Below are 49,672 nucleotides of genomic sequence, written 5' to 3' on the forward strand. Positions count from 1 at the left end.
CAGTTGCGTGGTCAGCAGCAGGTGCGGGTCCGGGTCGGCCTTGGACAGCACCTTGCTGGGTGCGTCCCACAACGCCTGGTTCCAGGCCCAGATCAGTTCGCGGCGCCAGATGTCCATGCGCGGCTGGGTCTGGTAGGTGCGCAGGCGCGCGTACAGCGCGTGCTTCTGCTGGCGCGATTCGGCCAGCGACGCCTCCAGGCTCAGGCGCGCGGCGGCCAGGTCACCTTTGGAGGGCGTATTGGAGACGAAATCATCAATGGGTTTGCTCAGGGCGCTGTTCCAGTACTGATCGAAACTGTGCCCGAGTTGCTCGGCCACCGGCCCCACGCTGAGCATGTCGATATCGGTGAAGTTCAGGTTGGGCTCGGCGTCGAAATACTCATCCCCCAGGTTGCGCCCACCGACGATGGCCACGCTGTTGTCCGCCAGCCACAGCTTGTTGTGCATGCGCCGGTGTTGCAGCGACAGGTTGAACAGGCGGCCCATGGCGCGCGTCACACCGGTGCTGCGTCCCAGGTGCAGGGGGTTGAACAGGCGAATCTCGATCTTGGGGTGGGCGGCGAGGGTGGCGATGATCTGGTCGAGGCCGTCGCTGGTGGTGTCATCCAGCAGGATGCGCACGCGCACGCCACGGTCGGCGGCCTTGAGCAGTTCATCCACCAGCATCCGCGTGCTGATGCCGTCGTGGACGATGTAGTACTGCAGGTCAAGGCTGGTCTGGGCATTGCGGATCAGCTCGGCGCGGGCCATGAAGGCTTCGCTGCTGTTGGGCAGCAGGCGAAAACCTGAACGGCCCTGGTAAGGCGCGGCCTGGGCCTGGATCGAGCGGCCGAACGACGATTGGGCGGCCGGCAGGGCATCGCTGGGTATGCGCGGGGTACTCACCGTGGCGCAGCCGCTCAAGGCCAGGGCTCCCAGCAGGAAAAACGGTAAAAGCCGTCGAATCATCAAGGGAGTCGTGTCCAGGTCAGGGCGGTTGTCGACATATGACGGCGGTTTCTTGCGAAAGGTCAGTCCACCGTTTCGGCCAGCATCTTGATCGCGGCAGCGCCGACTTTGCGCACGGCCTCTTCAATCTGGGCGGTAGGCTTGGCAGCGTAGTTCATGCGCAGGCAGTTACGGTACTTGCCCGACGCGGAAAAGATGCTTCCCACAGCCACCTGTACGCCTTGTTCCACCAGTGCGCGGTTGAGCTTGAGGGTGTCGAAGCCTTCCGGCAGTTCTATCCACAGCATGAAGCTGCCTTGTGGGCGGCTGGCGCGGGTGCCGGCAGGGAAGTAGCGGCTGACCCAGTCGAGCATCAGGTCGCGATTACGCTGATATTGTGTGCGCATCCGTCGCAAATGCGGTTCGAAATGACCCCCTTTGAGAAACTCGGCAATTGCGATCTGCGGCTGCGTGGCGGTGGAGCCGGTGCTGATGTACTTCATGTGCAGTACCCGCTCCAGGTACCGGCCCGGAGCGACCCAACCAATGCGCAGGCCTGGCGCCAGGGTCTTGGAGAACGAACTGCACAGCAGCACACGACCGTCTTCGTCGAAGGATTTGATGGTGCGCGGGCGTGGGTAGCTGTAGGCCAGTTCGCCATACACATCGTCTTCGATGATCGCTACGTCAAAGCGCTGGGCCAGGGTCAGCAATGCGCGTTTGCGCGCTTCCGGCATGATGTAGCCCAGCGGGTTATTGCAGTTGGGGGTCAGTTGGATGACCTTGATCGGCCACTGTTCCAGTGCCAGTTCCAAGGCTTCGAGGCTGATGCCGGTGATCGGGTCGGTGGGGATTTCCAGGGCTTTCATGCCCAGGCCCTTGAGGGTCTGCATGGCCCCGTGGAAGCTGGGCGAGTCCACCGCGACGATATCGCCCGGCTCGCAGATGGCGTGGATGCTGGCGGACAGCGCCTCGTGGCAGCCGGTGGTAATCACGATGTCCTCGGCCGTCAGTTGGCAGCCGGAATCCAATGACAGCCGGGCGATTTGCTCGCGTAGTTCCATACAGCCGAGAATATTGTCGTAATACAGCCCCGGCAGATCCTGGCGCCGGCTGACGCGGGCCAGGCTGCGCAGCAGGGGTTTGAGGGTGGGTGACAATACGTCCGGCATGCCGCGGCCCATCTGTATGACGTCTTTGCGCGGAACGGCGCGAATCAGTTCCAGCACCAGATCCCACTGGGAGATTTCCACCGGGCGCTGGGCCGGGCGGCCGACCTCGGGCAGCGCTGGCAACTCCCGGCCCACAGGTACAAAGTACCCAGACTTGGGCTTGGGCATCGCCAGGCCATTGTCTTCCAGCAGCCGATACGCTTGCTGCACGGTGCTCAGGCTGACCCCGTGCTCCACACTCAAGGCGCGTACGGACGGCAGCCGATCTCCGGGGCGATAGAACCCCTGTTCGATGCGTGTGCCCAGTAATTCGGCGAGGTTGACGTAAAGCGTCATGGCGGTCGCTCCCAGGGGACCAGTACAGATAGGGGGAAAATACAGGATTCAGCCGCGCATAGGCAGTGTCTGTATGGATTTAATAAAGGTGGGTTGAATCTGTAATGGTTTTGTCTGCTCGCCCATTCTAGCCACTCATGGCAACAGGCAAATGAGGGGCAGCAAAATGAACGGCATGAGTGATGTGCGGCTGACGTTACACAGTCAGGAATTGCAGGCTGGGCAAGAGCGGGCGACGTCGCCGCGCGAGATCAGCCGCTGGAGCTTGTTCTGGCACCGCCGCCATACGCGCAAGGCCTTGCTGCACTTGACTCGCGAGCAATTGCGCGACGTTGGGTTGACCCTGGAGCAAGCCCGCCAGGAAGGCTTGAAACCCTTCTGGCGCGATTGATCAGACCAGCTCTTTGAGACGGTGCCAGAGCATTCCCAAGGCCAGCAGCGGCGAGCGCAGGTGCTTGCCGCCGGGGAAGGTGATGTGTGGCACCCGGGCGAACAGGTCGAAACGTCCCTGCTGCTGGCCGCTGATGGCTTCGGCCAGCAGTTTGCCCGCCAGGTGTGTGGCGTTGAGGCCGTGGCCTGCGTAGGCCTGGGCGTAATACACGTTGGGCTGATCCGCCAGGCGGCCGATCTGCGGCAGGCGGTTGGCGCCGATGCCGATCATGCCGCCCCATTGGTAATCGATCTTCACGTCGGCCAGCTGTGGGAACACCTGCAGCATCTTTGGCCGCATGTAGGCGCCGATGTCCTTGGGGTCGCGTCCGGAGTAGTGACAGGCGCCGCCGAATAACAGGCGACGGTCGGCGGACAGCCGGAAGTAATCCACCGTCACGCGCTGGTCACACACGGCCATGTTCTGCGGTAGCAGGTTGGCGGCTTGCGCCTGGCTCAACGGTTCGGTGGCGATGATGTAGCTGCCGGCGGGCAGCACCTTGCCGCTCAATTGCGGATTCAGTCCATTGAGATAGGCATTGCAAGCGAGTACCAGGGTCTTGCCGCGCACTGTGCCTTGGGCGGTGTGCACCTTGACCTCGGGGCCGTAGTCGATGCGCGTGACTTCTGACTGTTCGAACAACTGCACACCCCATTGCTGCGCGGCGGCGGCTTCGCCGAGAGCCAGGTTCAACGGGTGCAGGTGGCCGGAACCCATGTCGATCATGCCGCCCACATAGCGGTCGGAGCCGATGACGCTGCCCATGTCGCTCGCTTGCAGCAAGCGTACTTCGTGGCGATAGCCCAGGCTGCGCAGTTCTTCGGCGTCTTCGGCAAGGCCTTGCAGGTCGCGAGGCTTGTTGGCCAGGTCGCAGTAGCCCCAGGTCAGGTCGCAGGGGATCTGGTAGCGTTCGACACGTTCACGCACGATCTCCACGGCTTCCAGGCCCATCAGCTTCATCTGGCGCACGCCATCGGTGCCGATCACGTTGGTGAACTGCTCCAGGCCATGACCGACGCCGCGAATCAACTGGCCGCCATTGCGCCCGCTGGCGCCCCAGGCGATCTTGCGCGCCTCCAGCAGAACCACGCTGAAGCCGCGCTCAGCCAGCTCCAGGGCCGTGTTGAGCCCTGAGAAACCGCCGCCGATCACGCACACATCAGCGCCCACCTCGCCCGTCAACGCCGGGTAGTCGGGTTGCGGTACGCTGCTGGCGGCGTAGTAGGAAGCGGTGTGCCGGGCGCTGGCGGTCATGGGGAGCATCCCTGTTTGGAAAATTTGACGCAGGATACAGCGGTCGGACGAAGCTGTCTGCGCGGGGCGTTTTGCTTCAGAATCCACCTCTATTCGCCGTTCGGTACCTGTTTCGATGAGTTGCAACAGTCAGAAAATCAGCGCGCTGCGCCGTCAGATTCCTTCGTTCGAGTGCGTCCCCGGCTGCCACGACTGCTGTGGGCCGGTCACCACTTCGCCCGAGGAGATGTCGCGCCTGCCACGCAAGACCGCTGCCGAGCAGGACGCCGCAATGGACGAGCTGAACTGTGTGCACCTGGGCCCCCACGGCTGCACCGTGTATGACGAGCGGCCGCTGATCTGTCGGCTGTTCGGTACCACGAAGACCTTGCCATGCCCCAATGGGCGGGGGCCGGTGGAGCTGATTCATCCACGGGTGGAAAAGCAGATCCATGAATACATGGCGAGCACCCGGCAGGTGCTGGTTTAATCGGGAATAGGCAGGTTGAGGCTCTCCTTGACCTCTTCCATCACGATATAGCTCTTCGATTCCCGCACATGGGGCAACTTGAGCAGGATGTCGCCGAGCAATTTGCGGTACGAGGCCATCTCGGAAATCCGCGCTTTCACCAGGTAGTCGAAGTCCCCCGAGACCAGGTGGCATTCCAGCACATGGGGCAGTTTCAGCACGGCGCGGCGGAACTCTTCAAAGGTGTCGCCGGATTTGTAATCGAGGCTGATCTCGACAAATACCAGCAAACTTCCCTTCAAATGCTGGGGATTGAGCCGCGCGTTGTAACCCATGATGATCCCCTCGCGCTCCAGCCGTCGCACCCGCTCGGTACACGGCGTGGTGGAGAGCCCGACCTTTTCCCCCAGCTCGGTGAACGAAATTCGCCCATCGGTTTGCAGGATGCGCAGGATGTTGCGGTCGATCTTGTCCAGCTCCCGCTTGGTCTGGGTGTTGGTACGCATAGGGGATACGCCTCTGTAAAAAGGGTTTTTGCCGAGAATTGTCGCCAAATATAGGCATTTATATAGTGAAATGCACTGGCGATTGCTTTTTATACTGCGCCCATCATTGCTCGAATAACACACGTCAGCGGCCAAGCCCGCGATGAGGGTATAAAAATGCGCGTTCTGGTCTTGGGTAGCGGCGTCATTGGGGTGACCAGTGCCTACTATTTGGCGCGGGCTGGCTTTGAAGTGGTTGTGGTCGACCGTCAGCCGGCTGCTGCTATGGAAACCAGTTTCGCCAACGCCGGCCAGGTGTCCCCAGGCTACGCCTCGCCATGGGCTGCGCCGGGCGTGCCGCTCAAGGCCATCAAATGGTTGCTGCAACGCCACGCGCCGTTGGCGATCAAGGCCACGGCGGATATTGACCAATACCTGTGGATGGCGCAGATGCTGCGCAACTGCACCGCCAGCCGTTATGCGGTGAACAAGGAGCGCATGGTGCGCCTGTCCGAGTACAGCCGTGACTGCCTCGACGAATTACGTGCGCAAACCGGTATCGCCTACGAAGGCCGCAGCCTCGGGACTACCCAGTTGTTCCGTACCCAGGCCCAGTTGGATGGCGCCGCCAAGGACATTGCCGTTTTGAAAGAGTCCGGTGTGCCGTTCGAGCTGCTCGACCGCGCCGGTATCGCCCGTGTTGAGCCGGCCCTGGCCAGCGTCACCGATATTCTCGCCGGTGCCCTGCGCCTGCCCAACGACCAGACCGGCGACTGCCAGATGTTCACCACCCGCCTTGCCGAGATGTGCAAGCAGTTGGGTGTGGAGTTTCGCTTCGAACAGGACATCCAGCGCCTCGACTACGCCGGCGACCGCATCAACGGCGTATGGATCGACGGCAAGTTGGAAACCGCCGACCGCTACGTGCTGGCCCTCGGCAGCTACTCGCCGAAGCTGCTCAAGCCGCTGGGGATCAAGGCGCCGGTGTACCCGCTCAAGGGCTACTCGCTGACCGTGCCGATTACCAACTCGGCGATGGCGCCGACGTCGACCATTCTCGACGAGACCTACAAGGTCGCCATCACCCGTTTCGACAACCGCATCCGCGTCGGCGGCATGGCTGAAATAGCCGGTTTTGACCTGTCGCTTAACCCGCGTCGGCGTGAAACCCTGGAGATGATCGTCAACGACCTTTATCCTCAGGGCGGCGATCTGGCCGAAGCCACGTTCTGGACCGGCCTGCGCCCGACCACACCCGACGGCACGCCGATTGTCGGTGCCACGCCGTTCAAGAACCTGTTCCTCAACACCGGCCATGGCACTCTCGGTTGGACCATGGCGTGCGGCTCCGGTCGCCTGTTGGCCGACCTGATGGCGAAGAAAACGCCGCAGATCAGCGCCGAAGGCCTCGATATTTCCCGTTATGGCAACCACCAGGAGTCCGCAAAACATGTCAATCCAGCGCCAGCTCACCAATGAGCGCATGAGCCAGATCGTTGTTCACAGCGGTACCGTGTATCTGGCCGGGCAAGTCGGTGACGACATGAACGCCGGGATCGAACAGCAGACCCGTGAAACCCTGGCCAATATCGAACGTTTGCTGGACTTGGCCGGCACCGACAAAACCAAGCTGCTGTCGGTGACGATCTACCTGAAGGACATCGACGCCGATTTCGCCGGTATGAACGCGGTGTGGGACAAGTGGCTGCCCAAAGGCGTCGCCCCGGCCCGCGCCACGGTTGAAGCCAGGCTGTGCGAACCGGAAATCCTGGTAGAGCTGTCCGTCGTGGCCGCGCTGCCTTAAACAACGCTCCCTCTTCCGGTGCTGACGCTGTTGGTCGGCGCCGGTTTTTCTTCACTTTGCCGCCTAGAAGCCTGCCGCCATGCGTCCTGCCCGTGCCCTGATCGACCTCCAAGCCTTGCGCCACAACTACCAATTGGCCCGTGAAGTCACGGGGGCCAAGGCCCTCGCCGTGGTCAAGGCCGACGCCTACGGCCATGGTGCCGTACGCGTTGCCCAGGCGCTGGAAGCCGAGGCCGACGGGTTTGCCGTGGCGTGCATCGAGGAGGCGCTGGAGTTGCGCGCCGCTGGTATTCGCGCGCCAGTGCTGCTGCTGGAAGGCTTTTTCGAAGCCGACGAGTTGCCGCTGATCGTCGAGCATGATTTCTGGTGCGTGGTGCATTCGCTGTGGCAACTGGAGGCCATCGAACAGGCCCGGTTGAGCGCGCCGCTGACCATCTGGCTCAAGCTCGATTCGGGGATGCACCGCGTTGGCCTGCACCCCAAGGATTACCACGAGGCTTACCAGCGCCTGCTGGCCAGCGGCAAAGTCGCAAAGATTGTGTTGATGAGCCATTTTGCCCGTGCCGATGAACTCGATTGCGTCAGCAGCAACGAGCAAGTGGCGGTATTCGATGCGGCGCGCCAGGGCCTGGTGGCGGAGGTCAGCCTGCGCAACTCGCCGTCGGTCCTGGGCTGGCCGAGCGTATCCAGCGACTGGGTGCGTCCTGGCATTATGCTTTATGGCGCCACACCGTTTGGTGAGGACCAGGCCTTGGCCGCGCGTTTGCAGCCGGTGATGACCCTGGAATCGAAAGTGATCTGCGTGCGTGAACTGCCAGCCGGCGAGCCGGTAGGCTACGGCGCCCGGTTCATCACGCCCAAACCGATGCGTATCGGCGTGGTTGCCATGGGCTATGCCGACGGCTACCCGCGCCATGCGCCCACCGGCACGCCGGTGCTGGTGGCGGGGCAGCGCAGCCAATTGCTGGGTCGCGTGTCCATGGACATGCTGTGTATCGACCTGACGGACGTCCCTGAGGCGGGTCTTGGTTCCACGGTGGAGCTGTGGGGCAAAAATATCCTCGCCAGTGACGTCGCCGCCGCTGCCGAGACCATCCCGTACCAGATCTTCTGCAACCTGCGTCGTGTGCCAAGGCTCTATTCCGGCGCTTGAGCGACAGGGACGAACACAGCTCCCTGGGATTTAGGCCCAAGTGTTGTAAATACTGAACGCTGTCGCCATGATAACGCTCAATTACAACAACGCCTGAATCCTAGGAGGCTCCCGCATTGGACGTCGGTGAACGACTGCAATCCATCCGTAAGCTGAAGGGTCTTTCCCAGCGTGAGCTCGCCAAGCGCGCGGGTGTCACCAACAGCACCATTTCGATGATCGAAAAAAACAGCGTCAGCCCCTCGATCAGTTCCTTGCGCAAGGTGCTGGGCGGCATCCCCATGTCCATGGTCGAGTTCTTTTCCGAGGAGATCCTCCAGGAAATACCGACGCAGATCGTCTATAAAGCCAATGAGCTGATCGACATCTCCGACGGCGCCGTCACCATGAAGCTGGTGGGCCGTGCGCACCCGAGCCGGGCAATTGCGTTTCTCAATGAAATCTACCCGCCTGGCGCCGATACAGGCGAAGAAATGCTCACCCACGAGGGCGAGGAAACCGGGATTCTGGTGGAAGGCCGTCTGGAGTTGGTGGTCGGTCTTGAAACTTTTGTGCTCGAAGCCGGCGATAGCTACTACTTTGAAAGCACCAAGCCTCATCGTTTCCGTAATCCGTTCGATGTGCCGGCGCGACTAATCAGCGCAGCCACACCCGCGAACTTTTAACAAAAGAGGCGTCCTGCCAGCGTTGCAGAGGCTCCCGCAGCTGCATTCCGCGAGGTCTAATCTCCCTTTATTTAATAGGGTTGTTTCGGCCGGACGGGCTAACCGTTATACTTTCGCCGCCTGCGAAACCGTGGCCGCAGGCGTGAATAGCCACCATTGAGGGTGAACGCGTGAATCTAATTATGAAAATGCTGGCTGCACCAGCAACCGTACTGGCCCTATGGGCTGTGAGCGCACAAGCTGCGACCAATGATGACATTGCCAAGCGCCTGGAGCCCGTGGGCCAGGTCTGCGTCCAGGGCCAGGAATGCAAAGGCATGGAAGTCGCCGTGGCCGCAGGCGGCGGCGGCGGGGCGAAAACCCCTGACGAGATCATCGCCAAGCATTGCAACGCGTGCCATGGCACCGGCCTGCTGAACGCGCCGAAAATCGGCGACACCGCCGCCTGGAAAGAGCGCGCCGATCACCAGGGAGGCCTCGACGGCATCCTGGCCAAGGCGATCACCGGTATCAATGCCATGCCGCCAAAAGGCACCTGCGCAGATTGCTCGGATGACGACCTTAAAGGCGCGATTGAGAAAATGTCGGGATTGAAATAATAAATAGAAGGTTTATACGGAGGGGAAGGTCAATGAGTGAGCTACCCCTCGTATATTCGAAAGAGTGAATAATAGTAAGTCAAAGCAGAAAGGTCGCTAACAATCCGACAGCACCTAAAAGGAAACCTACTAGAGCCCCACGGCCTGGAAGTTCCTTTAGCATTGCGTAAATCACCAGCGGTTCCAGAACAAGCAGCAATGTCAGTGATGCTACTGTGACTACCCATATGTTTCCGGTTCCTTGGTAACCAAACCAATACGCAAATATCAGGCATATGCCAGCGACGCATATTAATATTATAGGCTTTACAAAAAGTTCAGGGTTTTGTATTGCCCTAGTGGAAAGTTTTGAGGCGTATATCTCGCTGTATATTGTTAGTATTTCGCCGAGTATCATGAGTACTATGGATAGGATTAAGTATTGGTTGCTTTTCATTTTTTAGCTCTTGTTATAATATCCAGTACTTCTTTCGCTGTAGATTCTGCAAAGTCGGTGCTGCCCAGTAGAAAGTGAGGGCCATCATGGTCGAGTAAAAATGTATTCTCGTATTGGCCACCTTCCAGCAGAATAAGATGTCTCAATGTGTTTTCAATTTTGTCAATGTCTGATAGGTGGTTTCGTCTTAGTAGTTTTACCGCGTTTGCAAAGTGCGTGGCCTCATCAGCGATTAGGTTGCTAATCCATGAATTAAATAGTGGGCTTCCAAATTCATTGTAGAAAGTGTCTTTTTTATAGGTTTTAACAGAGACGTACTCGTCGTAGGCGAATACGGTGAGCAAGTTTAACTCGTTTGAGAGCAATTGCTCAAATCGGTCAAAGTTGCTTGTTCTTGTTTTCAGTTTTTCTAAAATAGACTCTTCGCTCATATTGAATAAAAGTCGATTTAGCTCAAGGAAACCATCGGCATGGTTTTTTTCATCTGAAAACCAAAGATCTAGATATTGCACAAAATATGAGGATAGCTTTGGTCGCCTTTCATAAAGATAATGGTATAAATTTATCGAGTCATACTCTGCTAATAGATCGGCCCAGAAAAAATCTTTGTATTTTTCGTCTATGCCGGGGTTGATCCATCCGCTATTAGAGATCTCTTTGAAAATTGCCTTGGAACTCCAGTGCCGTTTATTAAGAAAAGTAGGTTTCATTTGTCGTATCCTCTAGTCAGATCAGTTGCGGTGTTAAGTTTTTTTATTATGGTTGGAATTATAGTTTTTTCGATATCTGTTCGGCTGATCGGATAGTCAAATGTGTTGTGGTCGAGCACAAAGGTTCCCGTGTAATGCTCTTTTTCGAAATCCAGCTCAAAAAGACTTTTTAGAATAGAAGGGGCCTCGAGGAGTCTGTGTGAGTACATTAGTTTGATTTTCTCTATGAATAGAAAAAAATGCTTGGATTCATCTTTCTTGGCTTTTCTGATCCATGTTGAAAGCTGTGGCGAATTAAAATGGTCATATTTTTTTATGCTGCGATGATAGACATGAGTGGTGATTATCTCGTCATAGGCAAGTAAAATTAATAGTTTCAATGGGTCGCTGATGAAAGAGTCTAGGCTGCTAAAGTCGGACTTTCGTGTTTCAACGCTCAAGGCAATTTCGTCAAGTGGCAAGCCTGTATAGGCTGAGTAAATTAAGGAGAACCCGTAGGCGTGATCAATTTCATCTTTGAGCCAAGGGTTTAGGGTGTCTTCTAGTTTTGTCATTAATTCTGGATTTTTAGCTTCTATACACCAATACAGTCGCCTTGCATCATATTCCGTGATTATTGAATCGAAGAATATAGCTTGCCATTCGGCCTTTTCTTCCTCGCTAAACTTTAGCGGTGGGAAGGAGAAGTCTTTGAGTATCTCAAAGGCATTGCTCGAATATTTTTTCATGTGATCGGTGTTTTCTACCAAAGCCATTATAAATTCCCCATTCGGATTTTTATTATGGAAAGTTAATTTCTGCTTATGAAATTTTTGAGTGATAGTGATCTGTCGGTATGGGAGGGCCTCCAATTTACCTGTTGCTTGACTATTGGCTCCCAATAGTCGGCAGTGAAGTCGTATATGTATTTCCAGTCCAAATTTTCAGACTCTACAATCCCCTCGCTTGGGGATTTTTCTGCCCACTTCATTCCCCCTATAATGCTGGACGCTACTTGAAGGCTTGTCGCATTATTGTATTTTGCTTGCTTTCTTGTTTTGCCAATTGATAAGTTTGAGCCAAGCCAGAACGCATCGTATTTGTTGCTGATAAGAAAGATGCCTAGTTCGTCCGCGCCAGATATGATTTCGTCTTTTAATATTGTTTTTTTAAAGTCATAATTTGTCTGGTGTTTGTCAAGAAGCATTATTGAAGCGAGTGTTTGATCGCAAGGTTCGTAAGCGTAATACACGGTTGGGCGGTACGTGGGGTTTTCGAGATCACCTAAGGTCAGGTATTCGGCAATTGAAAGTGCTTCGTTGTGAGTCAATAGAAAGGCGGAAAATTCTAAATAGTTAGGTGACCAGCTTTTTACTCTAACTTGATGTCCCGTCTCGCTCATTTCAATCGCGTAGCCGTTTTTTTTGGCTCCTAGGGGAAGCTCATTTTCATGGGTGCCCCAGCCTAGTTCTGCGGGCTGCCTGCACTCGGTAATTAGTCCGTCTGCAGACCATGTCGAGACAAAACCAAGAGGGTCGCGTGCTGTAGAGGTAGCCTGTGAGTCATGCTCGGAAATTTGTATAACTTGTATTTCAAGCTCTTTTGCCAGGCCTGCCCAATCTGCTTGGTGATTTGGCGCTGCCGATATATTGTTCAGGGCCGCCATCTCAAGAAGCGCTTTTTTTAAAAGTATTGAGATAAAACCTGGGTTTGCACCATGTGCCAAAATAGCCGTTGAGCCACTATTGCTTTGCTGGTGAGCCTTCATCGCTTCCCGTAACTCGAAGTTACTTGTGAGTGTTTTGTTATTTTTTGTTTCATAGCTCCAAGGTTCTATACATGTATCCAAGTAAAGTGAACCGTGCAGTTGTGCAAGACTCACGAGGGATAGACTCGATACAGACACCGCTAGATTAAGAAGAAAGACATTTTCATTAAGGTGTGGAGACAGCACATGGTCAAAATTTTTAGCAGTAATGTTCACGTTTTCCAAGCTTGCTAGAAATTCGTTGGCAATTTCTCTTTGAGAAGTTTGAAGGTTTTTTTCAAAAATAGTTACTGTTGCTTCAGCGTAATGTTTTGATAAAAGCGGCAGTAAGCCCTGAGCGATATTCCCAAAGCCTATGATGACTATATGATTTATTTTTTTCATGGGTTAGCCATATTTTTTATTGGTCATGAGGGTGGTGCAGCATTTTTATACTAGTCTGGGCGTTGGCTTTTTTTTGTTTCTTGGATCCTAAAATGATGTAGGGCTCGATTCTATAACTCGTAGGCTTTTTCTTTTGATTTGTTTATTGAGTAAACTTTTTCAGTCTCTTTTTTATTAGTAGTTTTTTAAATTGAGGGCTGTTCTTTGCAGCAAACACCCGCCACTCTCTGTCCAACCCCTAATCACGGAATGTTCAGGAGGGTCGGATGGTGCAGTTGTGTTCAATCGAGCAAGCAGTTGACGACGTACTGGCGCGCTTGCCGGCGCATATCCACATGGGCATGCCCTTGGGGCTGGGCAAACCCAACCTGTTCGTCAATGCGCTGTACCGGCGCATCGCCAAGCTGCCGGAGCGGGCGCTGACGATCTACACCGCGCTCAGCCTGGGCCGCCCACCGCTGGGCGACGGCTTGCAGAAGCGTTTTCTCGAACCCTTTATCGCGCGGGTGTTTGGTGATTATCCCGAACTGGATTTCCTCGCCGACCTGCGCAAAGACAGCCTGCCAAAAAACATCCACGTGCAGCAGTTCTTCATGCAGCCCGGCAGCCTGCTCCATAGCACCTCGGCCCAGCAGGACTACGTGAGCAGCAACTACAGCCACGCCGCCCGCGATATCAATGCCGCCGGCCTGAACCTGGTGGCGCAACTGGTGGCCAGCAGCAGCGAACACCCCGATCGGCTGAGCCTGAGCTGCAACCCCGATATCACCCTCGACCTGTTGCCGATGATCGCCAAGCGCCGCGACGCGGGTGAAACCGTCCTGATCGTCGGCCAGGTTCACACCGATTTGCCCTACATGCCCGGCGATTCCGAGTTGGGCATGGACGCGTTCGACTACCTGATTGACGCAAAGGACAGCACCACACTGTTCTCCACACCGAACATGCCGGTGGGGTTCCAGGACCATTTCATCGGCTTGCATGCCAGCACCCTGGTGCGCGACGGGGGCACCTTGCAGATCGGCATCGGCTCCATGGGGGATGCGCTGACCGCCGCGTTGCTGGCGCGCCAGGCAGACAATGAAGCCTATCGACTGCTGCTGACGGACATCGATGTGTACCAGTGGGCCCCGCTGATCAGCCGGGAAGGCGGTGTCGAGCCCTTCGCCCGTGGCCTCTACGGTTGCAGCGAAATGTTCGTCAACGGCCTGTTGGTGCTGGCGGATGCGGGGATTATCCGGCGCAAGGTCTATCCGGATGTGGCTACCCAGGAGCAAGCCAACGCCGGTTTGCTGGACGATGCGGCGCAGCCCGACGGCGTTTCGATCCACGGCGGTTTCTTCCTCGGGCCGCGCAGTTTTTACCAGCGCCTGCAGGAGATGACCCACGCCAAGCGCCTGGAATTCAACATGACCCGCATCAGCTACATTAACGAGCTGTACGGCCAGGAAGAACTCAAGCGCCTGCAGCGCCAGGATGCACGGTTTATCAACAGCGCGATCACGGTGACGTTGCTGGGCGCAGGCGTGGCCGACCAGTTGGAGGACGGTCGCGTGCTCAGCGGCGTGGGCGGGCAATACAACTTTGTGGCTCAGGGGCATGCGCTGGAGGGCGCGCGCTCGATCCTGATCCTGCGCAGTTGGCGTGAGTCGGCGGGTGAGGTCAGTTCCACTATCGTCTGGGAGTATGGGCATTGCACCATTCCTCGGCACCTGCGGGACATCGTCATCACTGAGTACGGCATTGCCGACCTGCGTGGGCAGACGGATGCCAAGGTGATCGAGGCGTTGCTCAACATCACCGACTCACGCTTCCAGGCCGACTTGATCGAGCAGGCGCAAAAGGCCGGCAAGTTGCCCAAGGATTTCCAGCTCGATCCGCGCTTCAGCGACAACACGCCGGAGCGGCTCCAGGGTATCCAGGCGCGGCATCGACGTTTGTTCCCGGAGTATCCGCTGGGCAGCGATTTCACGGACGAAGAGCGGGATCTGTTGCGCGCCTTGAACTGGCTCAAGAGCAAATTCAAGCTGACGGAGATTCTGGAGTTGGGCAAGGCGGCGCTGGATGCCCCGGAGCCCCAGGCGTTTCCCGAGCATCTGAAGCGGATGGGGTTGGATTCGCCGGAGGGTTTGAAGGAGGATCTCTATCAGCGTCTATTGCTCGCTGGCTTACAAGCAACCGCACACTAAAAACCAACACAGATCAAAATGTGGGAGGGGGCTTGCCCCGATAGCGGTGTATCAGTCCCAAATGTGTTGGCTGACCCGCTGCTATCGGGGGCAAGCCCCCTCCCACCTGTTTAACCGCGTGCAGGCAACGATTATTCGATGAAGGTGACGACGCCACCGGCCAGCGACTTCACCCGCGCCAGCGACTCAACCCGATAACCCTGCGCATCCAACTCCGCACGGCCACCCTGGAACGACTTCTCGATCACAATCCCCAAGCCGGCAACGGTCGCACCGGCCTGCTTGATGATCGAAATCAGCGCTTGGGATGCCTTGCCGTTGGCCAGGAAGTCATCGATCACCAGTACGCGGTCGCTGCTGGTCAGGTGGCGCGGCGAGATCGCCACGGTGCTTTCGACTTTCTTGGTGAAGGAATACACCGTCGCCGACAGCAGGTTTTCGGTCAGGGTCAGGGACTGCTGCTTGCGGGCGAAAATCACCGGCACGCCGAGGTTCAGGCCCGTCATGATCGCCGGTGCGATGCCCGACGCTTCAATGGTGACGATCTTGGTGATGCCCGAGTCCTTGAACCGCGCGGCGAATTCGTCGCCGATCAGTTTCATCAGGGCCGGGTCGATCTGGTGATTCAGAAAGGCGTCGACCTTGAGTACCTGATCGGAAAGCACGATGCCTTCTTCGCGAATTTTCTTGTGCAGTGCTTCCACGGAAAGCTTCCTCTAATGGCGGGTTGTGCGCCGAAAGTAGATTGAAAAGTAGTCGATTCTAGCGCTTTAACATCGCGCGTATATCCGCCAGGGCGGTGTTGCCGCGAACGGCCTTCACCTCGGTCGGGGTGTCGTCATTGCCCTCCCAGGCCAGGTCATCCGGCGGCAGCTCGTCCAGGAAACGGCTGGGGGCACAATCGATGATTTCGCCGTATTGCTTGCGCTTGGCGGCAAAGGTGAAGGCCAGTGTCTGACGTGCGCGGGTAATGCCCACGTAGGCCAGGCGCCGTTCTTCCTCAATAGTGTCGGCTTCGATGCTGGAGCGGTGCGGGAGGATTTCCTCTTCCATGCCCATGATGAACACGTAGGGAAATTCCAGGCCCTTGGACGCATGCAAGGTCATCATCTGTACACCTTCGGCGCCGTCTTCCTCTTCCTGCTGACGCTCGAGCATGTCGCGCAGCACCAGCTTGCCGATGGCGTCCTCGACAGTCATTTCGCCGTCTTCGTCTTTTTCCAGGGTGTTCTTCAACGCTTCGATCAGGAACCAGACGTTGCCCATGCGGTAATCCGCGGCCTTGTCGCTGGAACTGTTGGTGCGCAGCCAGTTTTCATAGTCGATGTCCATGACCATGCTGCGCAGGGCGCTGATCGGGTCTTCGCCGGCGCACTGCTCACGTACCTTGTCCATGAAGCGCTTGAAGCGCGACAGGCGATCGGTGAAGCGCGTGTCCAGGTGTTCGCCCAGGCCGATTTCATCGGTGGCGGCGTACATCGAGATCTTGCGTTCGGTGGCGTAGTTGCCGAGCTTTTCCAGGGTGGTGGAACCAATCTCGCGGCGCGGCACGTTGATCACGCGCAGGAAGGCGTTGTCGTCGTCCGGGTTCACGATCAGGCGGAAGTAGGCCATCAGGTCCTTCACTTCCTGGCGTCCGAAAAAGCTGTTGCCGCCTGACAGCCGATACGGGACCTGGTGGTGCTGCAATTTCAGCTCGATCAGCTTGGCCTGGTAGTTGCCGCGATACAGGATCGCGAAGTCGCTGTAGGGGCGGTCGGTGCGCAGGTGCAGGCTGAGGATTTCCACCGCCACGCGCTCGGCTTCGGCGTCTTCGTTGCGGCAGCGGATCACGCGGATCTCATCGCCGTGGCCCATCTCGCTCCACAGTTGTTTTTCAAACTCGTGGGGGTTGTTCGAGATCAGCACGTTGGCGCAACGCAGGATGCGGCTGGTGGAGCGGTAGTTCTGCTCCAGCATCACCACTTTCAGGGACGGGTAGTCGTCCTTGAGCAGCATCAGGTTTTCCGGGCGGGCGCCGCGCCAGGCGTAGATCGACTGGTCGTCGTCGCCCACCACGGTGAACTGGTTGCGCGTACCGATCAGCAACTTCACCAGCAGGTATTGGCTGGCGTTGGTGTCCTGGTATTCGTCCACCAGCAGGTAGCGCACCTTGTTCTGCCACTTTTCGAGGATGTCGGCGTGTTCCTGGAACAGCTTCACCGGCAGCAGGATCAGGTCGTCGAAGTCCACCGCGTTGAACGCCTTGAGCGTGCGCTGGTAGTGGGTGTAGACGATGGCGGCGGTCTGTTCCTTGGGGTTGCGCGCGTTTTCCAGGGCTTCGGGCGGCAGGATCAGGTCGTTTTTCCAGGCGCCGATCATGTTCTTGATCTCGTCGACGCCGTCGTCGCCTGCGTATTCCTTCTGCATGATGTCGGTCATCAGGGCCTTGACGTCGGTCTCGTCGAAGATCGAGAAGCCCGGCTTGTAGCCCAGCCGCACATGCTCCTTGCGGATGATGTTCAGGCCCAGGTTGTGGAAGGTACATACCGTGAGACCACGGCCTTCGCCACCCTTGAGCAGGGTGCCGACACGCTCTTTCATTTCCCGCGCTGCCTTGTTGGTAAAGGTCATGGCGACGATGTATTGGGCGCGGATGCCACAGTTCTGGATCAGGTGCGCGATCTTGCGGGTGATCACACTGGTCTTGCCGGAGCCTGCGCCGGCGAGCACCAATAGAGGGCCGCCGACGTAGTTCACGGCTTCTTGCTGCCGGGGATTGAGTCGGGACATACGGAATTCAGGGAGTCGTTGTTCAAAAGGGCGGGCATTTTAACAGGCTGGCAAGATTCTGCTGCCCTGGATCGACGGTGTGACGTACCACTCGATCTAAATTTGCCGGTTTTGCTACTTTGCCGCAGGATGTCTGGGTTTTTAAGACAATTGCTTACAGCCTGCGTATTTGATAACCACGATCATTGGTGATTATCAGGCCGCACGTCATAATGCCCGCCGCCAACGAATTTTTGCAGAGTCTAGGGAGCTAGCTTGTCTACGCCTGTCGAACCCTTGCGTTTGCTGCTACTGGCCGATACGCCTGAGTGGGCAGCGTTGTTGCGCGAGTGCCTGGCGCCGATGGGCGATGGGGCTGTGCTGATCAGCGCGCCAAACTGGGACTCGGTGAGTCGTCTGTTCGATGACGACGACAGCGCAGTGCTGTTGACCATGCCCAGCCTGCAACCCGGCCCTGGCCGTTGCAGCTTGCCGTGCGTGTTGTTGTTGGAGCAGGAGCCGCTGGTTCCGCCACTGGGCGTCAGTGACTGGCTGATCCGCAATGCGCTGGACGCCGACACGTTGCGTCGTTGCCTGCGCCATGTGCGTGAGCGGGGGGTGCTGGAAAACACCCTGCAACGCCTGGCCGAGCAGGACCCGCTCACCGGCATCGCCAACCGCCAGGGCTTCCAGACCCTGCTGGCCGCACGGTTGGCCGAGAACGAAGGTCGCGGCCTGGCCCTCGGTCACCTGGACCTCGATAATTTCCGCCATGCCAACGATGCCCTCGGCCACCAGGCCGGCGACCGCCTGATCCTGCAAGTGGTCTCGCGGCTCAAGAGCCAGCTGGAAGCCGGCGATCAACTGGCGCGCCTGGGCAGCGACGAATTCGCCCTGCTGATCGATACGCGCCGCGCGCCCCAGCGTGCGGAGTGGATGGCCGAGCGCATCACCGAAGCCATGGCCGAGCCGTATTGGGTGGATGGCGAAAGCCTGCTGATCGGCTGCAGCCTCGGCGTGGCCCATGCCCGCGCCCGTGCCGGCGCCGACCCGCTGATGTGGCACGCCCATATCGCCATGCAGCAAGCCAAGAGCACCCAGGGCTGTACCTTTCATATCTTCAACGAACGCATCAACCGCAACGCGCGCAGCCTGGCCGACCTGGAAAGCGAGCTGCGCCGCGCCTTGCGCCGTGATGAGCTGGAGCTGCATTACCAGCCGCGCCTCGACCTCGACGACGGGCATATCGTTGGCCTGGAAGCCCTGGTGCGCTGGCGCCACGGCGAGCGCGGCCTGTTGCCGCCGAGTGAATTCGTGCCCCTGGCCGAACAGAGCGGCCTGATTGTACCGTTGGGTTACTGGGTGATTTCCCGGGCCCTGCGTGACATGCAAGACCTGCGCGAACGCGGCCTGCCGCCGCTGCATATGGCGGTCAACCTGTCGTTTCGCCAGTTCCAGGACAGCCAGCTGCTTTCTACACTGAGCCGGCTGATCAGCGAGCGCGGCGTGGAAGCGCAATGGTTGGAGTTCGAACTGACCGAAACCGCCGTGATGCGCCGCAGTGACCTGGTCAAGCAGACCATGGACGCCCTTGGTCGCCTGGGTGTGCGGTTTTCCCTGGATGACTTCGGTACCGGTTTCTCGTCGTTTGTGCACCTCAACAGCCTGCCGATTGCCTTGTTGAAGATCGACAAAAGCTTTGTCGGCGGCATGGAGGAGCGCGAAGAGAACCGCAAACTGGTGCACGCGATGATCAACCTGGCGCACAACCTCAATCTGGAAGTGGTGGCCGAAGGTGTGGAAACCCCCGAGCAACTGGCGCTATTGCGGCTGTTCGGCTGCGACCAGGCCCAGGGTTACCTGATCAGCAAGCCGCTGCCGTTGCCGGAGCTGGTGGAATACCTGACCTTCGGCGACGGCAAGCACACCCGCGTGAGCGAGGGTCTCTAGTCGGCCTGTACCGCCTGAAAGCCGGTGTCGGCTTCGGGCGCCGGGCCTTCCCGGCGAATCATCCGCTTCATCTTCGCTTCAAACGCCCAGGTCAGGCTTATCGCGGCGCAGGCCAGTCCCAGTGCCAGGCCCCACCACACGCCGGTTGGCCCCCAGCCCAACGTGAAAGCCATCAGCCAGGCCGAGGGTGCGCCAATCAACCAGTAGCAGCCCGCACCGATCAGGAACGTGGTCTTGGCGTCCTTGAGCCCGCGAATGCAACCCATGGCGATGGTTTGCACGCCGTCGAACAGCTCGAACCACGCGGCGACGGCCAGCAGGCTCACGGCCAGGACGATCACGTCGTGGAACGCCGGGTTGTCGTGGTCGATCAGCAGTCCTATGAGCGGCTCGGAAAACAGCCACAGCACCGCCGCGAATCCCAGCATTATCGCCGCGCCAAAGCCTATGCCGACACGCCCGGCCATGCGTGCGTGCACCAACTGTCCGGCGCCATAATGCTGGCCGATGCGCATGGTCACCGCGTAGGACATCCCCGCCGGCACCATAAAGGCCACCGATACGATTTGCAGGGCGATCTGGTGCGCTGCCAACTGCGTGCTGCCCATGGTGCCCATGCACAGGGCTGCAAAGGCAAACAGCCCGACCTCCACCGCATAGGTGCCGCCGATCGGCAGGCCCAGGCGCCACAACTCGCGCAGATATTGGGTGTTGAGGTGCAGCAGCCCTGTACTCAGCGGGTAGGCGGCATAGGCCCGGTTGCTGCGGATGTACCACATCAACGCCAGCGCCATGCTGTTGGCGACAATCGCCGTGACCAGGCCGATGCCCATCAAGCCGAGCTTGGGCAGGCCGAACATGCCTTCGATCAGTGCGTGGTTGAGCAGGTAGTTGACCACCGTACCGCCGAGGCTGATCACCATCACCGGAGTGGCTTTGCCGATGGCGCTGGTAAAGCCGCGCAGGGCCATGAAGCTCAGGTAGCCGGGCAGGGCAAACGGCAGCATGGTCAGAAATTGCCCGGCCGAATGTACGTTGGTCTCGGTCTGGCCGAACATCAGCAGCACCGGCTTGAGGTTCCACAGCAGCAGGGCCGCCGCCAGGGCCATCAGCCAGGCCAGCCACAGCCCGGCCTGGGTCAGGCGGGTGGCACCTTCGATATCGCCCGCGCCGTGGCGGATCGCAACCAAGGTGCCCACGGCGGCAATCACGCCGATACAGAAAATCGCGACGAACGAATAGCTTGCGGCACCCAGGCCGCCACCGGCCAGGGCTTCGGGGCTCAGGCGCGCCATCATCAGGGTGTCGGTCAACACCATCAGCATGTGCGCCAACTGCGAGGCAATCAACGGCCCTGACAGCCGCAGAATGGCCCAGAGTTCGGTACGTGCCGGATGCTGCATGATCATCACGCTCAAAAAGTCAGAGGGTTGGGGAAGGGCTGATTCTCGGCGCTCTCAGCCCATTGCACAAAGGGATAAATGCGATCGTTTGCATGATTAAAACTCATGCTTGATTGATTCTGGTAGGGTTTCAGTATTGCGCTGTCGGAGCTTTCCTCATGTCTCGTCGTCTTCCTCCTCTTTATGCCTTGCGCGCGTTTGAAGCGGCCTCCCGACACAGCTCTTTCACCCGCGCGGCCGAGGAGTTGTCGATCACCCAAAGTGCGGTGAGCCGACATATCCGCACGCTTGAAGAGCATTTCGCCTGCCGGCTGTTCCAGCGCAATGGCCGCACCTTGCAGCTCACTGAAGCGGCGCGTCTGTTGTTGCCCGGTGTGCGCGAAGGGTTCGCGGCGCTGGAGCGCGCCTGCCATACCTTGAATGCCGAAGATGACATCCTGCGCATGAAGGCCCCCTCCACATTGACCATGCGCTGGCTGCTGGCGCGACTCAGCCGCTTCCGGGCGCTGCAGCCGGGCAATGAGGTGCAACTGACCAGCGCCTGGATGAGCGTGGACGAGGTGGACTTCAACCAGGAGCCGTTCGATTGCGCGGTGTTATTGAGCTACGGGCATTTTCCAGCGGATTGGGAAGCCAGCTATCTGTTCCCCGAGCTGTTGATACCGGTGGGTGCACCGAACCTGTTGAACGACGGTCCTTGGGACGTGACCCGCCTAGCCGGCGCCGAGTTACTGCACCCCACACCCGACCGCCGGGACTGGCGCAATTGGCTGGAGCGCATGGGGCTATCGTCCCAGGTGTCGCTCAAAGGCGGGCAGGTGTTCGATACCTTGGAGCTGGGCATGATCGCCGCCGCCCGCGGTTATGGCGTGTCGATGGGCGACCTGCTGATGGTGGCCGAGGATGTGGCGCAGGGACGCTTGAGCTTGCCGTGGCCGACTGCGGTAGCGAGTGGGGAAAATTACTATTTGGTGTGGCCGAAAACCCGTCCAGGGGGTGAGCGCTTGCGGCGTCTGGCGGATTTCCTCCAGAGCGAGGTGCAGGCCATGGTTTTACCCGACGTCGAACGGCTCAATTGAGGGGTTTTGACTCAGCGACGCAACCGTTTGCGTGATACCCCTGCGCTTCGCTCAAGTATTGCAAAACGCCGCCGAAGTAGGTGTGTTGGAACCATCGTGCACCAACGTTTCCCACCAGATAATTTGCCGAGCAGCGCTATGAGATCAGGATGATCCTGGCCTCGGCCAGGAGCTGTCATGTCTCAACCTCGCGCCCGGATTGCCTCCCAGTTAGGTCTCGCGTTAGCCGTGATTTTGGCTGTCGTCATCAGCGGCAGTACTGTTTTCGCCTTGCGTTCCCTCGATTCCGCCAACCTCGATACCCGCGAGGAGCACCTGGCCAGCGAGGCGCGCTTGCTTGCCGACCAACTCAATACCTTCCACAGCACGTTGCGCGAGAGCACCCAGCGTTTGAGCGGGCTGTTTGAAAAACGTTTCGGTGCCGGGTTGAGCGTGCATGTGGACCAACCCGTGAGCGTGGCCGGTGTTCAGACGCCCAGCCTGTACCTGGGCAACGAGGTGTTGAACAACAACTTTGATGAGGTGGACGAGTTCAAGCAAATGTCTGGCGGCGTGGCCACCGTATTTGTGCGCAGTGGCGACGACTTCATCCGTATCAGCACGTCCCTGACCAAGCAGGATGGCAACCGCGCCATCGGCACCGTCCTCGACCGTCAGGGCCCGGCCTACCAGCGCGTTGTGGGTGGGCAGACCTACATCGGCAGGGCGGTGTTGTTCGATCGTTCCTACATGACCCAGTACAGCCCGGTGCGTGACAGCGGCGGTAAGGTTATCGCCGTGCTGTTCATCGGTTTTGACTACACCGATGCGCAGAATGCCCAATTCGAAAACCTCAAGCGCTTCCGAATTGGCCAGACCGGCTCCCTTGCACTGCTGGATGAGCAAAAGCACTGGCTAGTGGCACCCGCCGGCGTGCAGGCGTTGGATCAATCGGTGCCGGTGATGCTGGACCTGGCCAAGACCCCGGGCAAAGGTCGCTTCTGGAGCGACAAGAACGAAGATTTCTATAGCGTTTCGGTACCGTTCGAAGGCGGCCCGTGGGCCGTGGTTGCGAGCATGCCGAAAGCTGAAATCCGCGCGGTGACCTGGGCCGTGGGGATTCGCCTGGTGATCGGCAGCGTGCTGGCGATGTTGCTGGCGGTGGGCGCCACGGTCTGGCTGCTGCGCAGCAAGCTGCAACCGCTGAGTGACTTGGTACACCAGGCCGAAGCCTTGGGTGCGGGCGACTTGAGCGCACGCCTCAACGTATCCAGCCATGACGAAATCGGCCAACTGGCGCGCAGCTTCAATCAGATGGGTGAAGCGCTGTCGACGATGGTTTCCCATATCCGCAAGGCGGCCGAGGAGGTCAATAGTCGGGCCCAGGCGTTGTCCGGTCTGTCCGGTGGGGCCTATGACGGCATGGAGCAGCAGTCCGGCGAAATCACCAGCATGGCCGGCGCGGTGGAAGAGTTCAGTGCCACCTCGCTGAACATTGCCGACAACATGGGCAACACCGAGCGCCTGGCCCAAGAAAATGCCCAGCAAACCCGCATTGGTCGCAATTCGATGCAGGAGGCGTCGTCGTCGCTGGAACATATCGCGACCGCGCTGAACAGCACGGCCACAGTGATCAATACCCTGGGCCAGCGCTCCCAGGAAATCGGCGGCATCGTCGGTGTGATCACGTCCATCGCCGAACAGACCAACCTGTTGGCGCTCAACGCGGCCATCGAGGCTGCACGCGCCGGTGAACAGGGCCGTGGGTTTGCCGTGGTGGCTGATGAAGTACGCAACCTGGCATCGCGCACCCGCGAAGCCACCGATGAAATTTCCGGGATGATCCAGAGCATCCAGCGGGAAACCGGTAACGCCATCAGCACTATGGAACACGGCAACACGCTGATGCAGGAAGGCTTGTCGCGCAACGCCGACGTAGCCTCGGCCCTGGCGCGCATTGATGAGCAGAGCCGCTCGGCCGGCCAGCAATTCGCCGCGATCACCACCGCCACCCAAGAGCAGAGCAGCACCGCGACCTTGCTCAGCAGCAACTTGCAGAGCATCGCGCTGGCTAACAGCGAGCAGCGTGAGGTGGTGTCGAACCTGGCGATTACTGCCAAGGAACTGGAGACGCTGGCGGCGAGCCTGCGCCATGAGGTGGATCGCTTTCGCTGAGCCACCGTTTTCCAAGATGTGGGAGGCTTGCCCCTCCCACATTTGGCGCTGCGCCAAGCTTAAGTGATCGCCGCCGGGCGGTATTGCAGGGCCTCTTTCAGGTGGTCGCGGGTGATGGTCTCTACCTGATCCAGATCCGCCAGGGTGCGCGCCACCTTGAGCAGTCGATGGGCCGCGCGCAGCGATAGGGTCAGTCGTTCACAGGCCGTTTCCAGCCAGTTTTCATCCACCTTCGTGAGCTTGCAGTGCTCGCGCAGCCCCGGCAGATCAAGAAAGGCATTCGCACAGCCCTGGCGCTTTTGCTGATGCTCGCGAGCCTGGGCGACCCGCGCTGAGGCATGGGCGGTATCCTCGCCCGCCTGTTGGATCGGGTTCAGTGCCGTCGTTTCCCTCGCCACGGTCAGGTGCAAGTCAATCCGGTCCAGCAGCGGCCCCGAGAGCTTGTTGCGATACCGCTGAATCTGCTCCGGTGTACAGCGACAGCGCCCGCTAGGTTCACCCATATAGCCGCAAGGGCAGGGATTCATCGCCGCCACCAGTTGAAAGCGTGCCGGGAAACTTACGCGGTCGCGGGCGCGGGAAATCACGATATGCCCCGACTCCAGCGGTTCGCGCAAAACCTCCAGCACCTTGCGATCAAACTCCGGCAGCTCATCGAGGAACAGCACGCCATGGTGAGCCAGGGTGATTTCCCCAGGCTGTGGTTTCGAGCCGCCGCCCACCAGCGCCGGCCCTGACGCAGAGTGGTGTGGCTGGCGAAACGGCCGGTGTGGCCAATGGCTCAGCGGCGCGAGGCTGACGACGGACTGGATCGCCGCCACCTCAAGAGCTTCCTGTTCGCTCAAGGGGGGCAACAGGCCGGGCAGGCGACTGGCGAGCAAGGTCTTGCCGGTGCCCGGTGGGCCGCTGAACAACAGGTTATGCGCACCCGCTGCGGCGATCAGCAGGGCGCGCTTTGCCGACAGTTGGCCCTGCACTTCGCTTAAGTCTGGGTAGGGTTTGTTCAGGTACAGCAAACCATCGGACTTGTAGGGCTCAATCGGCACGTGCCCATTGAGGTGCGCCACCACTTGCAACAAGTGGTCTACCGCAATCACCTTCAACCCCGACGCCAGGCACGCCTCCTCGGCATTCGCCCGAGGCACTATCACGGTGCGCCCGGCCTTGCGCGCCGCCAAAGCCGCCGGTAGCACGCCTTTCACCGCACGCACTTCACCGGACAACGCCAACTCACCCAGGCATTCAATGTCATCGAGCATCAACGCTGGCACCTGCACGCTGGCGGCGAGGATCCCCAGGGCAATCGCCAGGTCAAAACGCCCGCCGTCCTTGGGCAGGTCGGCGGGCGCGAGGTTGAGGGTGATGCGGCGCGCGGGGTATTGCAGGGCCGAGTTGAGGATGGCGCTGCGCACGCGGTCTTTGCTTTCCTTGACGGCGGTTTCGGGCAAACCCACCAGTGTGAGGGACGGTAAGCCATTGGCCATATGCACTTCGACGGTGACGGCAGGGGCTTCGACGCCGATCTGGGCGCGGCTGTGGACGATGGCGAGGGACATGCTCGTTCCTTGAAATGGGCGGCCGCTTCCTGCGGTTTTTCAAGGGTAGACGAGGTAGGGAAGAGCGAGGCGGGGAGGTTTTACAGAACGTATCCAGAGCAAAAGGTAGAGCGAATGTGGGAGGGGGCTTGCTCCCGATAGCGGGGGGCAGTCAGCATTGATACCGGCTGATACACCGCCATCGGGAGCAAGCCCCCTCCCACACTGATCGCATTTATTCGGCTGGAGGGGTCAACCGCGCTTCCAGTTCTGCGACTTTCGCTTCCAGGCTCTCCAGCCGCGCACGGGTGCGGGCGAGCACCACCATCTGGCTATCAAACTCTTCCCGGCTCACCAGGTCGAGCTTGCTGAAACCGCTTTGCAGCAAGGCCTTGAACTGGCTTTCGATTTCATTGCGGGGCAGCGGGGTGTCGCCGCTGAACAGGCGAGAGGCGTGGCCGCTCAGGGCGTCGAGGAGGTCTTTGGGCGCGAGCATGGGAAATATTCCGGAAAACTGTTGGCGGGCAGTGTATCACGCAGCGTCTATAGTCTTTTTCACGGCCTGGGTCGCACGCTTTTCGCGCATCAGGCTGGGCGGCTATGCACCGTTTTCGTGCGCATTGCAGGCGCCGGATGGCCCCGTTGGTGGGCCTAGGTGAGCAAAGGACTGATTTCAGTGATTTTTACGGAGCTGGCAAGGTTTCTGCTTAGACGATCATGACCCATGCACTGATGCAGTCGCTGTGACGAATGCAGTGCGCCGACGGATCAGGGGTACAGGTTTCGTCACCAGTGGTTCGCTGGCGTCGCAATGGCAACTGCCCTTGCGACGATGCGTTACAAAGCCAGGCACTGCGCTTAGACTTGAGACGGGTTTGTTTTCCTGGGGCAAGTCCACCAATTCGGGAGAGAGTTTTCATGAAGCTAGTCACTGCCATCATCAAGCCGTTCAAGTTGGACGATGTACGCGAGTCGTTGTCCGAGATCGGCGTGCAGGGCATTACCGTTACTGAGGTCAAGGGCTTCGGTCGGCAGAAGGGTCACACCGAGCTGTATCGCGGCGCGGAATATGTAGTGGATTTCCTGCCGAAGGTGAAGATTGATGTCGCCATTGACGACAAGGATCTTGACCGGGTTATCGAGGCGATAACCAAGGCCGCCAACACCGGCAAGATCGGTGACGGCAAGATCTTCGTGGTCAATCTGGAACAGGCTATTCGCATCCGTACCGGCGAAACCGATACCGACGCAATCTAAGCCGCCAAACCCCAACGCCCCAGGAGAAAACAATATGACTCTGCGTAAATTCGCAGGGCTCGGAGCCCTGTTGTCCATCGTAATGCCAAGCCTGGCCATGGCGGCAGACGAAGTGGCTGCTCCAGTCCTCAACTCCGGTGACACCGCCTGGATGCTCACATCCACCGCGCTGGTGCTGTTCATGACCATTCCAGGCCTGGCGCTGTTCTACGGCGGCATGGTGCGCTCCAAAAATATTCTGTCGGTGATGATGCAGTGCTTCGCCATCACCGGCCTGATCAGCATCCTGTGGGTTGTCTACGGCTACAGCATCGCGTTCGATACCACCGGTATGGAACAGGGTGTGGTCAACTTCAACTCCTTCTTCGGCGGCATGGGCAAGGCGTTCCTGGCGGGTGTGACCCCGGCCAGCATCACCGGGCCGGCTGCGCTGTTCCCGGAAGCCGTGTTCATCACCTTCCAGATGACCTTCGCCATCATCACCCCGGCGCTGATCGTCGGTGCGTTCGCCGAACGCATGAAGTTCTCCGCCATGCTGATCTTCATGGCTATCTGGTTCACTCTGGTCTATGCGCCAATCGCCCACATGGTGTGGAGCGGCAACGGTGGCCTGCTGTGGGACTGGGGCGTGCTGGACTTCGCCGGCGGCACTGTGGTGCACATCAATGCCGGTGTCGCTGGCCTGGTGGCGTGCATCGTGCTCGGCAAGCGTAAAGGCTTCCCGACCACTCCAATGGCGCCTCACAACCTGGGTTACACCCTGGTGGGTGCGGCCATGCTGTGGGTCGGCTGGTTCGGCTTCAACGCCGGCTCTGCGGCTGCGGCCAACGGCACCGCCGGCATGGCGATGCTGGTGACTCAGATTGCTACCGCTGCTGCAGCCCTGGGCTGGATGTTCGCCGAGTGGATTACTCACGGTAAGCCAAGCGCACTGGGCATCGCCTCGGGTGTAGTGGCTGGCCTGGTCGCCGTTACACCGGCCGCCGGCACTGTTGGTCCGATGGGCGCCCTGGTGATCGGCCTGGTGGCCGGTGTGATCTGCTTCTTCTGCGCCACCAGCCTCAAGCGCAAGCTGGGCTACGACGACTCCCTGGACGCATTCGGCGTGCACGGTATCGGCGGTATCGTCGGTGCGATCCTCACCGGTGTGTTTGCAGCCCCTGCATTGGGCGGCTTCGGCACCGTGACTGACATCGCAGCTCAAGTCTGGATCCAGTGCAAAGGTGTCGGCTTCACCGTGATCTATACCGCCATCGTCACCTTCATCATCCTCAAGGTGCTGGACGCGGTCATGGGCCTGCGGGTTACCGAAGAGGAAGAGGCTGTCGGCCTCGACCTGGCGCAACACAACGAACGCGGCTACAACCTGTAAGTACGCGAAAAAAAGATGCCCGGCTTGCCGGGCATTTTTTTGCCTGGCGTTTGTCAGTCATAACAAGCTGTGCCGGTTTTTGCGCAGAGTTTGTCATGCACTTTCCAGCGTGCGAATGTCTTACAGGCACGTAGGCGTATTCGGCACTTTGTTTTTTCCCAGAGCGCGCTAGAATGCGCGCCGATGGGCGGAGAACTGTATGTGGCAACAGACCCTGATTACCCTGCGGGCCAAGCCCCGGGGCTTTCACCTGGTGACTGACGAGTTGCTTGCCGGCTTGCCTGAACTGAAGGCCTGCCGCGTGGGCCTGTTGCACCTGTGGCTGCAGCACACCTCGGCCTCGTTGACGGTCAACGAGAATGCCGATCCGGCGGTTCGTCGTGACTTCGAGCGTTTTTTCAACTCGCTGGTGCCGCAAGGTTACGCCGGGTTCGAACACAACGACGAAGGTCCGGATGATCTGCCGGCGCACTTCAAGGCCAGTCTCCTGGGCTGCCAGCTGAGTTTGCCGGTCAAGGCCGGCCGCTTGGCGATGGGGACCTGGCAAGGTGTTTATCTGGGCGAGCACCGTGATCATGGCGGTGCTCGTAAAGTCCTCGCCACCTTGCACGGTGATGGGGCATAAGCCACTGGTTATCCGGTGGATGTGATTTTTTTCCGGCAACCTCGACAGAGGGCGAAGCTGGGCTATAACTAATCTGCTTTTCGCAAGTCATGAGGTAGAACATGAGCGACGATGATCTGGAAAACGACGAACTCGAAGTAGGTGACGAAGACGACACCGAAGAAGGTCTTGAAGCGGCGGCGGAAGACGTTGCTGAGGACGACGGTGGTGATGACGCTCCTGTTCCAGCTGCCAAGGGCAAAGCCAAGGCTGCTGTTTCGGTAGATGAATTGCCGAGCGTTGAGGCCAAGAACAAAGAGCGCGATGCCCTGGCCCGTGCGATGGAAGAGTTTCTTGCCAAAGGCGGCAAAGTGGTCGAAGTCGAGCCCAATGTGGTTGCTGACCCGCCCAAGAAGCCGGATAACAAGTACGGCAGCCGACCTATCTAAGGTCAGCCACCTGCTTGTAAGAAAAAGCCCGCCGTCGCTGCGGGTTTTTTCATGCCTGTAATAACCGGCTACAGGTTACCCCCAATCAAGTGTGGGAGGGGGCTTGCTCCCGATTACAGTAGGTCAGTCAATACATCTGGAGACTGATACACCGCTATCGGGAGCAAGCCCCCTCCCACATTTTTCTCACCCGTGTTACTGCCAACTGCGAAGTAACTCCGGCAACTCCGTCAGGCTGCGAATCTGTGCATCCGGGAGTTTATCCCCTTCCCACACCTTGCCCGACGGGTTGAACCACACTGCCCGCAGCCCCGCCTGCTGAGCCCCGGCAATGTCGTCCCCGGGGTGGTCGCCAACATGCACCGCCGCACTGGCATCTACTCCGCCGCGCTGCAGCGCTTCCTGGAACAGCCGCGCATCCGGCTTGGCGATGCCAATATCTTCAGCGCGTAGCGCAAAGTGAAAGTAGTCCGCCAGGCCAACACGCTGCACATCGGCATTGCCATTGGTGATCACACCCAGCAGAAAGTGCTGGCGCAGCGCTTGCAGCATCGGCTCGGCCTCAGGGAAAGGCGTGAGCTGATGGCGGGCGTGAATGAACGCTTCGAAACACACATCGGCCATTTCCGTGGCCTCAGGCTGTGGATAACCGGCCTCTTCAAACGCATGTATCAACACCCGATGGCGCAGGATACTGATGCGGTGTTTGAGTTCGGGATGCCGTTGCAGCACCTGTTGGCGCAGGCTGGCGAAATGCTCCAGGGGCAGGTCGCCCACCTTGGCGGCATGGGTGGCCAGCCATTCGCGCATCGACGCTTCGGCGCTGATGATGACGGGTACGTTGTCCCAGAGCGTGTCGTCCAGGTCGAAGGTGATCAGCTTGATGTTCATGAGTCGCCGTCCTTGATGCGTTTGGCCCGTGGATGGGCGCTGTCGTAGACCGTTGCCAGGTGCTGGAAGTCCAGATGGGTATAGATCTGCGTGGTCTTGATGTCGGAATGGCCAAGCAGTTCCTGCACGGCGCGCAGGTCCTGGGACGATTCCAGCATATGGCTGGCAAAGGAGTGCCGCAGCATATGTGGATGCAGGTTCTGCCCCAGCTCGCGCTCGCCGGCAGCCTTGACCCGTACCTGGATGGCGCGCGGCCCCAGGCGCCGCCCTTGCTGGCTGATAAACACCGCGTCGTCCACCGGGTTGGCCAGGGCGCGCAGCGGCAGCCACAGTTGCAGGGCTTCGCGGGCTTTCCTGCCTACCGGCAGCACCCGAGTCTTGCTGCCTTTGCCGAGCACTTGCACCAGGCCGTCGGCCAGGTCCAGTTGATCGAGGTTCAGGCCCGTCAGCTCCGATAGGCGCAGGCCTGAAGAGTAGAACAGTTCGAGGATCGCCTGGTCGCGATGGGCGAGGAAATCATCCTCCACGGCGCCATCGAGCAATTGCAGGGCACGGTCGGTGTCCAGGGTCTTGGGCAGGCGTCGTTCGCCTTTCGGCGGGGACAGGCCGCTGGCCGGGTCGTGGTCGCAGAGGCCTTCGCGATTGAGGTAGTGATACAGGCCACGCACCGCCGACAGCAGGCGCGACAGACTGCGCGAGGACTGGCCCGCCTGGTGCAGCCGTGCGATCAGGCTGCGCAGGCCCTGGATATCCAGGGTCTTCCAGCTGGTGACCTGCTGTTTTTCGCAATACGCCAGGACCTTGTTCAAGTCCCGTCGGTAAGCCTCCAGGGTATGGGGTGACACCTGGCGCTCGTTACGCAGGTGAGCGCAGTAAGCGTCCAGTTGCCGTTCCATGGCTAGCGCACCGCGCGCAGGGCGGTGGTGTGGCGCGGAAGGACGCGGCCCAGTACTTCGGCGATATAGGTGAGGAACAAAGTGCCCACCGAGCTCTTGTAGTGCGCGGGATCGCGGCTGGCGATGGCCAGGACGCCGTGCAGGCCTTGATGGCTGAGAGCGACGACGGCGGTAGAGCCGATCTGCTTGCGTTGTTCGGCGCCGAACAGGAAGTCCAGCTCGTGCTCGCGCAGCGTGCCGCTGATGGTCTTGCCTTCGGAAAGCAGGCCGCCGATCGCGGTTTGCGCGTCGCCGCCACTGACCCAGCGACCCACCGGCATCGGGTTGTCGCTGAACAGGATCAGGCTGACAAACGGCACCTGGAAGTCCTGGCGCAGGCTGTCTTCCACGGCAATCACCGTTTCTTCCAGGCTGCCGGCGTCCATCAGGGTAAGAATCAGGCGGCGGGTTTTCTCGAACAGACGGTCGTTGTCGCGGGCGACATCCATCAGGTGCGAGAGCTTGTGGCGCATTTCGATATTGCGCTCGCGCAGGATCTTCATCTGTCGCTCCACCAACGACACGGTGTCGCCGCGCTGGTGGGGGATGCGCAGGGCCGGGAGCAGTTCTTCGTGTTCGACGAAGAAGTCCGGATTAGCCTCAAGGTACGCCGCGACGGCAGCGGCCTCCAGACTTTCGCTCGGGGTAGTTGCTTGTGCGGGTACTTGAGGCTTATCGGTCATTGGCTTGGCTCACTCATAGACGGACCTGTCCTTCGTATACGCGCGAGGCCGGCCCGGTCATCATCACCGGGTGGCCAGGGCCTGCCCACTCGATGGACAGGCGTCCACCGGGCAGGTCGATCAACAGGGGCGAATCCATCCACCCCTGGCTGATCGCGGCCACGGCAGCGGCGCAAGCACCGGTACCGCAGGCCTGGGTTTCGCCGGCGCCGCGTTCCCACACGCGCAATTGCGCGCGGGAACGGTCGATCACCTGCAGGAAACCCACATTGACCCGCGCCGGAAAGCGCGGGTGGTGTTCGATCTTCGGCCCCAGTTCATGCACGGGGGCAGTGTTGATGTCGTTGACCCGTAGCACCGCATGGGGGTTGCCCATGGACACGGCAGCGATGTCGACGGTCTGGCCGTCAACGTCCAGCGGGTAGCTGGCGGCCTGCTCGGTCGCCTGGAACGGAATATCCGCCGGCACCAGGCGCGGCGCGCCCATGTTGACGCTGATCTGGCCGTCGCTGCGGATATCCAGCTCGATCACGCCGCTCTTGGTCTCGACGCGAATCTGCCGCTTGGCGGTCAGGCGCTTGTCCAGCACAAAGCGTGCAAAGCAGCGCGCACCGTTGCCGCACTGTTCCACTTCGGAGCCGTCGGAGTTGAAGATCCGATAACGGAAATCCACCTCCGGGTTGCTTGGCGCCTCGACGATCAGCAATTGGTCGAAGCCAATCCCGGTATGCCGGTCGCCCCACTGTTTAGCGTGCTTGGGCAGGATGTGCGCGTGCTGGCTGACCAGGTCGAGGACCATGAAATCATTGCCCAGCCCGTGCATCTTGGTAAAACGCAGCAGCATGGCTTACTCCGGCAGCAGGCTTTCGCCAGCATACAACTCGGCTACCGTCTCGCGGCGACGCACTTCCAACGCTTGATCACCGTCCACCAACACCTCGGCGGTACGTCCGCGGGTGTTGTAGTTGGAACTCATGACAAACCCGTAGGCACCGGCCGAATGCACGGCCAGCAGGTCGCCTTCTTCCAGGGCCAGTTGACGATCCTTGGCCAGGAAGTCGCCGGTCTCGCAGATCGGGCCGACGATGTCATAGGCGCGTGCTTCGCTGTTGCGAGGCGTCACCGCGGTGACATTCATCCAGGCCTGGTACAGCGCCGGGCGGATCAGGTCGTTCATCGCCGCATCGACGATGGCGAAGTCCTTGTGCTCGGTGTGCTTGAGGTACTCGACCTGGGTCAGCAGCACGCCGGCGTTGGCGACGATATAGCGGCCCGGCTCGAACATCAGCGTCAGGTCGCGGCCTTCGATGCGCTCGCGCACGGCCTGGATATAGTCGGCGATCGCCGGTGGCTCTTCATCGCGATAACGCACGCCCACGCCACCACCGAGGTCGATGTGGTGCAGGTAGATGCCGCATTCGCCCAGGCGGTCGATCAATGCCAGCAGGCGGTCGAGGGCATCCAGGAACGGCGGCAGTGTGGTCAGTTGCGAGCCGATATGGCAGTCGACACCCAGCACTTCCAGGTTCGGCAGCTGGGCGGCACGGATGTACACGTCTTCGGCGTCGGCAATGGCGATGCCGAACTTGTTCTCTTTGAGACCGGTGGAAATGTACGGGTGGGTGCCGGCATCGACGTCCGGGTTGACGCGCAGTGAGATCGGCGCACGAACACCCATCTCGGCGGCGACGACTTGCAGGCGTTCCAGCTCGTCGGTGGACTCTACGTTGAAGCAATGTACGCCGACTTCCAGGGCCCGGCGCATGTCTTCGCGGCTCTTGCCTACGCCGGAGAACACGATCTTGTCAGCCTGGCCGCCGGCGGCCAGGACCCGTTCCAGCTCGCCACGGGAGACGATGTCGAAACCGGCGCCCAGACGCGCCAGGACATTCAGTACACCCAGGTTGGAGTTGGCCTTGACGGCGTAGCACACCAGGTGCGGTACGCCATCGAGAGGGTCGGTGAACGAGCGGTATTGGGCTTCGATATGCGCACGGGAGTACACGTAGGTCGGGGTACCAAAGCGCTGGGCAATCGCGGACAACGCCACGCCTTCCGCGAACAGCTCGCCGTCCCGGTAGTTAAAAGCGTCCATGGAGCTCCCTTATTCGTAGGTGTCGTGCTTATGCGCTTTGGAGGGCTTTTGCGACGATTGCGCCTGTTCATTCGGGTCTTTGCTGTCATCGGGCAGGTACAGCGGGCCTTTTTGACCACAGGCACTAACGAGGCAAGCGACCGCGACGAGCGCAGCAAGGGAAGAGATCAGGCGCTTCATGGCGAAATCCTTGAATATGCATTAATTGCGCCCGAGTATACCGACCACCCGCCAGCTTGCCTATGCGCTGAAATACCCGTCCGGCGGGGGTTTGCCGAGATGGTCGGGAAGCGGACTACGCTGGTTGAGGATATTTCACACCGTCAATCGTGTTGAAATCGGTATCCTTTGCAATCGGCGGGGCTCGCCCGTATCGTGCGGCGCTTGAGCAAAACCAGACACTTTCGAGGTTGCCACAATGAGTTTGACCGAAGCCCGTTTTCACGACCTGGTGGATGCCACCCAAGAGAAGCTGGAAGATATTTTCGACGACAGCGACCTGGATGTGGATCTGGAAAACTCGGCCGGTGTGCTGACCGTCAAGTTCGAGAGTGGCCAGCAACTGATCTTCAGCCGCCAGGAGCCGCTGCGTCAGCTGTGGCTGGCGGCGCGCTCCGGTGGCGTCCACTTCGACTACGACGAAGAAAGCGGCAAATGGCAGTGTGACAAGAGTGAAGAGTTGCTGGGCGAGATGCTCGCGCGCCTGGTCCACGAATATACCGGCGCCGAGCTGGATTTCGACGAGATCTGACCGTGACCCAGCCTGCGCCTGTACGCCCGCCCAAGCCGCTGTTCAGTAATGTCAGCCCGGCGGTGCCGTCACCTTGTATCAGTTTGTGTCGCCTGGACGAGCAAAAAGTCTGCCTCGGCTGCTTCCGCCATGTGGAAGACATCCGTGAATGGCGCTCCGCCGATGATCAGCGGCGCCGAGTGATCGTGGCCCAGGCCGAGCAACGCAAGGCCGCGCCTTGAGCCCGTCTTGTTTATTTACGGTGCTGTGGTAGTGTCCGGATACGCCTCAACTCATCGAGGCCCGTGAGAACCCCGCCTTTTCCTGGCGGGGTTTTGCTTTTTTGTGCAGAAAAAAGGAGTCTGCCTGAATCATGACCGCACCTTCCATCATCCTCACCCGTCTTGATGTGCAGCGTCTTGAGCAATTGATCGACCGTATGGACGAGACGCAGCCGGGCGTTATTGCACTGCAAGCCGAACTCGACCGCGCCGAAGAAGTGGTTGGCCACGATGAAGTGCCTGCAACGGTCGTGACCATGAACTCCAGTGTGCATTGCCGTGAGCAAGGCAGCGGCAAGGACTACCACCTGACCCTGGTCTACCCGAAAGATGCGAATGCCGATGAAGGCAAGATTTCGGTCCTGGCCCCGGTGGGCAGTGCCTTGCTTGGCCTGCAGGTAGGGCAGCACATCGATTGGCCGGCACCGGGCGGCAAGACCCTCAAGCTTGAGCTGCTCAGTGTTGATGGTCAGCCTAAGGATGGCGGCGCCTTCCCTCTCTAGACCTGGCTCAGCGCCTCATTCAGCGCGAGCTCCAGCTCGGCCTTGTAGCGCAGGTACAAATTGCTTGGGCTTTGCACATCACCGAGCAGCCCCGACAGGTCGAGGTCGGTGATGTAGCAGCGGTAGCGCTCGGTTTCCCGGCGTTGCCCGACGATTTCCTGGGCGACCACTGCAAACAGTTGGTCGCCAAACTCCAGCTCGGAAAACTCCCGCTGATTGCAGTACAGGGTTATGCCCACCTGGCCCGGCGCCGCCTTGCCGATAATCGCCTGCACGTCATAAAACGGTTTGTTCGCGGGGTTCTGCGGGGCTGGCCGCGGCTCCACCCCACGCGCGCGCGTGCTGCCTGACGGCAGCAGTTGGTAGTACAAGATTTGCACCTCACCCAACGGTTGTTGCGTGTCCAGGGGCGACAGTGCTTCCCGGCGATAGATGATCGACTGCAAAAAGCGCTGCAACGGCGCCAACAGGCTCTGCTCATCATGAAACGGCAAGCGTTGCTGCCAGAGCGCGTTGAATTCATCCAGCACATACAGCTCGGCGAAGCCTTCGTTGACCCGGTAGAACACCTGCACGCAATCGGCCATGCCCATGGGCAGCAACAGCGCCAGGTCGTGGTCTTCCAGGGCCATGGCATCCAGGTGCAACGGGCTGTAGCTGGCCAATTCTTCGCTGAGGTAGGCGACCAGCGCATCCTGGGTCGCCAGTGATACGTGGGTGGCCTGGCCGGGCATCAACTCCATCACGTGATAGTGCTGCTGTACCTGGAGCAAGTAGCGGTGATTGCCCTGACCCAGCAGCAGGTTCTGTGCGGTGTCGAAGATTTCTTCCACTCGCTGGGCAATGAACTGCGCGCGGTTGTGACAGAAGCAGCGCACCCGCAGCCGAGGCAGATGATCCGACGGCAGTTGATTGAGGTAGTCGCGCAGGCAATCGAGCAGGGCATGGGGGCCGTCGTAGCGGCTGACCATCACCTCGTTCCAGCTGTTGAGCGTGACCTGATCGAGGGTCAGTACCAGGTTGTCTCGCACACCGGCATAGCTCAGGGAGTCGGTGCGCTCGGTGGTCATCAGGATATTCAGGTCGCGATGATGCTTGAGCGGGTCGACGCCGACGTTGATCAGCAGCAACACTTCCTCGGGCACCGCCGAGCGCAGCAGGCGCGCTTCATCAACGCTGGCCAGGGGCAGGGCGATAGCCTGCTGCAGGCTGCCCAGCAGGTTGAACAGCTCGAATTCGGTCATGTCGCTGGTGCCGGGGTGCAGCGCCAGGCGCGTGCTGCTGTCGATGACGCCGTTGCGGTGGCACCAGGTGAGCATTTCCAACAGGTCGCGGCTGCGCTTGATCGGCGCGAAGTGCTCCCATTCCAGGGCTGTGAGATTACCGTTGTACAGGCCCCAGTGGTGCTGGCCGGGCTCCTTGCGGTTGGGCGATTGCACCAGGGTCAGGGTGTCTTCGGCCAGGTCCGGGGCGATGCCGGGGTTGATGAATTCAACCTTGCCGGCCTTGCGTTCAAAGGCGGCATACAGGCGCCGTCCCAGCACATTGAGGTCGCGCTTGTTGATCAGGCTGACCGTCTGTTCGGTCCGGGCGAACTGGGTCAGGAAGCGATAGCTGTAGTTCAGCTCGCTGACCAGGGCACGGCGCTCGGAGGCCACCTGGCGTACTTTCCACTGGCTGCGGCTGTCCAGCAGCGCCAGTTGGCGTTGGTCCCAGCCCCACTCGTGGGCCAGGCGCTCCAGCAACAGCCGCTGCCAACTGGTGCTGCGCTGACCGGCGCTGAGCTTGCGGTTGACCTTCAGGTACAGGGCGCGACGCACCAGCTCCAGGCGCTCCGGCTCGTTGCGTGCCTTGAGATATTCCTCGATACGGCGGTACACCACGATGTACGGGTCCAGCTCATCCAGGTCCATCTGGTTGGCGAACACCGCGCGCTTGAAGCGCAGGCTCAGGCAGTGCACGTTCGGGTGCTCGCTGGCGTAGACCTCGGTCAATAGCAGCTTGAGCACCGACTTGTAGGGCGACTCGATGCCCTTGAACAGTTGCCACAGCCCGGCACCGATGAATTCACCGGGAGGGATACGCGCCAGGTGGCCGAGGTCGAGGGTTTCATCGGCGCGGATAAAACGCTTGGAGATCAGTGTGTGGGTGAATTCCGCATAGCGGGTCTCTTCATACACCGGCACCAGCCACCAGATCGGCGTACGCCCGGCCAGCCAGATGGCTGTGCGGTAAAACTCGTCCAGCAACAGGTAATGCTGGGTCGTGCCGCAGTCGTCGGAGCTGAGTTGGGTGTCGCGCTCGCCGAGTACAAAGCGCGTCGGCTCAATCAGGAAGAAGTGCGCTTCTGCGCCCATGCCCAGGGCCCAGGCTTCCAGCAGTTGGCATTTTTTACGCAGCTCCGCGAGCTCGTTTTCGCCCAGGTCGGGTGCGTGGCACACCCACACATCCATGTCGCTCTGGTCGGCCTGGGCGAGGGTGCCGAGGCTGCCCATCAGGAACAGACCGTGGATCGGTTTGGGTTGATTGACTGGACGCGGCTTATAAGAGAACGAGCGGGTCAGGCGCTGGGCTTCCGTGAGTGCCTGGGCGTCGGGCTCGAAGTTCGACAGCCCGGCCGGCGTACTGCCCGATACATACCCCGGCAACAGTGGGTGATTGACGTGAAAAAACAGCGGCAGCAGGGTCAGCACGCTTTGCTGGCGCGGCGTCAGCCCTTCGACGGCACGAGCCATGCGACCTTCATTGAGGGCCATGAAGCGCGCACGCAATTGGGCCAGCACCTTGCGGTCGATGCCTTCGTCCAGGTCAGGGCGGATTTCATGGGTGCGGGTCATGTCGAACTCGGTGGCTCGCAGGGCCCGACGCGGGCGGCCATGTAGGAGTTTACAGCCAGTCGCGTAGGAGGTTTAGAGGGAAATGGTTTTTGACGTCAAAAAGCGGGCCGTTGCACAACAGTGCCCTCGGAGTCCGCAAGAGCCGGACTCCATGGGCGGTATACGGATCAGGCGGCTTCTTTGGTGTTGGCGGTGCTCAGGATGGTCAGCAGGGTTTGGGCCTGCTCTGCAGCGTCCCGGCCAAGGCTGGTCAGGTAGCCTCCGTCCGGTTGATCGATAAGTCCTTTCGCATGGAGGCGCTTGGCAGCGGCGATGGCAGAGGGAGCGGCGGTCTGATGGACTTTCAGACCTTCCTTGGTGCTGTCCAAGGGGAAGAGTACAAGGATTTCCAGTTCGGCAACCAACTCAGGGGTATACGACATAAGGACTCCAGACTTTCTAAAATTTATTAGAGGCTAGCAGGCCATAAGGTGAACGCACTTTGCCGAACTGTCCAGCGTGTTGCGGTGTGCCGGGATTATTCCTTTTCGGGCGGCAGCTCAGGCAGTGCCCGCAGCGCTGTTTCATACCATTCGGTATTGAATGCGCGGTCATCATCCAGCATCGCGTCGATCTCGAAAGCCAACACATGAGCCATGAGATTCAGGATCTCTTCACGTTCATAGCCCACCAGGGTCAGTTTATTGAAAGTGGCCTTGGCTGCGGGCGGATTGTCGCTTTCGATCTGGTTTTCGATCGCTTCGATCAAGGTGTTTTCGGTGAACTCTTCTTCGTCGCTGTCGATATCGGTCGGCTCGCTCATGGCAGGCTCCTCAAGGAAAGGGCGCCAGTCTACCCCCATTCAGGCAGGTGATGCTGCTGGTCAGGACCGGCCCTGGGATCTATAACTCCTGCAGCCAACCCCGCACACGGCCTGGAGGCTTTGCGATGCTCAAGCTTTACGGATTCTCGGTCAGCAACTACTACAACATGGTGAAACTGGCACTGCTGGAGAAAGGCCTGGCTTTTGAGGAGGTGCCCTTTTATGCCGGGCAAACCCCTGAAGCCCTGGCGGTCAGCCCGCGTGGCAAGGTGCCGGTGCTGGGCGTGAAGCAGGGGTTTATCAACGAAACCAGTGTGATCCTCGAATACATCGAGCACTCCCAGGAAGGCCCGTCGCTGTTGCCGGCCGACCCGTTCCAGCGTGCCCAAGTGCTGGCGTTGTGCAGGGAAATCGAGCTGTACATCGAATTGCCCGCCCGCGCGTGTTTTGCCGAGGCGTTTTTCGGTATGCCGGTGCCGGAGGCGATCAAGGCGAAATCCAGGGCTGAGTTGCTGCTGGGGATCGGCTCTTTAGGCCGTCACGGCAAGTTCGCGCCTTTTGTGGCGGGGGAGGGCTTTACGATTGCGGATCTGTATTTCATGTACAGCGTGAACCTCGCCTGTGCGGTGGGCGAGAAGCTGTTTGGCCTGGACCTGTTGGCTGAATTGCCGGCGGCCAGAGCGTTGCTGGAGCGACTGCATGCCATGCCTAATGCGCAGAAGGTGGCGGCGGACAGGGAGGCCGCGATGCCGGCGTTCATGGCGATGGTTGCGGCCAAAAAATGATCAAATGTGGGAGGGGGTTGCCCCCTCCCACCTTTTTCAGCGGCTGGCGAGCAGGGCCTGGCCGCGAGCGACTGCAGCCTTCACCTGTGCCGGCGCGGTACCGCCCACGTGGTTACGGGCATTCACCGAGCCTTCCAGGGTCAACACGGCAAACACGTCCTGTTCGATCTGGTCACTGAACTGGCGCAGCTCTTCCAGGCTCATTTCCGCCAGGTCCTTGCCGGTGTCGACGCCGTATTTCACCGCATGGCCAACGATCTCGTGACAGTCGCGGAACGGCAGGCCACGGCGTACCAGGTAGTCCGCCAGGTCAGTCGCCGTGGAGAAACCGCGCAGGGCCGCTTCACGCATGATCGCGTGCTTGGGCTTGATCGCCGGGATCATGTCGGCAAACGCGCGCAGCGAGTCGCGCAGGGTGTCGGCGGCATCGAACAGCGGTTCCTTGTCTTCCTGGTTGTCCTTGTTGTAGGCCAAAGGCTGGCCTTTCATCAGGGTCAGCAGGCCCATCAGTGCGCCGAATACACGGCCGCTCTTGCCACGCACCAGTTCGGGCACGTCGGGGTTTTTCTTTTGCGGCATGATCGAGCTGCCGGTGCAGAAGCGATCCGGCAGGTCGATGAACTGGAATTGCGCACTGGTCCACAGCACCAGCTCTTCGGAGAAACGCGACAGGTGCATCATCGCGATGCTGGCGGCGGCGCAGAATTCGATGGCGAAGTCGCGGTCGGACACGCCGTCCAGGGAATTGCCGCCGACGGCGTCGAAACCCAGCAGTTGTGCGGTGTACTCACGGTCGATCGGGTAGGTGGTGCCGGCCAGGGCTGCGCTGCCGAGCGGCATGCGGTTGGCGCGCTTGCGGCAATCCACCAGGCGCTCGTAGTCGCGGCTGAGCATCTCGAACCAGGCCAGCAGGTGGTGGCCGAAGGTCACGGGTTGTGCGGTTTGCAGGTGGGTGAAGCCAGGCATGATGGTGTCCGCCTCACGCTCGGCCTGCTCCAGCAAGCCTTTCTGCAAGCGGGTGATTTCGGCCAGGATCAGGTCGATTTCATCGCGCAGCCACAGGCGGATGTCGGTGGCCACCTGGTCGTTACGGCTACGACCGGTGTGCAGTTTCTTGCCGGTCACACCGATACGGTCGGTGAGACGGGCCTCGATGTTCATGTGCACGTCTTCCAGGTCGACACGCCAGTCGAACGTACCGGCTTCGATCTCACCACGGATGGTGGTCAGGCCATCGATGATGCTGTCGCGCTCGGCGTCGGTCAGCACGCCGACCTTGGCCAGCATTGTCGCGTGGGCTATGGAGCCCATGATGTCGTGGCGGTACAGGCGCTGGTCAAAGGTGACGGAGGCGGTGAAGCGGGCGACGAAGGCGTCGACGGGTTCACTGAAGCGGCCGCCCCAGGACTGGTTGGTCTTGTCGGTGCTCATGGGTTCGCTCGTGGTCTGCTTATTAAGAGGCATGAAAGTGTGCCGGCGATAATAACAGGGTTGCCCTTGGAGGCGGTGCCGCGGGTCGTCGGCATTTTTATTTGTGCAAAGGATGGCTAAGTGCCTTGCCGCCGACCGCGTCCGGGACGAGACTGGAGACAGGTGCTTATTGATACGATATTTGACGATTGAGCAATATCGTCTCGGCGAGCGTCTACAGTTGGACTGATAGTGTGTGAATGCACCAAAGTCGGGTAATGCGGTCAGAGCCTGACTATCCATTTAAAAGGGGGGTATTCGGATTGTGTATCAGCAAACCCTACGACGATGCCCGAAGGCAGCAGGTCTTGGGCGCTATTGAACAGGTCCGGGTAAATATGGGTGCCGCTGTCAGGGCACTTTTTGCCGCTCGCGCTAGTCTTAGCGTGGATCGCTGTGACGCAAGTCACCGCACCTGTCTACGCTATCCTTGTGCGAGACTCACGCAGGAATCCAGCGCTATATGAATGTCCTGATCGTTGATGACGAACCCCAAGCCCGCGAGCGACTGAGCCGTTTGGTCAGTGAACTCGAGGGTTATACAGTCCTTGAACCGAGTGCCACCAGCGGCGAGGAGGCGTTGACGTTGATCGACAGCCTCAAGCCGGACGTGGTGTTGCTCGATATCCGCATGCCGGGCCTCGATGGCCTGCAAGTTGCTGCCCGCCTGAGTGAGCGCGAATCGCCACCTGCCGTGGTGTTGTGTGCCGCGCAAGAAGAGTTTGCCGCGCAGACACTGGAAGCCAGTGGTGTCAGCTTCGTAGTCAAGCCAGTGACTGCCGAGGCCTTGCTCAGGGCCCTGAAGAAAGCCGAACGTCCCAATCGCGCCCAACTCGCTGCCCTGACCCAGCCAGCCGCCCAAAGCGGCAACGGGCCGCGCAGCCATATCAGCGCCCGCACACGCAAAGGCATCGAGTTGATCCCCTTGGACCAGGTGGTCTACTTCATTGCCGATCACAAGTACGTGACCCTGCGGCATGAGGCTGGCGAAGTGTTGCTCGATGAGCCGCTCAAGGCCCTTGAGGATGAATTCGGTGACCGCTTCGTGCGAATCCACCGGAACGCGCTGGTGGCCCGTGAGCGAATCGAGCGCCTGCAGCGCACGCCCCTCGGGCACTTTCAGTTATTCCTCAAAGGGCTTAACGGGGATGCGTTGATCGTCAGCCGGCGCCATGTCGCCGGCGTGCGCAAGATGATGCAGCAGCTTTAGCCCGAGGGTTTTGGCAAGCCTGCATTCATTATCCCGGTGCGACGTGGCCAGGGAGGCCCCGCACTTGCTGATTCAAATCAAAGCGTATTTGCCTGAGCTGTTATTATCTGCCGTATCTATTCAGTACGGATTGATCCATGTCCTCTCGCGAAATCCGCATCGCCACCCGTAAAAGCGCCCTGGCCTTGTGGCAGGCCGAATACGTCAAAGCACGCCTTGAGCAGGCCCATCCCGGCCTCAAGGTGACCCTGGTGCCCATGGTCAGTCGCGGCGACAAGCTGCTCGACTCGCCGCTGTCGAAGATCGGCGGCAAGGGCCTGTTCGTCAAGGAACTGGAAACCGCGCTGCTGGAAAACGAAGCCGACATCGCTGTGCACTCAATGAAAGACGTGCCCATGGACTTCCCAGAAGGCCTGGGCCTGTTTTGCATCTGTGAGCGTGAAGACCCGCGTGACGCCTTCGTTTCCAATACCTTTGCGTCTTTGGATGACCTGCCCCTGGGCAGCATTGTCGGTACCTCCAGCCTGCGTCGCCAGGCACAGCTGTTGACCCGTCGTCCGGACCTGCAGATTCGCTTCCTGCGCGGCAACGTCAACACCCGCCTGGCCAAGCTCGATGCCGGTGAGTATGACGCGATCATCCTCGCCGCCGCCGGCCTGATCCGTTTGGGCTTCGAAGACCGCATCACCTCGGCCATCAGCGTCGAAGACAGCCTGCCTGCTGGCGGGCAAGGCGCCGTGGGCATCGAATGCCGCACTGCCGACCGTGAAATTCACGCGTTGCTCAACCCCCTGGATCACTACGAGACCGAAGTGCGTGTCACGGCCGAACGCGCCCTGAACAAGCACCTCAACGGTGGCTGCCAGGTGCCGATCGCCTGCTACGCCGTGCTCGAAGGTGAAAACCTGTGGCTGCGTGGCCTGGTTGGGGATCCGGATGGGGGCACTCTGCTGACTGCTGAAATCCGTGGTCCGCAGCGTGACGCCATCGCCCTGGGTGTCCAGGTGGCTGAAGAGCTGCTGGACAAGGGCGCTGGCGCCATTCTGCAAAAAGTCTACGGCGAGGCCGGCCCGCAGTGACCGGTTGGCGCGTGCTGCTGACACGGCCTGCCGAGGAGTCGGCGGCCCTGGCGGCGGCGTTGTCCGAAGCCGATATCTTCAGCAGCAGCTTGCCTTTGCTGGACATCGAACCGTTACCCGTTACCCCCGAACAACAGGCCGTCTTCGGTGATCTTGGCCGCTACTGTGCAGTGATCGTGGTGAGCAAACCGGCCGCGCGGCTTGCCGTGCAGCAGTTGGATCAAGCCTGGCCGCAACTGCCGTGGTTCAGCGTCGGTGCGGCCACCGCGCAGGTCCTGGCTGATCACGGCCTTCCCGTTCACTATCCCCAAACCGGCGACGACAGCGAGGCCTTGCTTCAATTGCCTGCGTTGCGCGAGGCTATCGCACGGCCCGGTGCGCGGGTGTTGATCCTGCGCGGCGAGGGGGGGCGGGAGCTGCTGGCTGAGCGTTTGCGCGAGCAAGGTGCTAGTGTCGACTACTTGGAGTTGTATCGTCGTTTCCTTCCGGCCTACGACACCGGTGTACTGACCCGGCACATCCAGTTGGAACGCTTGAACGGCCTGGTGGTCAGCAGTGGGCAGGGTTTTTTGCACCTGCAGGCCCTGGCCGGATCCGATTGGCCACAGGTGGCGCAGCTGCCGTTGTTCGTGCCCAGCCCGCGAGTCGCCGAGATGGCGCGGGCCGCTGGCGCAGAAAAAGTTGTGGATTGTCGCGGCGCGAGTGCCGCGGCTTTGTTAGTGGCGTTACGGAGTCATGCCGTTCCCACTCTCTGATACGCAAAGGACGGATACGTGAGCGAAACAGCCTTGCCTAAAGATGAAACCCAACCCGCACTTGATGCGCCGGTTGAGTCACCGGTCACCGCGCCGCGCCGCGGCAATGGCCTGGCAGTTGTCGCCCTGCTGCTTGGCGCTGCGGGTGTTGCCGCCGGCGGTTGGGGTCTCTGGCAGGTTCGTGCCCTGCAAGCCAGCAGCCAGCACCAACTGGGTCAAGTGCAGACCCTGGATGACCAATCCCAGGCCCTCAAGCAAAGCCAGCAACAACTGGCTGCACGCCTGGCGCAACTGCCGGGTGCGGATGAGCTTGAGGAGCGCCGTCGGCTGGTGGCCCAGTTGCAGGGTGACCAGCAGCGCTTGAGCCAGCGCCTGGAAACCGTGCTGGGTGCCAGCCGCAAGGATTGGCGCCTGGCTGAGGCCGAGCACCTGATTCGCCTGGCGAGTTTGCGCTTGTCTGCCTTGCAAGACATCAACAGCGCCCAGGCCCTCGTCCAGGGCGCCGACGAGATTCTTCGCGAGCAAAGCGATCCGGGCTCCTACGCTGCCCGCGAGCAGCTGGCCAAGAGCCTTGCCGCGTTGCGCAGTACTGAGCAGCCGGATCGCACCGGGCTGTATCTGCAATTGGCGGCCTTGCGTGATCAGGTCGTGCAACTGGCGGCCATTGCCCCTGAGTATCAACTGACCGAGCCCGCATCCCAGGGGCGTCCGAGCACCGATACGGACAGCCGTTGGAGCCAGTGGTGGGAGCAGATTTCCCGTTACTTCCGCATCGACTTCAACCCCGACGACAACATTCGTCCACTGCTCGCCGGTCAAGGCCTGAACCAGGTACGCCTGGCCCTCAGCCTGGCCCTGGAGCAAGCACAATGGGCGGCGCTCAATGGTGAATCGGCGGTGTACAGCCGCTCCCTGGGTGAGGCTCGCAGCGTGTTGCAGGACAACTTCAACCAGGACAACCCGCAGAGCAAGGCGATGCTGGCGCGTATCGCCGAGCTTGAGCCCAAGGCTGTCTCGGTGGTGACCCCGGACCTGGCGGCGAGCCTGGCTGCGGTGCAGGCGTACCTCGAACGTCGTCATCTGTCTGCTGACGAAGCCAAGGCGGCATCCACGCCGGCGGCCACGTCGGCGAAGCAGGAGTAGAGCCGATGAAGCGTTTCTATGTGATCCTGGTGCTGGCGATTGCAATCGCCCTGGCACTGGCCGTGGGCATTTCGAAACATACCGGCTACGTGCTGATTACCTATCCTCATGTGCTGCACTACGAGTCGAGCCTATGGGCTACCGTGGTGGCGGTGTTTGTCTTCGCCCTGGCTATCTACTTGATCCGCGTATTGCTGAGCCTGGTCACCACCTCGGGTGGCGTGGTCAACCCGTGGTCACGACGTAACCGCAGTCGCCGCGTGCAGATCGCCATTGAACAGGGCCAGATGGACCTCGCCGAAGGCCGTTGGGCCAGTGCCGAACGTCACCTGCACCGTGCCGCCGAAGCCGAGCGCCAGCCATTGCTGTACTACCTGGGCGCGGCCCGGGCGGCGAATGAGCAGGGCCGTTATGAAGAGTCGGACGGTTTGCTCGAGCGCGCCCTGGAGCGTCAGCCCCAGGCCGAGCTGGCGGTTGCCTTGAGCCATGCGCAGTTGCAATTGGACCGTGGCGATACTGACGGCGCGCTCACCACCTTGCAGGCCATGCACGAGCGTCATCCCCACAACGGCCAAGTGTTGCGCCAATTGCAGCGTCTGCACCAGCAGCGTGGCGACTGGTCGTCGGTAATCCGCCTGTTGCCGGAGCTGCGCAAGGATAAGGTACTGCCCGCCGGCGAATTGGCCGAATTGGAGCGGCGTGCCTGGGGGGAGAACCTGAGCCTGGCGGCCCAGCGCGAAGAGCAGGGCGAAGCCGGCCTGCAGTCTCTTGAGCGGGCCTGGCAACAGCTCACTTCCGCCCAGCGCCAGGAGCCGCAACTGGTCCTGGCCTATGCCGAGCAACTGCGTCAATTGGGCGCCGATGCCAAGGCGGAGGAGGCGTTGCGCGGTGCCATCAAGCGCGGCTACGACAGCCACCTGATTCGTCTCTACGGCCTGCTGCGCGGCAGTGATCCTGCCCGGCAATTGAAGTTTGCCGAGGGCTGGCTAAAGGACCACCCGGGCGATGCCAGCCTGTTGTTGACATTGGGTCGTCTGTGCCTGCAAAACAGCCTGTGGGGCAAGGCGCGTGATTACCTGGAAAGCAGCCTGCAGGTGCAACGTAATCCCGAGGCCTGTGCCGAACTGGCGCGGCTGTTGGCGCAGTTGGGCGACACCGAGCGCAGCAACCAGTTGTTCCAGGAAGGCCTGGGCTTATTGGATAACCGCTTGCTGGCGTCTCCGCTGCCAGTTCCTGCCCGAGTTTGATGCAGGAAGAAGTCTAGGGTTGGCTCAGATATTTCTGATGACCAGCCCTTCAATGCTGCGCATATGCCGGCCCTGAGGGGCTTTGAAGCAAACTCCTACGTTCATGCGCTTCAAGTCTTCCATTCTCTGACGGGATGTCCCTACGTTCTCACGGAATCGTCTGCTCTGGCGCGTATTGAAAGGGGTCAGGCCTTTCCTCTAACGTAACGACCTATCTCTCGCGATGCGGATAAAGCATGTCTTTGGCCCCTTCACGCTCCTTGTTTTTCCTTGCGTTCATGGCGGGTGCGCTGACGTTGGGTGCGTCCTTCTATCTTGAGTTCGGTGCCTCGTTACGCCCTTGTTTCCTGTGCCAGATGCAACGGGCCTTTCTGGCTGCCTTCACGCTGATCAATCTGGTCGCCGCTATCCACAACCCCAGGCGTTCCACTTTTTACTTGTACGGGTTTACGAGCATGGTCTGTGCGTTGCTGGGTGCCATCACCGCCGTACGCCAGGTGCTGCTGCAAAATGCCGCAGCGGATCAGGCCGCCGATTGCTGGCCCAGTCTCAGTCACATGCTCGAGAACCTGTCGCTGTGGCAGGCGTTGCAATTGACGGTCGAAGGCACGGTCGATTGTATGGAAATAAGCTGGACGCTATTTGACCTGAGCCTTCCCGAGTGGAGCCTGTTGTTCTTCCTGGGCATGTTGATCCTCGGTGTCATGCAATTTTCCCGACTGTTCTTGAGCCGTCCGTTGCGCTCAGCGGGCCGCTGATCGGAGGCCGCAGTTTGTAGGACGGGATTAAACACTTGTATGAACTTTCTCTCCTGCGTACCTTGAAGCCATAGTCATGGGGGCATAATCTGGCCCGCACGCGTTATTGAAACCGTTTGTCAGACGCGGCCTTGTCCCGCTGCTGTTTTATCCTTGAAGTGTTGCGCGGGCATCAGGCGGCAGCGCCCCTATAGGGAAGAGAGATCATCATGCTGGAAAGTTGTCAGAATGCTCAGGAACGCTGGGGTGGGGTGCACAAGCTGATCGACAGCTGGTTGAAGGCACGTCACGAACTGGTTCGGGCCTTTGATGCTCTTGGCGCCAAGCCTGAGGCACTGGCTGAGAATCGCAAGCCGTTGCAGGAGTTCTGTGAAGTGTTGGTGGACTATGTGTCTGCTGGCCATTTCGGTGTCTACGAGCAGTTGACCAAAGAGGCGGAAGCCTTCGATGATAAGCGTGGTCTGGAACTGGCCGAGACCCTTTACCCGCGTATCGATGTCATCACTGAGAAACTGCTGGCGTTCACCGACCTGTGTGATGCCGGCCAGTGCGTTGCTGAGAAATTTAAGGAGTTGGGTGGCCTGCTCCATGAGCGTTTCGAACTGGAAGATTGCCTGATCGAAGTGCTCCACAACGCCCATAAGGAAGAAGCTGTCCCCCAGGCCTGACCTTTGCGGGCGAGATAAGAACGGTGCGCATGGCGCACCGTTTTTTATTGGCTCAATGACGGGTGCCGAGTAATTCGATCTCGAATACCAGTGGCGTATACGGCGGGATCAGCTCGCCGGCACCGTCACCTCCATAAGCTTGGGCCGACGGGATCACGAGGCGCCATTTGGCCCCGACCGGCATCTGCTGCAACGCGCTGCTCCAACCGCTGATCACACTGTCCAGGCGAAACCACTGGGGTTGTGTGCTCTGATCGAAGACCGTGCCATCGGGCAATCGTCCAACGTAGTTCACCTGGACCTGATCATTCGCGCCAGGCTTGTTACCCGTGCCGGGTGTCAGTTCCGTGAGCAGGATGCCATCGGCCAACTCGCGCACCCCTTTCACGGCTTTTTCCTTGGTTAAAAACTGCTGCTCGGCGGCGAGCGCCTTTTCGCTTTTAGGCGCTTGGGCGTCGGCTTCGGCCTGCGCTTCGTGCTCGGCAAGAATCTGTTCGATGCGCGTGTTATCCAACGCCAGCGGCTTGCCTTGATAGGCTTGCTTGAGGCCGTCGATCAAGGCCTGGATCTGCAGGTCCGGGACTTCCTGGCGCAGGCGCTCACCGAGGCTGGCGCCCAGGCTGTAGGCGAGGTCGTGCTGGTCTTGGGGCGTGGTTTTTGACGGTGATTGCTCGCTCGCATTGGCCGTGGAAATCGCCAGGCCCAGCACAAGGAAAAGGTAACGCGACATGGGCATTCTCCTGCCGAAAGTGCGACGGATTATGCCAGTGCGAGTGCGTAAAAAGTGCCGCGTGTTTTCGTTATATCGATAAGAATTTTCGCACGTTGCAACGCAACGCAAACGATACTGTCAACATGCCCTAGCGGCGGTAAGAGCAGAGGGCTAGTATGAGCCGCACCCACGTCAGCCAGGAGGTAAACCATGTCGGCCAAACAGAAGCCTGTAAATACCCCGTTGCATTTACTCCAACAATTGTCGGGCAGCTTGCTCGAACATCTGGAAAGCGCATGTTCCCAAGCGTTGGCCGATGCAGAAAAACTGCTCGCCAAGCTGGAAAAACAACGCGGTAAAGCGCAAGAAAAGCTGCACAAATCCCGCACCAAACTGCAAGACGCCGCCACTGCCGGCAAGGCCAAGGCACAAGCCAAAGCCAAAGACGCGGTAAAAGAACTCGAAGACCTGCTGGATGCTCTCAAGGATCGTCAAGCTGAAACCCGCACCTACATTTCCCAACTCAAAAAAGATGCTCAAGAAAGCCTGAAACTGGCCCAGGGCGTTGGTCGTGTGAAGGAAGCCGTAGCTAAAGTGCTGGGTGCCCGTGCTCCGGCTAAAGCGCCAGCCAAGCCAGCGGCTAAAACCGCTGTTGCAAAACCAGCCGTGAAGCCAGCGACCAAAACTGCTGCTGCAAAGCCAGCCGTGAAGCCAGCGACCAAAACTGCTGCTGCAAAGCCAGCCGCGAAGCCAGTTGCTAAAACCGCTGCTGCGAAACCAGCCGCGAAGCCAGTT

General features: G+C 59.9%; 51 protein-coding genes and 1 pseudogene (1 of these 52 running past the window's edge). 28 read left to right on the forward strand and 24 right to left on the reverse strand.

Annotated elements, in window-relative coordinates; all coding sequences use genetic code 11:
* Window positions 1-948 carry the 5' portion of a phospholipase D family protein gene (locus V3W40_RS17195; protein WP_065926708.1) on the reverse strand. It extends 618 nt beyond the left edge of the window, so the window shows 948 of its 1,566 coding nt (coding positions 1-948); the start codon lies at window positions 946-948; its stop codon lies off the left edge, out of view.
* A 62-nt stretch (window positions 949-1,010) separates the two neighbouring features.
* On the reverse strand, window positions 1,011-2,435 hold the full coding sequence (locus V3W40_RS17200) for an aminotransferase-like domain-containing protein (RefSeq protein ID WP_065926707.1): 1,425 nt from the start codon (window positions 2,433-2,435) through the stop codon (window positions 1,011-1,013).
* Between the two features lie 166 nt (window positions 2,436-2,601).
* Here V3W40_RS17200 and V3W40_RS17205 point away from each other — a divergent pair, with 166 nt between their 5' ends.
* Window positions 2,602-2,826, forward strand: coding sequence for a DUF1127 domain-containing protein (locus V3W40_RS17205; RefSeq protein ID WP_065926706.1), 225 nt, complete (start codon window positions 2,602-2,604; stop codon window positions 2,824-2,826).
* Here the strand turns inward: V3W40_RS17205 and V3W40_RS17210 are convergent, their stop codons facing one another.
* On the reverse strand, window positions 2,827-4,119 hold the full coding sequence (locus V3W40_RS17210) for an NAD(P)/FAD-dependent oxidoreductase (protein ID WP_065948737.1): 1,293 nt from the start codon (window positions 4,117-4,119) through the stop codon (window positions 2,827-2,829).
* Window positions 4,120-4,234: 115 nt separating this feature from the next.
* Between V3W40_RS17210 and V3W40_RS17215 the strand changes: the two genes are divergently transcribed.
* Window positions 4,235-4,588 (forward strand): YkgJ family cysteine cluster protein, encoded by a 354-nt coding sequence (locus tag V3W40_RS17215; RefSeq protein ID WP_065926704.1) that lies wholly within the window; start codon window positions 4,235-4,237, stop codon window positions 4,586-4,588.
* On the opposite strand, the gene V3W40_RS17220 is transcribed toward V3W40_RS17215, so the two are convergent.
* On the reverse strand, window positions 4,585-5,073 hold the full coding sequence (locus V3W40_RS17220) for an Lrp/AsnC ligand binding domain-containing protein (RefSeq protein WP_003176896.1): 489 nt from the start codon (window positions 5,071-5,073) through the stop codon (window positions 4,585-4,587). The two genes, V3W40_RS17215 and V3W40_RS17220, sit on opposite strands and share 4 nt — an antisense overlap.
* A gap of 156 nt (window positions 5,074-5,229) precedes the next feature.
* Between V3W40_RS17220 and dadA the strand changes: the two genes are divergently transcribed.
* The 5 genes from dadA to V3W40_RS17245 all read left to right on the forward strand — a co-directional run bounded on the left by dadA (window position 5,230) and on the right by V3W40_RS17245 (window position 9,273).
* Window positions 5,230-6,531, forward strand: coding sequence for a D-amino acid dehydrogenase (gene dadA, locus V3W40_RS17225; RefSeq protein WP_065926703.1), 1,302 nt, complete (start codon window positions 5,230-5,232; stop codon window positions 6,529-6,531).
* The gene (locus V3W40_RS17230) at window positions 6,503-6,856 is read left to right on the forward strand and encodes a RidA family protein (RefSeq protein ID WP_065926702.1); all 354 of its coding nucleotides are present in this window, start codon (window positions 6,503-6,505) and stop codon (window positions 6,854-6,856) included. Before dadA ends, V3W40_RS17230 begins: the two co-directional genes overlap by 29 nt.
* Before the next feature lie 79 nt (window positions 6,857-6,935).
* A complete protein-coding gene (gene alr, locus V3W40_RS17235; RefSeq protein ID WP_065926701.1) occupies window positions 6,936-8,009 on the forward strand; it encodes an alanine racemase in 1,074 nt (357 codons plus the stop codon).
* A 116-nt stretch (window positions 8,010-8,125) separates the two neighbouring features.
* The gene (locus tag V3W40_RS17240) at window positions 8,126-8,674 is read left to right on the forward strand and encodes a cupin domain-containing protein (RefSeq protein WP_003176893.1); all 549 of its coding nucleotides are present in this window, start codon (window positions 8,126-8,128) and stop codon (window positions 8,672-8,674) included.
* A 182-nt stretch (window positions 8,675-8,856) separates the two neighbouring features.
* Window positions 8,857-9,273, forward strand: coding sequence for a c-type cytochrome (locus tag V3W40_RS17245; protein WP_065926700.1), 417 nt, complete (start codon window positions 8,857-8,859; stop codon window positions 9,271-9,273).
* A 79-nt stretch (window positions 9,274-9,352) separates the two neighbouring features.
* Here the strand turns inward: V3W40_RS17245 and V3W40_RS17250 are convergent, their stop codons facing one another.
* From V3W40_RS17250 to V3W40_RS17265, 4 genes are read right to left on the reverse strand one after another with little or no spacing between them, the layout of a single operon-like run.
* The gene (locus tag V3W40_RS17250) at window positions 9,353-9,709 is read right to left on the reverse strand and encodes a hypothetical protein (protein WP_065948740.1); all 357 of its coding nucleotides are present in this window, start codon (window positions 9,707-9,709) and stop codon (window positions 9,353-9,355) included.
* Window positions 9,706-10,419, reverse strand: a complete 714-nt coding sequence (locus V3W40_RS17255; protein WP_065926698.1) for a hypothetical protein — start codon at window positions 10,417-10,419, stop codon at window positions 9,706-9,708. Before V3W40_RS17255 ends, V3W40_RS17250 begins: the two co-directional genes overlap by 4 nt.
* The gene (locus V3W40_RS17260) at window positions 10,416-11,174 is read right to left on the reverse strand and encodes a ferritin-like domain-containing protein (protein WP_256097767.1); all 759 of its coding nucleotides are present in this window, start codon (window positions 11,172-11,174) and stop codon (window positions 10,416-10,418) included. The genes V3W40_RS17255 and V3W40_RS17260 overlap by 4 nt, the downstream gene beginning before the upstream one ends.
* Window positions 11,175-11,209: 35 nt before the next feature.
* Window positions 11,210-12,550, reverse strand: coding sequence for a saccharopine dehydrogenase NADP-binding domain-containing protein (locus tag V3W40_RS17265; protein WP_330215390.1), 1,341 nt, complete (start codon window positions 12,548-12,550; stop codon window positions 11,210-11,212).
* A 266-nt stretch (window positions 12,551-12,816) separates the two neighbouring features.
* Between V3W40_RS17265 and V3W40_RS17270 the strand changes: the two genes are divergently transcribed.
* Complete coding sequence (locus tag V3W40_RS17270; protein ID WP_065948741.1) at window positions 12,817-14,739, forward strand: acetyl-CoA hydrolase/transferase C-terminal domain-containing protein; 1,923 nt, start codon at window positions 12,817-12,819, stop codon at window positions 14,737-14,739.
* 131 nt (window positions 14,740-14,870) lie between these two features.
* On the opposite strand, the gene V3W40_RS17275 is transcribed toward V3W40_RS17270, so the two are convergent.
* Window positions 14,871-15,443 carry a xanthine phosphoribosyltransferase gene (locus tag V3W40_RS17275; protein WP_053258645.1) on the reverse strand — a complete coding sequence of 191 codons (573 nt, stop codon included), beginning with the start codon at window positions 15,441-15,443 and terminating at the stop codon, window positions 14,871-14,873.
* 58 nt (window positions 15,444-15,501) lie between these two features.
* The gene (gene rep / locus V3W40_RS17280) at window positions 15,502-17,511 is read right to left on the reverse strand and encodes a DNA helicase Rep (RefSeq protein WP_027608306.1); all 2,010 of its coding nucleotides are present in this window, start codon (window positions 17,509-17,511) and stop codon (window positions 15,502-15,504) included.
* 255 nt (window positions 17,512-17,766) lie between these two features.
* On the opposite strand from rep, the gene V3W40_RS17285 reads away from it, so the two are divergent.
* Window positions 17,767-19,440, forward strand: coding sequence for a putative bifunctional diguanylate cyclase/phosphodiesterase (locus V3W40_RS17285; protein ID WP_065926694.1), 1,674 nt, complete (start codon window positions 17,767-17,769; stop codon window positions 19,438-19,440).
* Here V3W40_RS17285 and V3W40_RS17290 read toward each other — a convergent pair.
* The gene (locus V3W40_RS17290) at window positions 19,437-20,849 is read right to left on the reverse strand and encodes a NorM family multidrug efflux MATE transporter (RefSeq protein ID WP_065926693.1); all 1,413 of its coding nucleotides are present in this window, start codon (window positions 20,847-20,849) and stop codon (window positions 19,437-19,439) included. The two genes, V3W40_RS17285 and V3W40_RS17290, sit on opposite strands and share 4 nt — an antisense overlap.
* A 152-nt stretch (window positions 20,850-21,001) precedes the next feature.
* Here V3W40_RS17290 and V3W40_RS17295 point away from each other — a divergent pair, with 152 nt between their 5' ends.
* Both V3W40_RS17295 and V3W40_RS17300 read left to right on the forward strand, forming a co-directional pair.
* Window positions 21,002-21,922, forward strand: coding sequence for a LysR substrate-binding domain-containing protein (locus tag V3W40_RS17295; protein ID WP_065926692.1), 921 nt, complete (start codon window positions 21,002-21,004; stop codon window positions 21,920-21,922).
* Window positions 21,923-22,099: 177 nt separating this feature from the next.
* Window positions 22,100-24,076: a methyl-accepting chemotaxis protein gene (locus V3W40_RS17300; RefSeq protein WP_065926691.1), complete on the forward strand. Its 1,977-nt coding sequence runs from the start codon at window positions 22,100-22,102 to the stop codon at window positions 24,074-24,076.
* Window positions 24,077-24,135: 59 nt separating this feature from the next.
* On the opposite strand, the gene V3W40_RS17305 is transcribed toward V3W40_RS17300, so the two are convergent.
* Both V3W40_RS17305 and V3W40_RS17310 read right to left on the reverse strand, forming a co-directional pair.
* Window positions 24,136-25,632 carry a YifB family Mg chelatase-like AAA ATPase gene (locus V3W40_RS17305; protein ID WP_074847967.1) on the reverse strand — a complete coding sequence of 499 codons (1,497 nt, stop codon included), beginning with the start codon at window positions 25,630-25,632 and terminating at the stop codon, window positions 24,136-24,138.
* 214 nt (window positions 25,633-25,846) lie between these two features.
* Window positions 25,847-26,107: an accessory factor UbiK family protein gene (locus V3W40_RS17310; protein ID WP_027608312.1), complete on the reverse strand. Its 261-nt coding sequence runs from the start codon at window positions 26,105-26,107 to the stop codon at window positions 25,847-25,849.
* A gap of 422 nt (window positions 26,108-26,529) precedes the next feature.
* Here V3W40_RS17310 and glnK point away from each other — a divergent pair, with 422 nt between their 5' ends.
* The 4 genes from glnK (at window position 26,530) to sutA (ending at window position 29,293) form a co-directional block, all read left to right on the forward strand.
* Complete coding sequence (gene glnK, locus V3W40_RS17315; RefSeq protein WP_002555808.1) at window positions 26,530-26,868, forward strand: P-II family nitrogen regulator; 339 nt, start codon at window positions 26,530-26,532, stop codon at window positions 26,866-26,868.
* 34 nt (window positions 26,869-26,902) lie between these two features.
* Window positions 26,903-28,240, forward strand: a complete 1,338-nt coding sequence (locus V3W40_RS17320) for an ammonium transporter (protein ID WP_027608313.1) — start codon at window positions 26,903-26,905, stop codon at window positions 28,238-28,240.
* A 199-nt stretch (window positions 28,241-28,439) separates the two neighbouring features.
* Window positions 28,440-28,865, forward strand: a complete 426-nt coding sequence (locus tag V3W40_RS17325) for a secondary thiamine-phosphate synthase enzyme YjbQ (protein ID WP_065926688.1) — start codon at window positions 28,440-28,442, stop codon at window positions 28,863-28,865.
* Window positions 28,866-28,966: 101 nt separating this feature from the next.
* Window positions 28,967-29,293 carry a transcriptional regulator SutA gene (gene sutA / locus V3W40_RS17330; RefSeq protein ID WP_027608315.1) on the forward strand — a complete coding sequence of 109 codons (327 nt, stop codon included), beginning with the start codon at window positions 28,967-28,969 and terminating at the stop codon, window positions 29,291-29,293.
* A 195-nt stretch (window positions 29,294-29,488) separates the two neighbouring features.
* Here the strand turns inward: sutA and V3W40_RS17335 are convergent, their stop codons facing one another.
* The 6 genes from V3W40_RS17335 to lptM are packed head-to-tail and all read right to left on the reverse strand — an operon-like array spanning window position 29,489 to window position 34,077.
* The gene (locus V3W40_RS17335; protein ID WP_074847965.1) at window positions 29,489-30,184 is read right to left on the reverse strand and encodes an HAD family hydrolase; all 696 of its coding nucleotides are present in this window, start codon (window positions 30,182-30,184) and stop codon (window positions 29,489-29,491) included.
* Window positions 30,181-31,080, reverse strand: coding sequence for a tyrosine recombinase XerC (gene xerC / locus V3W40_RS17340; RefSeq protein ID WP_065926686.1), 900 nt, complete (start codon window positions 31,078-31,080; stop codon window positions 30,181-30,183). Before xerC ends, V3W40_RS17335 begins: the two co-directional genes overlap by 4 nt.
* A 2-nt stretch (window positions 31,081-31,082) precedes the next feature.
* Window positions 31,083-31,802: a DUF484 family protein gene (locus tag V3W40_RS17345; RefSeq protein WP_065948745.1), complete on the reverse strand. Its 720-nt coding sequence runs from the start codon at window positions 31,800-31,802 to the stop codon at window positions 31,083-31,085.
* A 13-nt stretch (window positions 31,803-31,815) separates the two neighbouring features.
* Complete coding sequence (gene dapF, locus V3W40_RS17350; RefSeq protein WP_065926685.1) at window positions 31,816-32,646, reverse strand: diaminopimelate epimerase; 831 nt, start codon at window positions 32,644-32,646, stop codon at window positions 31,816-31,818.
* 3 nt (window positions 32,647-32,649) lie between these two features.
* Entirely contained in the window at window positions 32,650-33,897 is a 1,248-nt protein-coding gene (gene lysA, locus V3W40_RS17355) for a diaminopimelate decarboxylase (protein ID WP_065926684.1), read from the reverse strand.
* A gap of 9 nt (window positions 33,898-33,906) precedes the next feature.
* Window positions 33,907-34,077: an LPS translocon maturation chaperone LptM gene (gene lptM, locus V3W40_RS17360; RefSeq protein WP_010207449.1), complete on the reverse strand. Its 171-nt coding sequence runs from the start codon at window positions 34,075-34,077 to the stop codon at window positions 33,907-33,909.
* Between the two features lie 238 nt (window positions 34,078-34,315).
* Here lptM and cyaY point away from each other — a divergent pair, with 238 nt between their 5' ends.
* The 3 genes from cyaY to rnk all read left to right on the forward strand — a co-directional run bounded on the left by cyaY (window position 34,316) and on the right by rnk (window position 35,411).
* Window positions 34,316-34,648, forward strand: a complete 333-nt coding sequence (cyaY, locus tag V3W40_RS17365; RefSeq protein WP_065926683.1) for an iron donor protein CyaY — start codon at window positions 34,316-34,318, stop codon at window positions 34,646-34,648.
* A 2-nt stretch (window positions 34,649-34,650) separates the two neighbouring features.
* On the forward strand, window positions 34,651-34,869 hold the full coding sequence (locus V3W40_RS17370) for a DUF1289 domain-containing protein (protein WP_027608322.1): 219 nt from the start codon (window positions 34,651-34,653) through the stop codon (window positions 34,867-34,869).
* A gap of 131 nt (window positions 34,870-35,000) precedes the next feature.
* A complete protein-coding gene (rnk, locus tag V3W40_RS17375; protein ID WP_053127715.1) occupies window positions 35,001-35,411 on the forward strand; it encodes a nucleoside diphosphate kinase regulator in 411 nt (136 codons plus the stop codon).
* On the opposite strand, the gene V3W40_RS17380 is transcribed toward rnk, so the two are convergent.
* The 3 genes from V3W40_RS17380 to V3W40_RS17390 form a co-directional block, all read right to left on the reverse strand.
* Complete coding sequence (locus V3W40_RS17380) at window positions 35,408-38,248, reverse strand: class I adenylate cyclase (RefSeq protein WP_315872746.1); 2,841 nt, start codon at window positions 38,246-38,248, stop codon at window positions 35,408-35,410. The genes rnk and V3W40_RS17380 overlap by 4 nt on opposite strands.
* Window positions 38,249-38,415: 167 nt before the next feature.
* Window positions 38,416-38,670, reverse strand: coding sequence for a TIGR02647 family protein (locus V3W40_RS17385; protein ID WP_027608325.1), 255 nt, complete (start codon window positions 38,668-38,670; stop codon window positions 38,416-38,418).
* Window positions 38,671-38,765: 95 nt separating this feature from the next.
* Window positions 38,766-39,050 carry a hypothetical protein gene (locus tag V3W40_RS17390; protein ID WP_065926681.1) on the reverse strand — a complete coding sequence of 95 codons (285 nt, stop codon included), beginning with the start codon at window positions 39,048-39,050 and terminating at the stop codon, window positions 38,766-38,768.
* Between the two features lie 125 nt (window positions 39,051-39,175).
* On the opposite strand from V3W40_RS17390, the gene V3W40_RS17395 reads away from it, so the two are divergent.
* Complete coding sequence (locus V3W40_RS17395) at window positions 39,176-39,835, forward strand: glutathione S-transferase family protein (RefSeq protein WP_323146126.1); 660 nt, start codon at window positions 39,176-39,178, stop codon at window positions 39,833-39,835.
* 36 nt (window positions 39,836-39,871) lie between these two features.
* Here V3W40_RS17395 and argH read toward each other — a convergent pair whose 3' ends face one another.
* Window positions 39,872-41,266, reverse strand: coding sequence for an argininosuccinate lyase (gene argH / locus V3W40_RS17400; RefSeq protein ID WP_065926679.1), 1,395 nt, complete (start codon window positions 41,264-41,266; stop codon window positions 39,872-39,874).
* A gap of 389 nt (window positions 41,267-41,655) precedes the next feature.
* Here argH and V3W40_RS34745 point away from each other — a divergent pair.
* The 8 genes and pseudogenes from V3W40_RS34745 to V3W40_RS17435 form a co-directional block, all read left to right on the forward strand.
* Window positions 41,656-41,772: pseudogene (locus V3W40_RS34745) on the forward strand (sensor histidine kinase); the annotation flags it as partial.
* Complete coding sequence (locus V3W40_RS17405; protein ID WP_065926678.1) at window positions 41,769-42,515, forward strand: LytR/AlgR family response regulator transcription factor; 747 nt, start codon at window positions 41,769-41,771, stop codon at window positions 42,513-42,515. The pseudogene V3W40_RS34745 and the gene V3W40_RS17405, both read left to right, overlap by 4 nt.
* Before the next feature lie 137 nt (window positions 42,516-42,652).
* A complete protein-coding gene (hemC, locus tag V3W40_RS17410) occupies window positions 42,653-43,594 on the forward strand; it encodes a hydroxymethylbilane synthase (protein WP_065926677.1) in 942 nt (313 codons plus the stop codon).
* On the forward strand, window positions 43,591-44,349 hold the full coding sequence (locus V3W40_RS17415; protein ID WP_330215391.1) for a uroporphyrinogen-III synthase: 759 nt from the start codon (window positions 43,591-43,593) through the stop codon (window positions 44,347-44,349). Before hemC ends, V3W40_RS17415 begins: the two co-directional genes overlap by 4 nt.
* Before the next feature lie 18 nt (window positions 44,350-44,367).
* Window positions 44,368-45,492 (forward strand): uroporphyrinogen-III C-methyltransferase, encoded by a 1,125-nt coding sequence (locus V3W40_RS17420; RefSeq protein WP_065948751.1) that lies wholly within the window; start codon window positions 44,368-44,370, stop codon window positions 45,490-45,492.
* Window positions 45,493-45,497: 5 nt separating this feature from the next.
* The gene (locus V3W40_RS17425; RefSeq protein ID WP_065926674.1) at window positions 45,498-46,739 is read left to right on the forward strand and encodes a heme biosynthesis protein HemY; all 1,242 of its coding nucleotides are present in this window, start codon (window positions 45,498-45,500) and stop codon (window positions 46,737-46,739) included.
* Between the two features lie 236 nt (window positions 46,740-46,975).
* A complete protein-coding gene (locus tag V3W40_RS17430) occupies window positions 46,976-47,497 on the forward strand; it encodes a disulfide bond formation protein B (RefSeq protein ID WP_092488233.1) in 522 nt (173 codons plus the stop codon).
* Window positions 47,498-47,706: 209 nt separating this feature from the next.
* Complete coding sequence (locus tag V3W40_RS17435) at window positions 47,707-48,165, forward strand: Rsd/AlgQ family anti-sigma factor (protein WP_027608335.1); 459 nt, start codon at window positions 47,707-47,709, stop codon at window positions 48,163-48,165.
* A 52-nt stretch (window positions 48,166-48,217) separates the two neighbouring features.
* On the opposite strand, the gene V3W40_RS17440 is transcribed toward V3W40_RS17435, so the two are convergent.
* On the reverse strand, window positions 48,218-48,895 hold the full coding sequence (locus tag V3W40_RS17440; protein ID WP_323146123.1) for an FKBP-type peptidyl-prolyl cis-trans isomerase: 678 nt from the start codon (window positions 48,893-48,895) through the stop codon (window positions 48,218-48,220).
* A gap of 192 nt (window positions 48,896-49,087) precedes the next feature.
* Here V3W40_RS17440 and V3W40_RS17445 point away from each other — a divergent pair.
* On the forward strand, window positions 49,088-49,672 hold a 585-nt coding region (locus V3W40_RS17445; protein WP_330215392.1), incomplete at its 3' end, for an AlgP family protein.

This window comes from Pseudomonas sp. AM8 (assembly GCF_036346475.1).
Classification (GTDB): domain Bacteria; phylum Pseudomonadota; class Gammaproteobacteria; order Pseudomonadales; family Pseudomonadaceae; genus Aquipseudomonas; species Aquipseudomonas marginalis.

Coding starts and splice junctions, on each gene's coding strand:
- V3W40_RS17320 (WP_027608313.1), top strand. CDS start 26,903: ATGACTCTGCGTAAATTCGCAGGGCTCGGAGCCCTGTTGTCCATCGTA.
- V3W40_RS17260 (WP_256097767.1), bottom strand. CDS start 11,174: ATGGCTTTGGTAGAAAACACCGATCACATGAAAAAATATTCGAGCAAT.
- alr (WP_065926701.1), top strand. CDS start 6,936: ATGCGTCCTGCCCGTGCCCTGATCGACCTCCAAGCCTTGCGCCACAAC.
- V3W40_RS17425 (WP_065926674.1), top strand. CDS start 45,498: ATGAAGCGTTTCTATGTGATCCTGGTGCTGGCGATTGCAATCGCCCTG.
- V3W40_RS17270 (WP_065948741.1), top strand. CDS start 12,817: ATGGTGCAGTTGTGTTCAATCGAGCAAGCAGTTGACGACGTACTGGCG.
- V3W40_RS17210 (WP_065948737.1), bottom strand. CDS start 4,119: ATGACCGCCAGCGCCCGGCACACCGCTTCCTACTACGCCGCCAGCAGC.
- V3W40_RS17230 (WP_065926702.1), top strand. CDS start 6,503: ATGTCAATCCAGCGCCAGCTCACCAATGAGCGCATGAGCCAGATCGTT.
- V3W40_RS17265 (WP_330215390.1), bottom strand. CDS start 12,550: ATGAAAAAAATAAATCATATAGTCATCATAGGCTTTGGGAATATCGCT.
- V3W40_RS17335 (WP_074847965.1), bottom strand. CDS start 30,184: ATGAACATCAAGCTGATCACCTTCGACCTGGACGACACGCTCTGGGAC.
- V3W40_RS17300 (WP_065926691.1), top strand. CDS start 22,100: ATGTCTCAACCTCGCGCCCGGATTGCCTCCCAGTTAGGTCTCGCGTTA.
- glnK (WP_002555808.1), top strand. CDS start 26,530: ATGAAGCTAGTCACTGCCATCATCAAGCCGTTCAAGTTGGACGATGTA.
- V3W40_RS17250 (WP_065948740.1), bottom strand. CDS start 9,709: ATGAAAAGCAACCAATACTTAATCCTATCCATAGTACTCATGATACTC.
- V3W40_RS17310 (WP_027608312.1), bottom strand. CDS start 26,107: ATGCTCGCGCCCAAAGACCTCCTCGACGCCCTGAGCGGCCACGCCTCT.
- dapF (WP_065926685.1), bottom strand. CDS start 32,646: ATGCTGCTGCGTTTTACCAAGATGCACGGGCTGGGCAATGATTTCATG.
- xerC (WP_065926686.1), bottom strand. CDS start 31,080: ATGGAACGGCAACTGGACGCTTACTGCGCTCACCTGCGTAACGAGCGC.
- dadA (WP_065926703.1), top strand. CDS start 5,230: ATGCGCGTTCTGGTCTTGGGTAGCGGCGTCATTGGGGTGACCAGTGCC.
- rnk (WP_053127715.1), top strand. CDS start 35,001: ATGACCGCACCTTCCATCATCCTCACCCGTCTTGATGTGCAGCGTCTT.
- V3W40_RS17200 (WP_065926707.1), bottom strand. CDS start 2,435: ATGACGCTTTACGTCAACCTCGCCGAATTACTGGGCACACGCATCGAA.
- sutA (WP_027608315.1), top strand. CDS start 28,967: ATGAGCGACGATGATCTGGAAAACGACGAACTCGAAGTAGGTGACGAA.
- V3W40_RS17290 (WP_065926693.1), bottom strand. CDS start 20,849: ATGATCATGCAGCATCCGGCACGTACCGAACTCTGGGCCATTCTGCGG.
- V3W40_RS17205 (WP_065926706.1), top strand. CDS start 2,602: ATGAACGGCATGAGTGATGTGCGGCTGACGTTACACAGTCAGGAATTG.
- V3W40_RS17405 (WP_065926678.1), top strand. CDS start 41,769: ATGAATGTCCTGATCGTTGATGACGAACCCCAAGCCCGCGAGCGACTG.
- lysA (WP_065926684.1), bottom strand. CDS start 33,897: ATGGACGCTTTTAACTACCGGGACGGCGAGCTGTTCGCGGAAGGCGTG.
- V3W40_RS17245 (WP_065926700.1), top strand. CDS start 8,857: ATGAAAATGCTGGCTGCACCAGCAACCGTACTGGCCCTATGGGCTGTG.
- rep (WP_027608306.1), bottom strand. CDS start 17,511: ATGTCCCGACTCAATCCCCGGCAGCAAGAAGCCGTGAACTACGTCGGC.
- V3W40_RS17385 (WP_027608325.1), bottom strand. CDS start 38,670: ATGTCGTATACCCCTGAGTTGGTTGCCGAACTGGAAATCCTTGTACTC.
- V3W40_RS17395 (WP_323146126.1), top strand. CDS start 39,176: ATGCTCAAGCTTTACGGATTCTCGGTCAGCAACTACTACAACATGGTG.
- V3W40_RS17440 (WP_323146123.1), bottom strand. CDS start 48,895: ATGTCGCGTTACCTTTTCCTTGTGCTGGGCCTGGCGATTTCCACGGCC.
- V3W40_RS17305 (WP_074847967.1), bottom strand. CDS start 25,632: ATGTCCCTCGCCATCGTCCACAGCCGCGCCCAGATCGGCGTCGAAGCC.
- V3W40_RS17215 (WP_065926704.1), top strand. CDS start 4,235: ATGAGTTGCAACAGTCAGAAAATCAGCGCGCTGCGCCGTCAGATTCCT.
- V3W40_RS17295 (WP_065926692.1), top strand. CDS start 21,002: ATGTCTCGTCGTCTTCCTCCTCTTTATGCCTTGCGCGCGTTTGAAGCG.
- hemC (WP_065926677.1), top strand. CDS start 42,653: ATGTCCTCTCGCGAAATCCGCATCGCCACCCGTAAAAGCGCCCTGGCC.
- argH (WP_065926679.1), bottom strand. CDS start 41,266: ATGAGCACCGACAAGACCAACCAGTCCTGGGGCGGCCGCTTCAGTGAA.
- V3W40_RS17345 (WP_065948745.1), bottom strand. CDS start 31,802: ATGACCGATAAGCCTCAAGTACCCGCACAAGCAACTACCCCGAGCGAA.
- V3W40_RS17435 (WP_027608335.1), top strand. CDS start 47,707: ATGCTGGAAAGTTGTCAGAATGCTCAGGAACGCTGGGGTGGGGTGCAC.
- V3W40_RS17390 (WP_065926681.1), bottom strand. CDS start 39,050: ATGAGCGAGCCGACCGATATCGACAGCGACGAAGAAGAGTTCACCGAA.
- V3W40_RS17380 (WP_315872746.1), bottom strand. CDS start 38,248: ATGACCCGCACCCATGAAATCCGCCCTGACCTGGACGAAGGCATCGAC.
- V3W40_RS17220 (WP_003176896.1), bottom strand. CDS start 5,073: ATGCGTACCAACACCCAGACCAAGCGGGAGCTGGACAAGATCGACCGC.
- V3W40_RS17325 (WP_065926688.1), top strand. CDS start 28,440: ATGTGGCAACAGACCCTGATTACCCTGCGGGCCAAGCCCCGGGGCTTT.
- cyaY (WP_065926683.1), top strand. CDS start 34,316: ATGAGTTTGACCGAAGCCCGTTTTCACGACCTGGTGGATGCCACCCAA.
- V3W40_RS17255 (WP_065926698.1), bottom strand. CDS start 10,419: ATGAAACCTACTTTTCTTAATAAACGGCACTGGAGTTCCAAGGCAATT.
- V3W40_RS17430 (WP_092488233.1), top strand. CDS start 46,976: ATGTCTTTGGCCCCTTCACGCTCCTTGTTTTTCCTTGCGTTCATGGCG.
- lptM (WP_010207449.1), bottom strand. CDS start 34,077: ATGAAGCGCCTGATCTCTTCCCTTGCTGCGCTCGTCGCGGTCGCTTGC.